The sequence below is a fragment of the Pseudoalteromonas nanhaiensis genome, from assembly GCF_051235485.1.
Lineage (GTDB): Bacteria > Pseudomonadota > Gammaproteobacteria > Enterobacterales > Alteromonadaceae > Pseudoalteromonas > Pseudoalteromonas lipolytica_C.
Genome location: NZ_JBPNYQ010000002.1, coordinates 132,766 through 190,436, shown reverse-complemented (window position 1 = coordinate 190,436; position 57,671 = coordinate 132,766). Strand labels below are relative to the sequence as shown.

48 protein-coding genes and 1 riboswitch (2 of these 49 only partly in view) are annotated in these 57,671 nt (G+C 40.3%); of the genes, 16 read left to right on the top strand and 32 right to left on the bottom strand.

The features are described 5' to 3' along the window. Positions 1-11, top strand: the 3' end of a protein-coding gene (locus tag ACSFVZ_RS03160; protein ID WP_435558082.1) for an SH3 domain-containing protein. It extends 3,004 nt beyond the left edge of the window; the window shows 11 of its 3,015 coding nt (coding positions 3,005-3,015); its start codon lies off the left edge, out of view; the stop codon is at positions 9-11. A gap of 50 nt (positions 12-61) precedes the next feature. On the opposite strand, the gene ACSFVZ_RS03155 is transcribed toward ACSFVZ_RS03160, so the two are convergent. The 5 genes from ACSFVZ_RS03155 to ACSFVZ_RS03135 all read right to left on the bottom strand — a co-directional run bounded on the left by ACSFVZ_RS03155 (position 62) and on the right by ACSFVZ_RS03135 (position 7,654). Continuing rightward, positions 62-1,900, bottom strand: a complete 1,839-nt coding sequence (locus ACSFVZ_RS03155) for a TonB-dependent receptor plug domain-containing protein (protein ID WP_435558081.1) — start codon at positions 1,898-1,900, stop codon at positions 62-64. A 166-nt stretch (positions 1,901-2,066) separates the two neighbouring features. Continuing rightward, positions 2,067-2,621, bottom strand: coding sequence for a DUF4136 domain-containing protein (locus tag ACSFVZ_RS03150; RefSeq protein ID WP_135924267.1), 555 nt, complete (start codon positions 2,619-2,621; stop codon positions 2,067-2,069). Positions 2,622-3,045: 424 nt separating this feature from the next. Continuing rightward, entirely contained in the window at positions 3,046-5,832 is a 2,787-nt protein-coding gene (locus ACSFVZ_RS03145) for an Mks condensin complex protein MksF (protein ID WP_435558080.1), read from the bottom strand. Continuing rightward, entirely contained in the window at positions 5,832-6,377 is a 546-nt protein-coding gene (locus tag ACSFVZ_RS03140) for a condensin complex protein MksE (protein WP_063705788.1), read from the bottom strand. Before ACSFVZ_RS03140 ends, ACSFVZ_RS03145 begins: the two co-directional genes overlap by 1 nt. A gap of 2 nt (positions 6,378-6,379) precedes the next feature. Then, on the bottom strand, positions 6,380-7,654 hold the full coding sequence (locus tag ACSFVZ_RS03135; RefSeq protein ID WP_435558079.1) for an MksB family condensin complex protein: 1,275 nt from the start codon (positions 7,652-7,654) through the stop codon (positions 6,380-6,382). A gap of 148 nt (positions 7,655-7,802) precedes the next feature. Here ACSFVZ_RS03135 and nhaD point away from each other — a divergent pair, with 148 nt between their 5' ends. Then, complete coding sequence (gene nhaD, locus ACSFVZ_RS03130; RefSeq protein ID WP_135924271.1) at positions 7,803-9,053, top strand: sodium:proton antiporter NhaD; 1,251 nt, start codon at positions 7,803-7,805, stop codon at positions 9,051-9,053. A gap of 88 nt (positions 9,054-9,141) precedes the next feature. Next, positions 9,142-9,314: riboswitch (Lysine riboswitch) on the top strand. Positions 9,315-9,395: 81 nt separating this feature from the next. Then, positions 9,396-10,775, top strand: coding sequence for a lysine-sensitive aspartokinase 3 (gene lysC / locus ACSFVZ_RS03125; protein WP_435558078.1), 1,380 nt, complete (start codon positions 9,396-9,398; stop codon positions 10,773-10,775). On the opposite strand, the gene ACSFVZ_RS03120 is transcribed toward lysC, so the two are convergent. Then, positions 10,752-11,489 carry a 4'-phosphopantetheinyl transferase family protein gene (locus tag ACSFVZ_RS03120; protein ID WP_435558077.1) on the bottom strand — a complete coding sequence of 246 codons (738 nt, stop codon included), beginning with the start codon at positions 11,487-11,489 and terminating at the stop codon, positions 10,752-10,754. The genes lysC and ACSFVZ_RS03120 overlap by 24 nt on opposite strands. A gap of 147 nt (positions 11,490-11,636) precedes the next feature. Between ACSFVZ_RS03120 and ACSFVZ_RS03115 the strand changes: the two genes are divergently transcribed. Next, positions 11,637-12,962 carry a sodium-dependent transporter gene (locus ACSFVZ_RS03115; protein ID WP_435558076.1) on the top strand — a complete coding sequence of 442 codons (1,326 nt, stop codon included), beginning with the start codon at positions 11,637-11,639 and terminating at the stop codon, positions 12,960-12,962. Positions 12,963-13,060: 98 nt separating this feature from the next. Here the strand turns inward: ACSFVZ_RS03115 and ACSFVZ_RS03110 are convergent, their stop codons facing one another. Together ACSFVZ_RS03110 and ACSFVZ_RS03105 are read right to left on the bottom strand one after the other, a co-directional pair. Beyond that, entirely contained in the window at positions 13,061-14,044 is a 984-nt protein-coding gene (locus ACSFVZ_RS03110; RefSeq protein ID WP_253038691.1) for a 2-hydroxyacid dehydrogenase, read from the bottom strand. After that, the gene (locus ACSFVZ_RS03105; RefSeq protein ID WP_062564542.1) at positions 14,010-14,525 is read right to left on the bottom strand and encodes a glutathione peroxidase; all 516 of its coding nucleotides are present in this window, start codon (positions 14,523-14,525) and stop codon (positions 14,010-14,012) included. Before ACSFVZ_RS03105 ends, ACSFVZ_RS03110 begins: the two co-directional genes overlap by 35 nt. Positions 14,526-14,639: 114 nt before the next feature. Here ACSFVZ_RS03105 and ACSFVZ_RS03100 point away from each other — a divergent pair, with 114 nt between their 5' ends. Further along, entirely contained in the window at positions 14,640-15,521 is an 882-nt protein-coding gene (locus ACSFVZ_RS03100; protein ID WP_135924275.1) for an NAD(P)-dependent oxidoreductase, read from the top strand. Positions 15,522-15,560: 39 nt separating this feature from the next. Here the strand turns inward: ACSFVZ_RS03100 and sbcB are convergent, their stop codons facing one another. Next, the gene (sbcB, locus tag ACSFVZ_RS03095) at positions 15,561-17,006 is read right to left on the bottom strand and encodes an exodeoxyribonuclease I (protein WP_435558075.1); all 1,446 of its coding nucleotides are present in this window, start codon (positions 17,004-17,006) and stop codon (positions 15,561-15,563) included. Between the two features lie 264 nt (positions 17,007-17,270). Between sbcB and ACSFVZ_RS03090 the strand changes: the two genes are divergently transcribed. The 3 genes from ACSFVZ_RS03090 (at position 17,271) to ACSFVZ_RS03080 (ending at position 18,615) form a co-directional block, all read left to right on the top strand. Next, a complete protein-coding gene (locus ACSFVZ_RS03090; protein ID WP_435558074.1) occupies positions 17,271-17,453 on the top strand; it encodes a hypothetical protein in 183 nt (60 codons plus the stop codon). A gap of 83 nt (positions 17,454-17,536) precedes the next feature. Then, the gene (locus ACSFVZ_RS03085) at positions 17,537-18,121 is read left to right on the top strand and encodes a hypothetical protein (RefSeq protein WP_435558073.1); all 585 of its coding nucleotides are present in this window, start codon (positions 17,537-17,539) and stop codon (positions 18,119-18,121) included. Between the two features lie 113 nt (positions 18,122-18,234). Continuing rightward, positions 18,235-18,615 carry a hypothetical protein gene (locus tag ACSFVZ_RS03080; protein WP_135924279.1) on the top strand — a complete coding sequence of 127 codons (381 nt, stop codon included), beginning with the start codon at positions 18,235-18,237 and terminating at the stop codon, positions 18,613-18,615. A gap of 8 nt (positions 18,616-18,623) precedes the next feature. Here ACSFVZ_RS03080 and ACSFVZ_RS03075 read toward each other — a convergent pair whose 3' ends face one another. Together ACSFVZ_RS03075 and ACSFVZ_RS03070 are read right to left on the bottom strand one after the other, a co-directional pair. Further along, a complete protein-coding gene (locus ACSFVZ_RS03075; RefSeq protein ID WP_435558072.1) occupies positions 18,624-19,043 on the bottom strand; it encodes a hypothetical protein in 420 nt (139 codons plus the stop codon). A 76-nt stretch (positions 19,044-19,119) separates the two neighbouring features. Continuing rightward, a complete protein-coding gene (locus ACSFVZ_RS03070) occupies positions 19,120-20,058 on the bottom strand; it encodes a sodium-dependent bicarbonate transport family permease (protein ID WP_435558071.1) in 939 nt (312 codons plus the stop codon). Positions 20,059-20,166: 108 nt separating this feature from the next. Between ACSFVZ_RS03070 and ACSFVZ_RS03065 the strand changes: the two genes are divergently transcribed. Continuing rightward, positions 20,167-21,117 (top strand): LysR family transcriptional regulator, encoded by a 951-nt coding sequence (locus tag ACSFVZ_RS03065; RefSeq protein ID WP_135924282.1) that lies wholly within the window; start codon positions 20,167-20,169, stop codon positions 21,115-21,117. A gap of 7 nt (positions 21,118-21,124) precedes the next feature. Here the strand turns inward: ACSFVZ_RS03065 and ACSFVZ_RS03060 are convergent, their stop codons facing one another. From ACSFVZ_RS03060 to ACSFVZ_RS03050, 3 genes are all read right to left on the bottom strand, one after another. After that, positions 21,125-22,267 carry a GGDEF domain-containing protein gene (locus ACSFVZ_RS03060; RefSeq protein ID WP_435558070.1) on the bottom strand — a complete coding sequence of 381 codons (1,143 nt, stop codon included), beginning with the start codon at positions 22,265-22,267 and terminating at the stop codon, positions 21,125-21,127. Between the two features lie 76 nt (positions 22,268-22,343). Continuing rightward, complete coding sequence (locus tag ACSFVZ_RS03055) at positions 22,344-23,237, bottom strand: TIGR01777 family oxidoreductase (RefSeq protein WP_435558069.1); 894 nt, start codon at positions 23,235-23,237, stop codon at positions 22,344-22,346. A 99-nt stretch (positions 23,238-23,336) separates the two neighbouring features. Continuing rightward, the gene (locus tag ACSFVZ_RS03050) at positions 23,337-24,623 is read right to left on the bottom strand and encodes a diguanylate cyclase domain-containing protein (protein ID WP_435558068.1); all 1,287 of its coding nucleotides are present in this window, start codon (positions 24,621-24,623) and stop codon (positions 23,337-23,339) included. Between the two features lie 224 nt (positions 24,624-24,847). Here ACSFVZ_RS03050 and ACSFVZ_RS03045 point away from each other — a divergent pair, with 224 nt between their 5' ends. From ACSFVZ_RS03045 to ttcA, 4 genes are all read left to right on the top strand, one after another. After that, positions 24,848-26,866 carry a GAF domain-containing hybrid sensor histidine kinase/response regulator gene (locus ACSFVZ_RS03045; protein WP_135924286.1) on the top strand — a complete coding sequence of 673 codons (2,019 nt, stop codon included), beginning with the start codon at positions 24,848-24,850 and terminating at the stop codon, positions 26,864-26,866. A gap of 125 nt (positions 26,867-26,991) precedes the next feature. Beyond that, positions 26,992-28,260, top strand: a complete 1,269-nt coding sequence (locus ACSFVZ_RS03040; RefSeq protein WP_235382351.1) for an ABC transporter substrate-binding protein — start codon at positions 26,992-26,994, stop codon at positions 28,258-28,260. A 9-nt stretch (positions 28,261-28,269) separates the two neighbouring features. Then, positions 28,270-30,573: a hybrid sensor histidine kinase/response regulator gene (locus tag ACSFVZ_RS03035; protein WP_435558067.1), complete on the top strand. Its 2,304-nt coding sequence runs from the start codon at positions 28,270-28,272 to the stop codon at positions 30,571-30,573. Positions 30,574-30,764: 191 nt separating this feature from the next. Further along, a complete protein-coding gene (ttcA, locus tag ACSFVZ_RS03030; RefSeq protein ID WP_054561325.1) occupies positions 30,765-31,658 on the top strand; it encodes a tRNA 2-thiocytidine(32) synthetase TtcA in 894 nt (297 codons plus the stop codon). 80 nt (positions 31,659-31,738) lie between these two features. Here ttcA and uspE read toward each other — a convergent pair whose 3' ends face one another. From uspE to ccoN, 10 genes are all read right to left on the bottom strand, one after another. Then, positions 31,739-32,662 carry a universal stress protein UspE gene (gene uspE, locus ACSFVZ_RS03025; protein ID WP_135924289.1) on the bottom strand — a complete coding sequence of 308 codons (924 nt, stop codon included), beginning with the start codon at positions 32,660-32,662 and terminating at the stop codon, positions 31,739-31,741. A gap of 102 nt (positions 32,663-32,764) precedes the next feature. Further along, entirely contained in the window at positions 32,765-33,499 is a 735-nt protein-coding gene (locus tag ACSFVZ_RS03020) for an FNR family transcription factor (RefSeq protein ID WP_135924290.1), read from the bottom strand. A gap of 38 nt (positions 33,500-33,537) precedes the next feature. After that, positions 33,538-34,209 carry a sulfite exporter TauE/SafE family protein gene (locus tag ACSFVZ_RS03015; RefSeq protein WP_435558066.1) on the bottom strand — a complete coding sequence of 224 codons (672 nt, stop codon included), beginning with the start codon at positions 34,207-34,209 and terminating at the stop codon, positions 33,538-33,540. After that, complete coding sequence (gene ccoS, locus ACSFVZ_RS03010) at positions 34,202-34,369, bottom strand: cbb3-type cytochrome oxidase assembly protein CcoS (protein WP_054553052.1); 168 nt, start codon at positions 34,367-34,369, stop codon at positions 34,202-34,204. The genes ACSFVZ_RS03015 and ccoS overlap by 8 nt, the downstream gene beginning before the upstream one ends. Continuing rightward, positions 34,366-36,741, bottom strand: coding sequence for a heavy metal translocating P-type ATPase (locus tag ACSFVZ_RS03005; RefSeq protein ID WP_138558551.1), 2,376 nt, complete (start codon positions 36,739-36,741; stop codon positions 34,366-34,368). Before ACSFVZ_RS03005 ends, ccoS begins: the two co-directional genes overlap by 4 nt. Positions 36,742-36,750: 9 nt before the next feature. After that, positions 36,751-37,242: a FixH family protein gene (locus ACSFVZ_RS03000; RefSeq protein WP_435558065.1), complete on the bottom strand. Its 492-nt coding sequence runs from the start codon at positions 37,240-37,242 to the stop codon at positions 36,751-36,753. 149 nt (positions 37,243-37,391) lie between these two features. Beyond that, the gene (ccoP, locus tag ACSFVZ_RS02995) at positions 37,392-38,357 is read right to left on the bottom strand and encodes a cytochrome-c oxidase, cbb3-type subunit III (RefSeq protein WP_135924294.1); all 966 of its coding nucleotides are present in this window, start codon (positions 38,355-38,357) and stop codon (positions 37,392-37,394) included. Then, a complete protein-coding gene (locus ACSFVZ_RS02990; RefSeq protein ID WP_054561331.1) occupies positions 38,354-38,539 on the bottom strand; it encodes a cbb3-type cytochrome oxidase subunit 3 in 186 nt (61 codons plus the stop codon). The genes ccoP and ACSFVZ_RS02990 overlap by 4 nt, the downstream gene beginning before the upstream one ends. A gap of 5 nt (positions 38,540-38,544) precedes the next feature. Beyond that, the gene (gene ccoO / locus ACSFVZ_RS02985) at positions 38,545-39,219 is read right to left on the bottom strand and encodes a cytochrome-c oxidase, cbb3-type subunit II (RefSeq protein ID WP_135924295.1); all 675 of its coding nucleotides are present in this window, start codon (positions 39,217-39,219) and stop codon (positions 38,545-38,547) included. A gap of 12 nt (positions 39,220-39,231) precedes the next feature. Continuing rightward, complete coding sequence (gene ccoN / locus ACSFVZ_RS02980; RefSeq protein ID WP_036967883.1) at positions 39,232-40,665, bottom strand: cytochrome-c oxidase, cbb3-type subunit I; 1,434 nt, start codon at positions 40,663-40,665, stop codon at positions 39,232-39,234. Positions 40,666-41,009: 344 nt separating this feature from the next. Here ccoN and ACSFVZ_RS02975 point away from each other — a divergent pair, with 344 nt between their 5' ends. The 3 genes from ACSFVZ_RS02975 (at position 41,010) to ACSFVZ_RS02965 (ending at position 46,072) form a co-directional block, all read left to right on the top strand. Further along, positions 41,010-41,426, top strand: coding sequence for a hypothetical protein (locus ACSFVZ_RS02975; RefSeq protein WP_435558064.1), 417 nt, complete (start codon positions 41,010-41,012; stop codon positions 41,424-41,426). A gap of 586 nt (positions 41,427-42,012) precedes the next feature. Beyond that, entirely contained in the window at positions 42,013-44,604 is a 2,592-nt protein-coding gene (locus tag ACSFVZ_RS02970; RefSeq protein WP_135924297.1) for a TonB-dependent receptor, read from the top strand. Positions 44,605-44,710: 106 nt separating this feature from the next. Beyond that, complete coding sequence (locus ACSFVZ_RS02965; protein ID WP_138558547.1) at positions 44,711-46,072, top strand: hypothetical protein; 1,362 nt, start codon at positions 44,711-44,713, stop codon at positions 46,070-46,072. 37 nt (positions 46,073-46,109) lie between these two features. On the opposite strand, the gene ACSFVZ_RS02960 is transcribed toward ACSFVZ_RS02965, so the two are convergent. From ACSFVZ_RS02960 to ACSFVZ_RS02925, 8 genes are all read right to left on the bottom strand, one after another. Further along, positions 46,110-46,373 (bottom strand): outer membrane protein assembly factor BamE, encoded by a 264-nt coding sequence (locus tag ACSFVZ_RS02960; protein WP_135924299.1) that lies wholly within the window; start codon positions 46,371-46,373, stop codon positions 46,110-46,112. A gap of 11 nt (positions 46,374-46,384) precedes the next feature. Beyond that, positions 46,385-47,218, bottom strand: coding sequence for a CsiV family protein (locus ACSFVZ_RS02955; protein WP_435558063.1), 834 nt, complete (start codon positions 47,216-47,218; stop codon positions 46,385-46,387). Continuing rightward, on the bottom strand, positions 47,218-50,691 hold the full coding sequence (gene mfd / locus ACSFVZ_RS02950; RefSeq protein WP_435558062.1) for a transcription-repair coupling factor: 3,474 nt from the start codon (positions 50,689-50,691) through the stop codon (positions 47,218-47,220). The genes ACSFVZ_RS02955 and mfd overlap by 1 nt, the downstream gene beginning before the upstream one ends. 29 nt (positions 50,692-50,720) lie before the next feature. Next, complete coding sequence (locus ACSFVZ_RS02945) at positions 50,721-51,614, bottom strand: carbon-nitrogen hydrolase (protein WP_435558061.1); 894 nt, start codon at positions 51,612-51,614, stop codon at positions 50,721-50,723. Next, complete coding sequence (locus ACSFVZ_RS02940; RefSeq protein ID WP_435558060.1) at positions 51,607-52,665, bottom strand: agmatine deiminase family protein; 1,059 nt, start codon at positions 52,663-52,665, stop codon at positions 51,607-51,609. Before ACSFVZ_RS02940 ends, ACSFVZ_RS02945 begins: the two co-directional genes overlap by 8 nt. An 84-nt stretch (positions 52,666-52,749) precedes the next feature. After that, positions 52,750-53,343, bottom strand: a complete 594-nt coding sequence (locus ACSFVZ_RS02935; protein WP_199526593.1) for a PilZ domain-containing protein — start codon at positions 53,341-53,343, stop codon at positions 52,750-52,752. 106 nt (positions 53,344-53,449) lie between these two features. Further along, positions 53,450-56,623, bottom strand: a complete 3,174-nt coding sequence (locus tag ACSFVZ_RS02930) for an efflux RND transporter permease subunit (RefSeq protein WP_235382361.1) — start codon at positions 56,621-56,623, stop codon at positions 53,450-53,452. A 14-nt stretch (positions 56,624-56,637) separates the two neighbouring features. After that, positions 56,638-57,671: the 3' portion of an efflux RND transporter periplasmic adaptor subunit gene (locus ACSFVZ_RS02925; protein ID WP_435558059.1), read on the bottom strand. It continues 169 nt past the right edge of the window; the window shows 1,034 of its 1,203 coding nt (coding positions 170-1,203); its start codon lies beyond the right edge, outside the window; it ends in the stop codon at positions 56,638-56,640.

Sequence of the window (57,671 nt, the reverse complement as noted above, 5' to 3'; positions counted from 1 at the left end):
TAACCGAATAGTTACTAAATATGAATACCTCCTACGAATAAGGGTGTAAGAGGTATTTCATTTACCACGTATAGGTAGCACTTAGCGTATATTGCTCGCCGCGACCAGGGGTACCTGGGACTTCTTCGAATGATTCATCCCAAATGTTGTCAGCTGCTAAGGTAACAAACACATTATCAAGCTGAGCTGGGGTGAATTTTAGCGTTAACTGCGTAAAGAAGGCTTGATCATCAGAGCTACGTAGGCGGTTACTATGTTGTTTACGCCATTCGTTATCGATACGTAGCTCAAGCACATCCATCGGTTGCCATACTGCGCCCAGTGTTACACGGTGATCAGGGTAGTTCAGCGCATAAAAGCTCGCATCAATATCTGCCGTACCATAGTCTTCTGACTTCTCTAAATAGGTGTAGCTGGCAATCAACTCAGTGCTTTCAAACGATTTATTCGCTAAAAACTCAACACCGAAGGTGTCTATATCAACCGGGTTTGCAAAACGAGCTGAGGTTGCATCAAAGCGATATGTCCAATCCGTAAGGTTTTTATCTTTGCGGTAGAAAATAGCTGAATCTAAACGCCACGAAGACTGTTCAATCAGTAAACCTAGTTCAAGGTTATCGGTGGTTTCGCGCTCAAGGCTGTAGTTACTTCTGAATAATCCGCCCGTTTCACTGCCGCCAATTGCTGTATAACCAGGAACTTGTGTTGCTTCGGCGTATGATGCATACCAGGTATGTTCACTGCCATTTTGATGAGCTACTTTCAGACTTGCATCGGCAATAAATGAGGTAGCTGAGCTATCACGGTTTGTATCATCAAATGCAGCACCAACACGTACAGTAAGCTCTTTGTTCGCTGCAAGGGCCGCCTTGTACTCAGGTAAGATACTTAGCTTAGTGTAATTGCGTGACGTAAAGTTGTTTTCAAGAGACGTTGATTCAATTTCATCAGCAATAAATTGGCCAGCATAATTAATAGCATAGCGGTTATTTAAGCGGTGACGCCCAGAGAGTGCCAATGACTTAACCGTGGTTTCGTGAAACGCTTCAAAAATAGCTGGGTTTTCACGAGATAATACATAATGGTCGTTATGTTTACGATAATAACCAGTCACTTCAAGGCTATTGCTCTCACCATACACTTGCTTGTGGTTAAGCATGAAAAGCTTGGTTTCAAGATCTTCGGTTTCGTTAAAATTAAATGGTGTGTAAAGGTTTGGCCAACCAAAAAACTTCTCTTGGCGTCCAAACATAAAATCGGTTTGCGAGGTAGAGCTTGCAAGTTGAATACGCGCTGAGGCACGTTCAAAGTCGTGGTCGCCATTCTCAATTGAGCCATCGCTTTTTGAGTGCGAGTATTCACCCTCAAAACCTAATCGCCAATCTGGTTTACTATCCAGCTTTTGGCTATGGGCAGCATGAATGCTTTGTAAATTAAAGCCATTCGTACCTGTGCCAAGTGAAACGCTGCCAGTGCTTGTGATAGGGCGCCAGCCAAATGAAACTGTGCCAACCGAGCTATTCATACCATAAAGGGCATTATCAGCACCTGTAAGTACTGAAGGGCCTGTTAGCATCTGTGGGGCAATTGGAATTTCAGCAAAGTAGTGGCCAGATTGAGGGTCAAATAACGTACTGCTACCAACACGAAAGCCAGTATTTTCGAAAATACCACCACGAATGGTGACATCAGCTTGTGCTTCAGCCATATTGCGTGATTGCAAATCGACACGCGGGTCATATTCTAAGTTTGATACCGGCGCATCAAAAGTACCAACCGGTTCTTTATTTGCGGTTGCTGAAACTTCAACGGTGATTTGTTCAATGTTGTTGGTGTCTTCTGCTAGCACTGAGCAAGTGACGAATAAAGCGGGAAGTGTAAGCTGTACTGCGCGTACCATCTAAAACTCTCTTGATTATTTTGTTTAATCTGGGGTAGTGGGCTAGTTAGGCGCACTGAAAATTGCGGGTATTGTATCTGAATCACTGAGTTATACCACTCCAACCAGATTTCAATAGGCAATAAAAAACCGCGCTAATTGCGCGGTCTTTTTACTAAAACAGTGTTTAGTTTTGATTAATTGATTGCGGTGGGAAGTTACTTAGAATGTTAGCAACGGTTTCATTGATAACTTCAGTGCGCTTTTCAGGTGATTGATTCTTTTGCAAACGACCTTCTTTAGCGCCACGCCAAACTAACTGGTTAGAAGCGCGGTCAACTACGTCTAAAATTAATGTACCCACTTCGTATTCGCGAGTCGTTGTTTGCGTGTTATAACCCATGCCCCAGTAATTCCAGCGTGCACCGTAACCTACGTTGAAGGTATCTACATCAATTTTTGTATCAACTGACGCATGATAGTTAATCAGTACATCTGCTTGTGCCATATCAACAAGCTTCATACCGCTTTTTTCAAGTTCAGCATTAACGGCTTCACGCACACGTTTTTCCATTAAAGGACTAATTTGGTAGTTCGCTACGTTTTTAGTTAAGCTCGCATTAGGTACCCAAGAGAAGGTTTTATAATTACTAAAATCTGCTGATTTGTCGTAATCCCAGTCAGGCGTTTTAGCACAGGCCGCTAAAAATAATACAGCCGTCGCGATTAATAAGTTCTTCATATTGTTTGCTCCTTGGCAAATTTCCACTACTTGATTGATAACATAACATAAAAATAATTCAACGGAATGATTATTTAAAAACTATGGCACATTTACAAAAAAGTACTGTAATAGTTTGTAATAAATACCCAAACCACCTCAAGGTGCGAGTTTCAGTTGGAATTAAAAGCGATTTAGGCAAGGCATTGATTGCAAGTAATAGTGGTTCTATTGTTCAAATCAATAACGCAGTATAAATCGCTTTTAAAGCAACCCTTTGGGCGCTTCTCAGGCACTTACTCTCATCGTTGTTACTTCTTAAAAGGGACTGCCATTGTTGCAAAGTAACGCCTTGATATTAAGCACCTATGAAACGCTGAATTCTGGATCTTAAGGTGGCTTGGGTATAACCATCCTTGATTAAAGCAATGATTAATTTTTGCAATTAAGCACTGTGTTCAACTTCTATCCAGTCTTTTTCATCAACCCAGTTTTGCGCACCATCTTTCACTGTACGAATTGGGACGATGTAATCACAGCTGACTTGTGGTTTAACTGAGGCAAAAATCGGCACAAAGCCAAAGCTAAGAGCGGTTTCGATAATTGCTTTTTGGTTTTGTGGGTCGATATCAGCTGCTTCATCGATATAAATCGGAATACGATACAGGTTTTGCTCTTGATCACTTAATAAATAACGAATAAACAGCATGCCACAAAGTAGCTTAATGGTGATACGAGTACCGTTAGAGCCGGCTGAGTCTATTTTTTCGAAGTGTTCAGTTTCACCGGCACGATTTACTACTTCAAAACGAATATCAAATAAGTCGGTCAGTGTTAAACCTGCTTTTTCTGAGGCAAGTTTAATTAAATGATCTTTCGCTTCGTTTACCGCAGACTCGCTATAAGGCTCTTGGCTTAATAGGTCTAGGGTATCGCCTTGCTCAAACTGGTTTGAGGTACTGATAATGGTATCAATGCTATCAACTAACATCTTGCGCGGAATAACATTAATTTTGAATGCTTGAAGGTTAGAGATCCGATGCTGACTAATGCCTTTATTAAAGCTGTTCATTTCGCGGCGTAGGCGATCTAGGTCTTCACGCAAGCCTTTAATGGTGGCGGCTACTTCGGTTAACGCAACTCGGCCTTGACGCTCAATAGCATCGCGCTCGTTATCAATGTTATGAAACGCGCTAATAAGCTTTTCGTATTTAGTAAATTCATCGTTTTCGTTATCAAACTTAGTAATACCCGCATTATAAATATGCATGTAGGTGTTACGTACGTTGATATCAAAGTTGCGTAGTTCTTGGCAGTCTTTGTTAAAGTGATGAATGAGATCGCTTAAATTATCAAAATCAATACTGATCTCAATCATGTATGGCGTCACTTTGCCTGAATAAAAATCAAGCGTGTGATCAATACGTTCTGATTTAACTTGGCGTAAACGGTCAGCTTGACGCGCAAGCAGATCTTTTTTCGACTTGATAATCGAACGACGGTCGCTGATTGAACCACTGTTCTTTTGAATGTCTTGCAGGTAGTCGTCAACTTGTTCGCGCTCTGCATTTAATTGCTCTTTTAGTAGAGTTTGTGCATCGACAGATTGCTGCATCACTTCAAATTGTTCAAAGCGTTTTAATGCTTCTTCAGAGGCCATTAGCTCATCATATAGGGCATCTTTTTCTTTTTGCTTTTCGGCGACATTCGCAGCGACTTCACGCTGCTGTTTAAACTCTTTCAGTGAGTTTTCAAGAGCAGCGAGTTGCGCGGTTAATTGCTCTTTATTTTCGCCCGTTTGCATCTGCACAGGACTTAGCTTTTTAAGTTTAATCGTTGCGCCAGGAAGAGTCAGTACACCGCCTTTAACATTGGCCGATAACTGCTCTAAGAACTCACCAAAGGCATCTTCGTCTGTGATCTCAACATCACCATTGCTGGTGGTGGCAAACGATAAGATATCTGGGTTTAGAATACGCGAAATCTCTTCAACTTCTTTCAAAGATAAATCTTCACGCATACGAGTGAATAAATTGAACTCGAGATTCTTTAACTGCAGTTTTAAGCTCTTAATTTGCTTTTGTGTTTCGCTAATGCGGTAATCAAGGGTGTGTAAGCTTTGACCTTGGGCACTGCTTAATGAATGCGATAGCGATTCATAATCTTGCTTAAGTTGCGTAAGGCTAACTTTTAAAGTGGCTTTATTAACCAATTCAAACTCAGATTTAAGCGCTCGATAGTCTAAAAACCATTGTTCAATCTGTGTTTGTTTACGTTCAATATCACGCGATTGCTGAATATACAGCTGCTGCTTTTGTTCGAACTCGTGCTTTTCGTGTTCGATATCTTCAAGGGCAATATTTAGCTCAGTGAGTTGCTCTTGTTGATAGGTTTCAAAGTCAATCAGTGCTTGGTCAATTTTTGGCGCATAGGCAGCAAGCTTACCTTTTAAAACCGTTTGGTTTTCAAGCATAGATTCAAGAGCTGCGATAGGCTCTTGCATTGACTCAAGGGCTTTTAATTCACGTTTAGCGCGATTCACTTTATCGAATGAACGTCGCCACACTTCATAAAAGTCGACCCGTGAGTTTGACATATGACGCTCAAATACACGTAGCATAAAGCGCTTAACATCACTGGCACCTAACTTATGCAAGTTAAGAATACGGCGGAAAATTTCTTTGTAAATCGCTGAGTCTTGCACGTTATTGAGGGGGATCATCTTTAAGTTGATATCGCCATCAAACGGCGTTGCGCCGCCAGTGAGCAGGGCGTTTAGCTCTTGCGCTTTTAATTCGATTGGAATGAAACCTTGCTCTCTTAAGTGATTAAAAAGCTTGGTGAATTTTACAATGGTCTTGCCTTGAGTGTAGTGCTCTAGGTTTAACTTACCTTGGTAGCAAAAAAACTGATGCGCATATCCGGCAATTTTACCAAGGCCAGCAACACCAATCACCACAGGACCATTAGGTAAGTCAGCTTCAAGTAAAATATAGGATTGATCTGACGAAAAGTAGAACTTTCGGGTTTCGTCTAAATCGTGGCCATCCCATTCTGTTAAACGTAAATCATTAATCAGTGGAAATTGCAGGGCATTAATCACCGAGCTTTTACCGGTATTATTTGGCGCACAGATTGAACTACTTTTATCTAGCGGGATCACGCATTTTGCATAGCCTGCGGTATTTAAAAGCGCAAGTTTGCTGAGTCCGTAAAGGCTTTGGCTTTGCATTATTCGTCATCTCCTAGGTAGGTTTCTTCGTTTACTTCCATTAATGCATCGATATAACGATAAATTGGCGCTTGCAGCATAAAGCCGTTTTCTACTTCGCGCGCAAGACCTAAACGTACCATTCGCAGGTAAACGTCTTTGCGTAAATCTGAGCCTGAGAAGATTTCTAATTGATCAAACAGGTGCTTGTTGATTTGCACTAAGGTTTGCATCAGTTCTAGGTCGTTTACTTCATCAAACAAGGCACGCATTGGATCTTTACCCGTATTGGCATAGTGCTCAATCAAGATGTAGATAGTCAGTGCAATGGCACGCGAAATTTTACCCATGTTTGGGGTGCTTTCGTCGCTGCCAAAATAGTAAAAGCCACGGCTATCGTGTTGTAGGTCATGGCCAAGAGCGTTAAATAACGCGCGATAAGCATCAATGTGTTGGTCAAGCTCTTGCCACATAAGCGTGTCTTGCTCACTAATGTGGTAGCCTGATGTGAGCTTTTTATTAATAGCTTGCAGATGCGTTAAATCATCTAAATTAATATCTGTCATGGTTATTGCTCTGTTGCTTTTTTATCGTCAGCAATCGATGAGTTAAATGGGTAAAGAGAGAAGTGTTGCTGGGCAATTTTTATTTTTACTTTCTCTTGGCTTTGGCTAATCTCAAGGTCGCCATCGCTAATTAGTTTTTGATACAAGAACAGCATTTCGTCAGCCTCTAGATCTGGGTAGCTTTCATCTAAAAAACTAAGGAGCGGCTGAGCTTTTTTGCTGGCTTTTTTAAAGCGTTTTCTAAATTGGGTTTTAACATCGTTGTAATCAGGGATATGCGGACTTTGATACGCAGGTACATCATCCTGTTCAGGAAGCTGATATTCATCGTGCTCAAAGTCGACTAAGCCTGCCATATAGGCCACGATATGACGTTGCTGACCAAGTGAAAAACGCTGTGCGTCGGAGACAAAGTTAGGCTGTACCGCACTTAACATGTTATCGACGCCATTTTTACGCACTAAACCAAGCACTTTAGCCGCTTGGCGAGTAATTAGGTTATTGCGGCGTAATTCTTCACGCAGCGGCATCAGCATATCGGCGCTTTTACGTAAGCTTTCACGACCAACTAAATGCATTTCTAAAATACGGGTACGTAATTGTTCAAGCATGCGCTTGTCTTGATATGACTTACCTAGGCGGTCAATTTGCTCTATTTGCGTGCTAATTTGCGATTCGATGGTATGAAAGCAAGCATGAAAATCACCACGAATATCAACCATTTCAAGCATAGGTTCAATGTATTCATCGAACGCTTCAATGACTGCTTGATAGCGCTTTTGCAAAGATTGCACTGCATTGTTAGCTTTGGCTTGCTCAACAATATTTAAAATTGCGTTTTCATTATGGGCAAACAATTTCATTATTTTGCGAACCCGATCATCCATAATGCGGCTAAAGCGGCGTAGCTCGTCGTAATCTTCAATTTCACCCGCTTTAGCAAGGCGGTTACCAAGGCGAGCAAGGTCATCAACGAGCACACTAATTTCTTGGGCAAGACCTAGGTGCTCTTCTTGTAGCAAGAAAGTCGCAAAATCGGCGATCGCGCGGTTGATTTCTAACTGCGATGACTTAGCCAGTGGAATAATGATGTCTTGATTCAATAAACGATTTGTTTCTTTATAAATGCGTTCATTTGACCAAGTGGGTTGTTTTTGTTTTATCGCATTTTGTACGTCTTTCAAGCTGAAATCAGCCATTTTAAAACGTTTAAATAATAGTTCTAACACCCCCCAATGCTCTGTAAGGGTATTTAATAACTTTTTAGCTGGGATCATAAGGCTCCAGTAAATTCAGACTTTGGTGTTAGCGATTAGTAGTAAATTATGTAATTGAGAATAGTTTTATGCTGTCGATGCTGCTAGAATCCGCGCCGAAACACTCGTCTTACAATTTTTACATTATTATAAAGGTTGTTCAAACACCATGGTAACCCCACTTATCCTAACCCTGATAGCGGTGGCATTTTTGCTTATCGTTATAGAGGATATTATCCATGTAAACAAGGCCAAAACGACGCTTTTTTTTGGCACTTTATGCTGGATTATCTTATTTATCTCTCCGATTCATGGGCAAAGCCCAGAAACCATACAACATCAACTGGATCACAATATATTAGAAATCGCGACTTTGTGGCTATTTTTAATGGCTGCGATGACCTTTGTAGCGTATTTAAACTCTAAAGGCTTTATCCAGAATATTGTGCATAAAATAATGCCAAATCAAATCAGTGAACGAAAGCTGATGTTTTTGATTGGTGGTTTTGCGTTTTTATTTTCATCGATATCAGACAACATAACCGCAACTTTAATCTCGCTTGCGGTAGTGATGTCACTGAAGTTAGATCCTAAAAAATTAATAAAATACGCAACCTTAATTGTATTCAGTGTTAACTCGGGTGGGGTGTCGTTGATCACGGGTGATGTTACAACCCTGATGATTTTCTTAGACGAAAAAGTCACCATTGCTAACTTGTTATTATTAATTGTACCTGCACTTGCAAGTGTTGCATTGTTAGCGGCAATGTTATCGGTGGGTATGTCGGGTAATGTGGTATTTGAAAAGCAAACAGCTCGTCGTATTGAAAAAACCGATATTACCATTGCGGTTATCTTCTTCTCGACCATCATAGCCACGTTAACTTTAAGCGTACTTTATAGTGTGCCACCGCTATTAACCTTTTTATTTGGTTTATCACTGATGTTTTTGGTTGCGCAATTTTTAATGCGCAAAAAAGATGTGAACAAAAAAATCATCGATTATATTCGTGAAATTGAGTACGACACCTTATTGTTCTTCGTGGGTGTGTTATTGCTGGTGGGTGCATTAAAAGAAGTTGGCATGCTTGCTAAATTTACTCACCTTTATGAATTGATGGCGCCTGAATATGCCAATTACTTAATGGGGCTATTATCGGCGGCAGTAGATAACGTACCTTTAACTGCTGCACTTTTAAAGGCAGATATTGTGATGAGTCCACAGCAATGGTTGTCGTTTACTTACGCAACAGGGGTAGGTGGCTCAATGCTTATTATCGGTTCTGCGGCGGGTATTATCGCTATGAGTAAAGTAAAAGCGCTTACATTTATGAGTTACCTAAGAATGTCGGTGTATTTATTGATTTCATACACCGTAGGTTATTACGGTTCGCACTTAGCGGGCAGTTTAATTTCATAAAACAACTTGACAGCTAGACGTCTAAACGTTAACTTTCGAAGCCTGCTTTTAACAGCAGGCTTTGTTATTTTAACCAGGTGTTAACTTAACATTCAGAAGAGGTGCGATACTTAGGTAGTTAATGTGAGGTGACGAACGCCGATGACCATTAATGAGGGAAGTACTCGCCGAGAAAATTATCCGGACGTCACGGTTATTTTTCGGTTTATGGGGCTGAATCCTCAAAACTGTCACCAAACTAGGTGGAGAGCTTCTGGCATGGACTACTCTTTATTTTCAAAGCACCCCCTTGCCGAGTTCTTCTTGATTTACTGTGGATAGTTTTCCACAAAAGGAGACGACATGAATACCCAATTAGCCGCCAATACAAAATCAGATTACGTTGTTGCAAAATTTGGCGGTACCAGTGTAGCTAACTTTGATGCTATGAGCCGCTGCGCAGAAATCGTTTGTGCTGATAACCAAGTACGTATTGTTGCTGTGAGTGCCAGTGCTGGCGTGACCAATCATTTAGTTGCATTGTGTAAACGTGATTTGAGCGCGGCTGAGCGTGATGAACATATTACTGGTGTGGTAGCCATTCAAGAAGCAATCTTGGCAGAGCTGTCGCTTGATGCTGATTTAGCACATGGCTTTAATGAAACGCTTAAGGCTTTCCAAAATCTAGCGTCAGAAGGCGCAAAGTCAGTAGCTGAGCAAGATGAGCTATTGAGCTTTGGTGAGCGTTTATCATCGTATTTGTTTACTCAAGTATTACGTGGCCAAGGTCTTGATGCGGTGCGTTTTGATGTACGTAAGGTGCTAAAAACAGATAGCCAATTTGCTAAAGCAACACCTAATGTTGCAGCAACCGCTGCGGCTGCTAAAGAGCATTTAGTGCCGCTACTTGATGAGCAAGTTGTGGTAACCCAAGGCTTTATTGGTAGCAATGAACATAATCAAACAACGACTTTAGGGCGTGGTGGTTCAGATTACAGTGCTGCATTACTCGCTGAAGCAATTAACGCAAAAAGCGTGCATATTTGGACCGATGTTGTGGGTATTTTCAGTACTGATCCGCGTTTATGCGCCAAAGCAAGCCCAATTGCTCGCTTAAGCTTTGATGAAGCGGCAGAAATGGCAACGTTTGGTGCAAAAGTACTGCACCCTGCAACCATTTTACCTGCAAGCCGTAGCCATATTAGTGTGTTTGTTGGTTCAAGCCGTGAACCACAATTAGGCGGTACATGGATTGAAAAAGAAAAGTCTCAGCAACCGGGTATTCGTGCAGTAACGCAGCGTAAAAACCAAATTCTATTAACCGTTAAAAGCCCAGAAATGCTTCTTGCGAGTGGTTTCTTAGCGCGTGTATTCACCATTTTAAGTGAGTTTAATATTTCGGTTGATTTGGTTACTACCTCAGAGATCAGTGTTGCAATTACTTTAGATAACGCGCCAAATGCATCACGTCCTGAGCTTGATCAAGCCTGTTTAGATAAGCTTTCTGAGTTTTGTCATGTATCGGTTGAGAACAACTTGACGCTGGTGGCTTTAATTGGTTCTGAAATTCAATTACGTCAGCAAGAAATGAACTTAATGCAGGTATTAAGTGACTTTAATATTCGTTTAATTTGCCACGGTGCAAGTAAACATAACCTGTGCTTCTTAGTTGAGCAAAGCGAGTCAGATGAAGTCGTGCAGGCTATTCATAGCCGACTATTAGAAAGCCAAGTCGCGGCGTAACTCGTTAAAGTTAATAAAAGAGCACTGCCAGTCAGTGCTTTTTTGTGCCACAACACTTATATCAAAGCCTTCAATAGAGTTACTATTCGCGCTGAAATTATGTTTGCTCAATTCTTCAAATACATTAGGAGCAAGTAGTTTCGCAATTGGCTGTGCACTTGCTTTGGCAAGCGCTTCTTTTAATGTCCAGATTCTAAAAAAGCACTGTGCCTGTTCATCGGGAGTGTCAAAACGGCTAATTAAGTCAACTTCATCTTGATGATAAAAATGCTTAGCGAGTTTGATAAAAGGGCGAGGCTTGCTGCTTTGTTCAATATCAAAACCAAATAGCTGCTGTTCTGGGTTAAGAGCTGCACCGATTAAACCATTTGAATGAGATAAACAGGCCCACACAGGTTCTCTAACCGGGGTATGTAGCTTTAGCTTGCTGTCTTTGTCATCAAACTGGCTCGATATTTCATTGAGGGCTAAATCGTCATTAGGGTAAGCGTGTTGATACAAATATTTTAAGGTTAAGCGAGTCGCTAAGTACTCTTGCTTTGCACTAGGAACTTTGCGTTTTTCAAGCACACTTAACTCAAACTCACTGAGTAATTTATCAACGGGTAAACTTGCAACATCAATACGTGTTGCATCCATAAGCATAATTTTTTTGGCTGTGGTTTGGCACTGCTGTTGAATAATAAGGGTGTTCGAAAAGTAGTGACTGCTCATGGTTTAACGCTTACACAGGGCTTGAATTTAGTTTTGTTTATTTTTACAGCAAATGCACTTATATGGGCACTAACAAACGCAAATAGTTTACGCAGTTGGCTGTAATTATGGTTTAATGAGGAAAAATAATAACAGATTTGTAGATGTATGGCACAAGTTCGTGACGGCTTTCAAAGCCGATTAGGTTTCGTTTTAGCCGCTTCTGGCGCGGCGGTAGGTTTAGGTAATATTTGGGGCTTTCCAACACAAGCGGCAAACCATGGCGGCGGTGCATTTTTACTTGTTTATTTTATTGTTATTTTCTTATTAGCGCTTCCGGCTCTTTATACTGAGCTATATTTAGGTCATCAAGCACAAGCTAATCCTGTAAAAGCATTATCAAATGCATGGCAAGAGACTGCGCCTAAAGTAGGCGCTGCAGCAGGCTATGTAGGCTTGTTTGGTGCGATTGTAATGCTAAGCTTTTATTCGATTGTCGCAGGCTGGATGCTTGCTTATGCCCTTGAGCCAATCGCAAACTTCTTTGGTTTTACTGAGTTAAGTAACTTTTTGCACAGTGACTCCATGGCGCGCAACTTTGTGTTTACACCGCTGATGCTTATTCTTACTGCGAGTATTATTTTAAAAGGCGTTAAATCAGGTATCGAAACTTGGTCACGCCGCTTAATGCCATTATTGCTAGTGTTATTAGTGGCGTTAATTGCTTATATCGCCACACTTGATGGTGCGATGGATGGTTTTGCAGCCTACTTAGTGCCAGATTTCAGTCAAATTCTTGATGCAAACTTAATTATTGCGGCAATGGGACAAGCGTTCTTTTCATTGTCGTTAGGTGTAGGATGTATGATGGTTTATGGCTCTTATTTAAAACCAGATGCGAACCTACCTAGATTAACTGGCACTGTGGCACTGCTTGATACCGGTGTGGCCTTTTTAGCGGGTTTATTGATTATTCCGGCTATTTTTGTTGCTCAACATAACGGTGTAGAGGTATTTAGCGGCGGTAAATTGGTCGGTGAAGGGCAGTTAATTTTTGCAATTTTACCTGAACTGTTTAGCACTATGGGCCAAGTGGGTTTACTCGTTGGCTTATTATTCTTTGTATTAATGTCGATTGCCTCAGTGACATCAACCATCTCATCGACCGAAATTCCAGTGGCATTTTTAGTTGAGAATCACAGTATTGAGCGAAAAAAAGCGACTTTATTTGTAACGCTAGTCGTGTTTATTGCCTCATCACTGATTATCTTAAACTTTGACTGGTTATTTGGCTTAGTGATTATGGTGCTTACACAGTACCAATTACCTTTAATGGGACTGTTCTATTTCATTACTGTTGGCTGGTTATGGCAGCGTGGTAATAAATTGCATCAAGTATCGAGTGGCCCTCATTATTGGTTTGCCCAGTACATTCGCTTTGTCTGTCCGTTATTAATGACGGCGGTATTTGTGAACGTGGCGTTGTTGAAATAGAAATTTGAGTTGCTAGTTACAAGTTTCTAGTTTCAAGGTAAAAGTAAAAGGCGTGGGGTTTAAACCTCACGCCTTTTTTAATTTAAGGTGCGCTTGCTTTAAATAACTTCGTTAGTTAATGGTAAACCTTGGCTTATTTCATTGGCGCTTTGCAATGTAGTGCAGGCTATTTCGCTAAGTGCTTCTTGGGTGAAGAAGCCTTGGTGGCCTGTGACTAACACATTCGGAAAGCTAATAAGGCGTGAAAAAATATCGTCTTGCATGATTTCTTCACGGTGATCTTTAAAGAATAACTCTGACTCTTGCTCATACACATCAAGCCCTAAGTGTCCGAGCTTTTTAGACTTAAGCGCTTGAATACAGGCTTGAGTATCGAGAAGTGCACCACGAGAGGTGTTAATCAGCATGACACCGTCTTTCATCTTCTTAAATGCGCTAGCATCAATTAAATGATGGGTATGCTCGTTGAGCGGGCAGTGCAATGAGATGACATCACTTTGTGTGAGTAATGTGTCTAAATCACATAGGGTGTAAGGGCCTTCACCAGCCATTGGGTCACAAACGAGTACTTTCGCCCCAAAGCCATTTAAGATATTTACCAGTGCTAGGCCGATTTTGCCACACCCGATAATCCCAATAGTTTTTTTAAATAAGTTAAAGCCTAGTAAACCGTTTAAATCAAAGTTGCCTTCACGTACTCGGTTAAAGGCTTTATGGGTTTTTCGGTTGAGCGTTAGCATAAGGGCAATACAATGCTCTGCCACGGCTTCTGGGCTATAAGCGGGCACACGGCAAACCTTTATGTTATGCTCTTTGGCAGCATCAAGATCAACATTATTAAAGCCTGCACAGCGTAATAAGATTGCCTTTATGCCTAGGGCAGCCATATCAGCAATGACGTGTTTGTCGACTGTATCGTTAACAAACACGCACACAGCATCAAAGCCTTGGCAAAGGGGTGTGGTATTGCTGTTTAAGGATTGCTCAAAATAACTGAGCGAAACAGACTCAGCGTATTCAGTTAGATTCCTTTCAAAAAACGGTTGCTCATACTTTTGCGCACTGAATAAGGCCAGTTTCATCATTTAAATTACTCTCTATCACCATTTTGAGGGTTTCGGGTTTGGTGCGCGGGGCATATCGCGCAACGAGTTGACCCTCTGAGTTTATAAGAAATTTGGTGAAATTCCATTTAATTGCGCGGTTTTGTGCTATTCCACGGGTATGACATTTTAAATAATTAAATAAAGGATGGGCCTCTGGGCCGTTCACTAACACTTTGTTAAAAATGGGAAAGCTAACATCAAAGTGTTGCTGATAAAAGGCTTGTAGCTCATTGCCATCAAGCGGTTCATTGTGGCCAAATTGATTACAGGCAAAACCGAGTACGGTAAATCCTTGCTGTTTATAGTCTTGATACAGCTTTTCAAGGCTTGCCATTTGCACTGAAAAATTACATTTGCTGGCTATATTGACAATAAGCGCTGTTTTACCTTGTAACGATTCAAGGCTAAAGTTTTCACCAGATGCAAGCTGGGCATTGAAACGATATATACTATCCATGTTTTACCTGTGTGTTTTTGAACGGTTTAAATGAACTTTTTTTCATTCGCTTTTTAGTTATTCGGTTGAGATAATGAAATTATTACTAATTTATCACTCAAATAGGTCAGTTTTATGTCAATGAAAGTCGCCTTCATCGGATTAGGTGTAATGGGTTACCCAATGGCGGGTCACCTTGCCAACGCAGGTCACACCGTGACAGTTTACAATCGCACAACGGCTAAAGCGCAAAAGTGGGTTTCAGAGTATCAAGGTAATTATTGTGAAACGCCAAGTGAAGCCGCTAAAGGCGCTGATATCGTTTTCATGTGTGTAGGCAATGATGATGATTTACGCTCAGTTGTTTATGGTGAAAATGGTGTACTGGCAAGCATGCATGAGGGCAGCTACTTAGTTGACCACACCACAACCTCTGCTGAGGTGGCACGTGAAGTAGGCGCTCAGGCAAAACTACAAGGTATTGCATTTTTAGATGCCCCTGTTTCTGGCGGCCAAGCGGGTGCAGAAAATGGCGTATTAACTGTGATGGTAGGTGGCGACGAAGCTGATTTTAATGTTGTTCAACCTGTAATGGCTGCGTTTAGCCGTTTTAGTCAATTATTAGGTGAAGTAGGCTCTGGTCAACTTTGTAAAATGGTAAATCAAATTTGTATTGCTGGTGTGGTGCAGGGCTTAGCTGAGGGGTTACACTTTGCAAAACAAGCGGGCCTTGATGGTGAAAAAGTGATTGAAACCATCTCGAAAGGTGCAGCTGGCTCATGGCAGATGGAAAACCGCTACAAGACAATGTGGGCTGGTGAATACGAATTTGGTTTTGCTGTTGATTGGATGCGTAAAGATTTAGGCATCGCTTTGGATGAGGCAAAGGCAAACGGCGCAACTTTGCCGATGACGGCAACAGTTGATCAATATTACGCCGATGTACAAGCTTTAGGTGGCGGCCGCTACGACACCTCAAGTTTATTAGCGCGTATTGAAGCGCTACATAAAAAGTAATATCAATAAAAAACGCGACAATTATTGTCGCGTTTTTTATTACATGCTTTGTGCATAATTGTATAACGCTTTTAAAATATGCAGATTTTTTTCGTTATCATCATTTTCATGAGCCAGATTCTCAAGGGTGATCATGAAATCTTGGCCACTGATCGAAGGGTTATCTTCGCCATGCATTAGCTTGTTTTGGCAATACTGGCGCCATTTTGCTAGCTCATCTTGGCTAAGCGTGTGTGGCCAGTTTCTAGCACGGTATCTGAATAACAAGGTAGCAAACTTTTTATCATCAAAATCAAGCTGCATTGTGGCTAATTGCTCAGGGCTTGCATCTCGAATAATGGCAAATTTAGCTTTATCAGCATGGCTGGTAAAACCGTCATAGAGTTGATAGTCAGGGTTGGAGGTTTCGCCGTAATCACGCTGTTCGTTAAATACTTCGGTTACTTTATCGCGAAGTTCTGTGTTGGCTTTTAAAATAGCGAGATTTTGTAAGCATTTTTCGCGGTCAATACCTAATCGTGCTGCGTTCTCTGGTAACAAGGTTTTTGCTGGCGCAAGAATAGGGCACTTATTTAAATGCACTAGTTTAAGGCCTACCGGTGCTTCGTCTTCGCCAAGATCGCTGTGTTTTGTATAAAGGCGCGTGCGTAGCTCTTCAACAGATAAATCTAATAAGACTTGCGGATCTTCAGTTAAATTAAAGCAAATAATGGCGTTTTTATTCACTGGATGAAAGCTCATTGGTGCAATCCAGCTGGTGCAGCCTTGATTTGCCGGAATTCGTGATGAAGTGTGCACCAGTGGTGTCATGTTAAACACATCAACTAAGTCTGCCAGTGCTTTTTTAGAGCGTAAGCTAAAGAAAAACTGGTACAACTTTGGCTGTTTTTCTTTAATTAATTTAGCCAGTGCAATAGTCGCTGTTACATCACTTAGTGCATCGTGAGCGGCTGCATGTTCAATGCCATTGGCAACGGTTAAGTGTTCGAGTTTAAAGCTTGGTGAACCGTCTTCTTTAAGCGGCCATTCAATGCCTTCTGGGCGCAGTGCATAACATGCTCGGACTAAATCAATAATATCCCAACGGCTATTATTGTTTTTGTATTCACGCTCGTAAGGGTCATAAAAGTTACGGTATAAGCTGTAACGTGTGACTTCATCATCAAAGCGAATACTATTATAGCCCGCAACACAGGTGTTAGGTTGGCTAAATTCAGCATGGATCTTTGCCATAAACTCAGCTTCAACTAAGCCTTTTTGCATCGCAACTTGCGGGGTAATACCCGTTATTAAACACGCTTCAGGGTGGGGCAAGTAATCGGCTGCTGGTTTGCAATACTCAATTAACGGCTCACCAATAATATTTAAATCGAGATCGGTACGAATGCCAGCAAACTGACTTGGACGATCTTTTTGCGGGCTTGCGCCAAATGTTTCGTAGTCGTGCCAGTAAATTGTTGGTTGTTGTTGTTCTGGATAAGCCATGCATTAAACCTTGCTAAGCGTCGAGCCGTTTTGAGTTGTTTTCTGAATTGTCAGAATTATGGCATAGAGCCTAGCTAGTTTATAGAGTAAAACGTAATGTGGCTGTTTAGTGTAACTTTTATAAACACGAGCTGTATAAAAAATGGCCTTGCGGTTAATTTTTATGCTTATATAGTGAGGTGTCGTTAGTTTTTGAGCTGTTTTGTATTCTGTGGCTCGGTATTTGCTAACGAAAACTATCTTTAACAATGAAGGAACAAAAAAATGACTTTATCAGCTTTATTACTATCTACTTTAGCATTCGACGCAACTCCAGCTTCAAGCTTTGATACGACAAAATTACAAGGAACAGGTGGTATAATTATTTTGAACCCAAAAAAGAAAAATCAAGAATTACAGGGAACAGGTGGAATAATTATCCTTAATCCAAAGAAAAAAGAAAATTAACATAATGTAAAGAAAACCAGCCAAGAGCTGGTTTTTTTTAAGCGATAAGATTATGATTATGAACATCTTTAATAGGATGATTCATGCAATATTTAGTCGATTTATATAATGAAATGCTTGTAGCAACATCTGTTCACACAGTGTTTTCAGTGCAGGTAATTATTGCAATTTGTTATGCAATAGCATTAGTCCTATCTCTTTATAGAGCACTTAGAAATAGAGAGCTATTTAGTGACTTCTTATCAATAGCTGTCGTGGTTTTTAAATATCAAATCACATCTCTTTTGATGGAAAAAGTATTGATATATGTTCAAAATACAGGTGAAAGTGGAATTGCTCAAAATGTTTACTTGAGTATTGCTGGTATCAATCTTTTAAGTTTATATATTTTATACAAATTACATCAGAGGTTTAGTTATAAATATGGAGAACTGTTTTTTAGTGTTTTTAAGCTAACGATAGTTGTAACAATCGCCCACTTAATTGTGTGGTTTAAATTTGTAATACTTAATGTTCAAGAAGAACACGCCTATATACATTACATTTACAGCTTCATCGTACTGTATATCAGTTTTACCCTTGCTATCGTAATGTTATTTCCTGGACTACTTAAAACAAAATTAAAGCTTTTACTGAGCCCAAGCTGGCCATTTCATACAAAAATTTAACACGGATTATTCGAAATATATCAGTTCCATACTATTAATATTAATGCTTTTTCCTGATGTTTTGCGCACTAAGTTTGGGTGTATAGTAACATTTAGTTTACCGAGGGATCGTCATGCTTGAACTAATTTACATAGCCATTGTTGTATTAGCAGTTTTGCTAGCTGTAAGCACGTGGCTGATAGCACGCAAAAATATTTTTGAAGAACAAATCAGAAGCAAATCTGTTGAGGTGGTGTGGTGTACGCTACAGGCTGAGCAAGAAACGGATATCAACAAAGCCATAAAACTGTTTAATAGGGCGGAGGCTCTGAAAAACGAAATATGTAGCCTGATGGATAACAGTACAAGCCTTCAAAAGTTTCAGTGGGTAGAAGCAACTGATCTTAAAAACCAGCAATTAAAAGAGCTATCTTTAGGTGAGTTGCAGAAGTATTACGATGAACAAAATAATATTTCTGAGATCTACAACAAGCTCTATAAAGGAAAAAATTAAAAGCCAGATTATTTTATCTGGCTTTGTAGTTTTAGTTCATTTTTTATCTGTTTAACTTGAATATCAGCTAGCTGTTTGAGTGCATCTTGAGTTTGGTTTTCACCCTTGATTAACCCCGCTATTGACATTTTTTTGATACTTTTTAAAAGCCCATTATTAATTGCCTGCAACAATGGGCCTTCTAGTTTAATTAAATTATTTTTGTTACCACTTAGTAGATAATCAAAACTAACCTGAGCGTGTTTACTCGCTTTATCAATCACTTCATATGGTACAATAGCGCTTTGAATGCATTCTTTGCTATAGCCTTGAGTGAGATCTAAAGCTTGCTCAAGCTCAGTGTTATTGGTTAGTTGGTATACTTCGCATAAGCGTTGAAAAATTGCACTTATATGTTGCTGCTCAGAATTTAACTCTTGATCGAACATGGCATATCCTTGCACATTATTTTCTACCAATAGTAAACGACTTTTTCTGAAACCGCATTCATAAAGTGCACGTTTATCAAATATTTAATGCCATATGGTGATACAAGCCAATACCAACTAATACATTAAATGGGAAAGTTATGCCCAAGGAGCAGAGCATAGCCAACCCAATGTCAGCCTCTGGGATGGCTGCTTTGATGGCTGCTGGTGCGGCAATATATGATGCACTTGCTACTAAGCTTGCCAAAATAACAACTGAACCAAGTTCAAGCTGTAAAAGGGTTCCGACACCGACTCCAATCGCGCCAAGAATACTAGGAGTAATAAGAGCAAAAAGTGCTAAGCGCCAGTGATGCCATGGGATAGGGCGTAGTGTTTGAGCTGCCATTAAGCCCATTTCAAGTAAAAACAAGGCCAGTACGACTTTGAAACTGTTGGTTAATAAGCTGGTTACTTGACTACCTTGTTGAGTGCCATACATCATGCCGATTATTACGCCACCGACTAACAATATGACGCTTTTGTTTGTTAATGTTTCATGCCACAGTGCTTTAAGTGATAAATGTTTACTTGAGCTATTACCAAGGCTGCGAAATAGCAGCAGACCGACAATAATTGCTGGCAGTTCTAACATGACTAGATACAGTGTAACTTCAGCGCCAACATCTAAAGCATTTGACTCAGCATAAGCCAAAGCAACAGCAAATGTACCGGCACTTACTGAACCATAGTGTGCTGCAATACTTGAACTATTTGCTACTGATAAACCAAGCAATTTATTTAATATAGGATAAATAAGAAGAGGAATACCTGCACCGAGAAGCATCACCGCGCCCATTTCAGGCAGTAATTTCCAATGCAAGCTGCCGTGCAGCACCATGCCACCTTTTAAACCAATTGTTAGCATGAGCAGTAGGCTCAGCGTTTCGTAAGTTGCTTGTGGAATTTTAAGATCTGAGCGCAATAACCCTGCAGCTAGACCCAAAATAAAAAACATTACAACAATATCAGGCACTTTATTCTCCTTTGAATTTAAAATGTCGTCATTTTAAACAAAAAGAAGCATAGTAAATAATTAAATAAATGCTAGTATCTTATAGGTTTTTATCTATGGGTGGTGGTTATGGATCTAAGACATATTTCTTTTCGGCTATTAGAAGTGTTTATGCAAGTTGTTAAAACTCGTTCGATCAGTGAAACAGCAAGGCAGTTACATTTAACACAGCCGACGGTTTCTCAACAAATTAAGCGCTTACAAGAAAGTATTAGTGAACCTTTAATTATTGTTAATCAGCAAAAAATTCATATTACTGAAGCGGGTTTCGCGCTTTATCAAACGTGCCTACAAGTATTTGGACAATTCGATGATTATCAAGATTATTTAGTTGAGCTTAGAGGAGGAGAGCGAGGGCGTTGCAAAATAGCCATTGTAAACACTGCACAATATATTTTACCTAAGTTACTGGGCCCATATAGTAATTTACATCCTCACGTAGAATTACCGCTGGAAATTGGTAATAGGGCAGAAGTACTTGCTCGATTTGAAAGAGGAGAAGATGACATTTATGTATTTAGTCACCCACCGTCACTAGAACATGCAAAGGCTGGGCGATTTTTGCAAAATCCACTTGTCTTTATTGCTCCTATGCACCATCCACTTGCTCAGCAACAGCAAGTGACTTTAAAAGAGTTAATGAAGGAGCGTTTTTTATTACGTGAGCCTGGTTCTGCAACTAGAATGCTATTTGAGAGTGAGCTGCAAAGTCGTGGCTTAGTATTGAGTAATACAGTGCAAATGGCTAGTAACGAAGCGATTAGAGTCGCTGTAGGCTCTGGCATGGGGCTTGGTGTGGTATCACGCCATGTATTGCCAACAAACGATAGCTCTTTTTGCATCCTTGATGTAGTTGATGTTCAGCTTGCTAGTCACTGGTACTTCGTGGTGCGCACTGATCGTCATCTTTCTCATGCTGCTCGTAGCTTCTTAAAGTTTGCAGAGCTTAACCTTGAGCAATGTTTAGACAAAAACTGGGTCAATAATGAATTAAGTACATTGAATACAAGCTTAGCGTGAAGTATTTTTAAAAAGCCATAGTAACGACTTGATTTCTACCGTTTACTTTTGCTTTGTAAAGTCCTTTATCTGCTTGGGCAAGTAACTCGTTTATATTATTGCTTCCTGACTGATGGGTGATTATGCCTACGCTGATGGTTAATTTTATGCGTTGATCATTGAAAGTAAAATAGTCGTTATTGATGGCTAAGCGAATTCGTTCTGATAAGTTTTCACCCTGTAATTGGTTAGTGCTTGGAAGTATAACTGCAAATTCTTCTCCACCAATCCGAGCTACTAAGTCGTGTTCTCTAAGTTGTGATTTTATTTTATTTGCGACCCACTTTAATGCCTCATCCCCAGTTTCGTGGCCATACTTGTCGTTTACTCTTTTGAAAAAATCTATATCAATCATGACTGCGCATAATTCACTGAGACTATTGTTTGCTTGTTCCAAATAGTTATTGCTAATAGTTATAAAAGCTCGTCTATTGAGTAATCCAGTTAATGAATCTCGATTAGCAAGATCACTGAGTACTTGTTCTGATTCTAAAAACATGAGTAATGGCCAGATCATTGCTGTAAGTGTAGTGATGATGATATGGCTAATTAGAATAATGGCAAACACTTGTGATATGTCTGCCTTTATGTAGTTAAAGTGCTCCATCACTAAAAGACCAAATTGAACAAACATGATGGCGCTGTGGATGAAAAAGCATAGCTGCAAGAGCACTAAGTGGATAATTCGCTCAACATTTAGTCTACGTAAAGCATTCGCTGCGTAGAGAAAACTAAAGGCAAGAATTGCAGTCGTGACGAATTGTTCAAAACCAAGTTGAAACATGGGAAATAACAGCATTGCAGTAGCTAGTAGAAGATATAAGCAACGTTTTAAGTAGTATTTTTCTCTATTGTTATAGGCATGAATACCTAAGACTGCAGCTAGTGGAGCGGCTATTATAAGTAAATTGGCTATAAAGTGTGTCAAAATTGGCAGGTCAATAAACACACGTGAGGTGGCTGTAATTTGGGCTAATACAAAAATCAGGCACGAACTTCCCCAATACAAATAGCTTTGTTGCTGTCTCAAAAAATACAGAGACAATAAGAAGGCACCAATAACCACATTCAGTAATACCGAAATGCTGATTATGGTGGGTAAGTCCACCATGAATATCCCTAATTCCACTTTACGACATAATTAATTATTATGTACCATACTGATTAAATCAACTAATGATTTTTACTTAAAGCCTTAAACTCTCTAATGCTGGTTTAAGTTCTGGATAATGAAAACGATAATTATGTTTTAAAAGTTTATCAGGGATCACGAATTGTCCATGAAGTAATAAATCAGACATTTCGCCCATCATTAGCTTTAAAACCCAAGCAGGCATTCTTAGCATTGCTGGTCTTGAAATAACGGAACCCAAGGTTTGACTAAACTCATTATTATCAACAGGGTTAGGCGATGTTGCATTGATAGGGCCACAGATGTCTTGATGAGACAGTACAAATAAAATGAGCTGGATCATATCATCTATATGTATCCAAGACATGCCTTGCTTACCATGACCTATAGGGCCGCCAAGACCAAATTTGAATGCGGGTAACATTTTATCGAGCGCACCGCCATGTTTTGATAACACCACACCAGTTCTGATTAGACACACGCGCGTTTTATCTGATTCAGCTTTGGTTGCTGCGTGCTCCCAATCTCGGCATAGTACGTGGCTAAACTCGGGGTATATGTCATTAAAGCTTTCATCTATTTTGCAATCGCCTTGTCGACCATAAAAGCCAATCGCACTGCCAGAAATAAAAGTGTGCGGTGGTGAATTGCAGCGGTTGATTTTTTTTGTGATTTGTTGGGTCAGCTTAATACGACTGTCTAATAATTCTCGTTTTTGTGAATCACTCCAGCGCTTATTAACAATAGGCTCACCTGCTAGATTAATGATTGCGTCTACCTGTTCAAAATCGACCTCGTCTAATGACTTAACAGCCACAACTTGGTGAGTAAGCAAGACGGCTGCTTGGATAGGGTTACGAGTAAGAACCGTCACTTTATGATGGTTCAAAAGAAATGGGCACAAATGCTTGCCTATAAGACCTGTTCCACCCGTTAATAATATATGCATTGTGACACCTTAGAAGACAGTTGGTCTATTTTTTATACATAGTGATGATGATATTTGCAAACTATACGTAAAAAGTAGCTGAATCGATTAGTTTTTCATTCAAGCTTGACCATGAATACAATATGAGGCGTTGTGGCTTAATTTTGCGCTATACATTGCTTTATCTGCTAGGTTGATTAACGTTTTCCAATCGTCACTATGATCAGGAGCGAGAGCAACACCAATACTTAAATCGATGTCAAAAGTATGTTGTTCTATTTCAAAACAGACTTCAAAACTCTTTAATAAATGATTAAGCATAGGTTCTATATATTCAATCTTTGAGATGTTTTCTACGATGATGATAAATTCATCTCCACCATAACGGTAGATGGCGTCATCGGCTCGAAAAGTAGAGCTGATACGTTTTGCTGTTTCAATTAACACCTTGTCACCAATACTATGACCATAATTATCGTTTAACTGTTTGAATTTATTTATATCAATAAAAATTAGTGCCAGTTTGTTGTCTACTGAACAAGTATTAATGGCCTGGCGTAAATGGGGTTCTAGGTCTGAGCGGTTAAGAGCACCTGTTAAATGGTCGTGTTTTGCTTGAAAATTTAATCTTTTAGTTCGTTTATGGATGATATTGCTCATACGTTGAAATCGTTTAAGGAGGTGACCTATTTCATCATGCCTGTAAACAATACTTACGTTAGGTTTATCTCCTTTCTCTAATTGTTCAGTAATATGCAGTAATTGCTTTAACGGAATGAAGAGTTTTTTATTAATAAAAACTGCTGAAAAAACGCATAATAAAATAAGCAGTGGAATTTGAATTGAAATTAGATACGTTAACAACAAACTGTGTTGTTGAAAATCTGACATCTCTATATCTAACTTTTCACGTTGTATATTTTGAAATTCAGAAATTAATTTGCGAATTTGCTCCATGTACTCTTTCCCTTCGTTGCTTTGTACAACCTCCATTGCTGCTTGGATTGCAGAGGGACTGTTTTGCATCACTAAATTAATAGTTAAATCTAACTCGTCAAATTTTTTATTTATTAAAACATCAAGTTGAGATAGTTTTTCTTGCTGCTCTCGCTGATGTATTGTAATTTTAGTCAGGGTTAAAAAGTGTGTTTTTGCTTTTTTTATACCGTCGTAGTAGGGCGTTAAATAAGATGTATTTTGTGTAAGAAGATAACCACGCTGGCCTGTTTCTGCATGAACTATTTGGGTGTAAAGTTTTTCTGATTCGTCAATTATTTCGTGTGTATGATCAACTGCCTCGTGCTTTTGCCTGCCTTCTTTATCTAAAAGCATAACTAAAACAGTGTTAGTGGTAACCAATAAAAGCAATAGTATTAGTAAAGCTAAAAACTGGGTTCTAAGCGACATAGAAAAACCAACGACAAGAAAGTTATATTTTTTAAGTATAAAGTATTGTTTAAGATGCGGGCTTTTACCAATTTATAATAAAAACAAAGGCTACTAATAATGTTTTTGGGTTGCTAAATGTTATTATCTTAGTTCTATATTCTAAGTTTTAAAGTGTGTAATAGCTATTTTACTGGTATGCTAAAAACTTAAAAATCGCAGCTTAAAAATGACAAGGAGTGACTGTGAACTTTCTGCGCCAATTTCACGATATTGTATCGAATCAGCAAACTAATTTTGATGATAAAGTGGCGCAATTGCTGCATTTTGGCTTAGCGATATTCAATCTTGATTTTGCAATTGTGAGTCGTGTTGAAGAACAAGTATATACAGTTATTCACGTGGTTTCTCCAAACGATGCGATCCCTGTTGGGTCTCAGTTTGATGTAGCAGGAACCTATTGTTCACACACATTAGCTGCAGACAAAGCATTATCATTTAACCATGCATCTCAGAGCTACATAGCTGAACATCCTTGTTACAAAAACTTCCAATTAGAATCTTATATTGGTGCGCCTATCCACATTGGTAAAAGGGTGTTTGGTACGGTTAACTTTTCAGCGGCACAATCTACAGCACCATTCACAGAAGAGGCGCATGATTATGTTGAACTTTTTGCTCAATGGTTGGGCAATGAGTTTGCTCGTAATCTATCATCAGAAAAATTAATTAAAAAGAACTCTATGCTTGCACAAGTTGAAGAGGTGGCAAAAATTGGCTCTTGGGAGCTAGATTTAATCACCAATCATCTTTACTGGAGTAAGCAAACTAAAGTTATTCATGAAGTCCCTGAAGATTTCAAGCCCGATCTCGAGAATGCAATTCAATTTTACAAACAAGGCGAAAGCCGCCAAGCCATTGAAAAAGTTGTCAAAGAAGCTATTGAGCAAGGTAAAGATTGGAATATTGAAATTGAATTGATAACAGCTAAAGGTAATCCTATATGGGTATCAACAGTCGGAAAAGCTGAATTTAAAGAGGGGGCGTGTGTTCGGATAATTGGTACTTTTCAAGATATTACTAAGTCGGTACTGCTACGTGAAGAGCTTAAAAAACAAAAAGCTGATGCAGAACGTACACTTGAAGATAGAAGCATTTTGCTTGCCAAAATAAGCCATGAACTTCGTACTCCGCTCAATGGTATTACAGGCATGTTAACGACTTTGTTGTATGAAAAATCAGAGCAAAAGCGTGAAGAGAAACTCAAAATAGCGTTGCGTAGTGCAGATATTTTGCTGAATATTATTAATGAAGTGTTGGATTTTTCAAAAATTAATCACGGCGAACTTAAGCTTGAACCTAGTCACTTCTTATTGAAAACCATTTTTGTTGATATTGTTTCTTTGTATTCTCCTTTGTATCAACAAAGTAACCTTAGCTTTGATGCGACGATTGATATCAGTGATGAGTGTTGGACCTTCAGTGACAATACTCGCATTACACAAATAGTCTCGAACTTGTTGAGTAATGCACTTAAGTTTACTGAGCAAGGTGAGGTAACGTTAACTGCCAGTGCTAAAGAGCTCAATGATAAAGTGTTTCTGTCTTTTAAGGTCACTGATTCAGGGATTGGCATGACTGAGCACTTTATGAAATCGCTATTTTCACCCTTTACACAAGAGATAAGTAAAGATCGAAAAAAGGGCGGTACAGGTCTTGGCCTAGCAATAGTTAAAGAGCTAATTGATTATATGGGCGGCACAGTTGAGGTGAACAGCGAACATAGAAAAGGCAGTTGTTTTGAAATTAAACTCCCTCTAGAAAAAGGTCAACCTCAAAGCCATCAACAACAAGATGTAAGTAATATTGATTTTACAACTCTTCCTCTCGCTATTTTGGTCGTTGATGATAATCAGATTAATCGGTTAGTCTTGAAAGCACATTTAGAAAAATTAGGCTTAACTGCAGACTTTGCATGTGATGGCGTCGATGCGATCAATAAATGCAAACAAAATAACTACAATTTGATATTTATGGATTGCGTAATGCCTGAACTTGACGGTTTAGAAGCAACACGTTATCTGAGAGCTAATGGTATTTGTCCTGAAAATAAAACGTTTATTATTGCATTAACTGCGAATACTTCTGCAGATGATAAAGCCGCCTGTAAAAAAGCGGGGATGGATTTGTTTGTATCAAAGCCTGTTAAAAATACGGCAATTGAACAATCCATTATTGCAGCAAAAGGACATTTAGCGCTTTAAACATAAGGTTTAAAGCAATTTTATACTTATATCCCTAACCCTAACAATACATTGCGATTGCCTAAGTTTAGGCTATCTTCAAATTTAACCTATACTTAATGTATATAAAAATTTGGGGTAATGTAATGAATCATGCTCAAAATCGTCGGCGCTTTTTGAAAACTCTTAGCGTAGGTGCTGCGGTATCAACGTTGGCGTTTAAAGCCCCCTATGTTTTTGCTAAAAAGCAAATTACTCTGCGCGTTATGGGGACGCATGTCACATTACAAGAAGAGCTCAGACAACGCGCAATGCGTGAGTTAGGCATTAATGTTGAGTTTACCCCAATGGGCAGTGCTGCTGTACTACAAAAAGCAGCTGCAAACCCAAATTCATTCGATCTCTATGAGCAATGGTCTGATTCAATCAACATACTATGGCAAGCAGGTGCAATACAGCCATTAGATATTGATAGATTAAACTATTGGCAAGAAATTAACCCTTTGACTAAAACAGGCAAGATTACACCTGAAGCAAGCATAGGAGCCGGAGATTCACCTAACAAGTTACTTTATGTTCAAGCCGATGGCTCCTTGGGAACTACACCTACAAAGCAAATTAGTTTTATGCCTTATGTCCATAATGTTGATTCATTTGGCTACAACACTAATTTTATAGAACAAGGTATTCCTTATGAAACAGAGTCATGGGCTTGGTTACTTGATGAAAAAAACAAAGGTAAAGTGGCTTTAGTGAATGCTCCCACTATTGGAATCTTTGATGCAGCTTTAGCAGCTCAAGGCAAAGGACTGATGCGTTTCAACGATATTGGCAATATGAGTATTTCTGAAATAGATCAGCTATTTGCAATTCTACTCGAGAAAAAAAGGCAAGGTCATTTCGCTGGCTTTTGGACGTCTGTTCCGCAGTCTGTAGATTTCATGAAAATGAAACGGGTCAATATTCAAAGTATGTTTTCTCCAGGTGTAAGTGCATGTAAAGGACAGGGGATACCTGTTGTTTATGCTTCTCCCAAAGAAGGGTACCGTGCATGGCATGGGGTTATGTGCTTATCTTCAAATACACAAGGGCATGTAAAAGATGCGGCATATGAGTATATGAATTGGTGGTTATCTGGCTATCCTGGAGCATTTATTGCGCGCCAAGGTTATTATATTTCTAACCCCGAGCGCAGTCAGCCGCTTATGTCAAAGCCGGAATGGGATTATTGGTATGAAGGAAAAGCTGCATCAATAGACCTGCAAGGTACAGATGGAAAAGTGTCGGTTAAAGCGGGTCAGATGCGAGATGGTGGCAGTTATATAAAGCGTTTTTCGAATATTGCCGTTTGGAATACAGTAATGCCTAATTATGATTACAGCTTAGATAAGTGGTATGAGCTATTAAACTCATAGGGAATTAAATTGATTAATATCATTTCTAAGTCACTGGCAGCTAAAGTATTACTTGCATTAATGCTGGTGATATTAGTCATGGGAATAAGCTTTGTTGTGATGAACAAGCGCCTCAAAACAATTGAAGTGTCTTTCAATGATATTAGCCGAATAAGCAATTATGCAGTAAGCATCTTAAGCATAAACAAAGATATTGTTGAAATGCAAAGAGATATCTCTGTCTATGGCTCGTCTGGAAGTGAAGCTGTTTTTAGTAAAATCATAGAGAATTTCGACAGTGTAAAAAGCCGTTTAGATGAAGTTAACTTGAAATCAGATGAGAGTGATAGCCAAGTATATTTAGACTCTATGTCTGAGTTAATCGGCAGATATAATGATAATTTAGGTGTGCTCACGAAGCGATATGAAATTAGAGCAGAGCTCATCGAAGTTGAACTTCCGAGCATTTATTTTGAGGCCGTTACTCATCTTGAAAACCTAAAGAAGCTAGCTGTTTCTAATGAACAAATGTTGATCATCGCGGAAAGCCTCAATATGTGGCATGTGCTACATCGTGATGCCTATCAATTTTTAACTAAAAAAGACTATACAAAACGAACTGCCGTTAATAATGCTTTGCAAGTGTTATCTGGGCTTAATAATGATCTAGCTATGACACAACAAGATGATGTTCAGAGTGAAATTATAAGAACAGCGACATTAGCGAGCACTTATCAGAACGCTTTTTCAAAAGCTATTCAAGCCAATCGCAACTACTTTAGTTTGGTAAATGTTGTAATGGCGGGGGATGCAATCGAGTTTAGTACACTAGCAAATAAGTTAAGAGAGAATTCTTTAGCCCATTTAAATCAGATCAAAAAAGACGCGGAAATCACAGTTTCTAAAACCGAAAAAATATTAAAAGCACTGGCGGCTGTCGTGTTTATTTATGTGTTAGCGCTTGCCGCTTTTTTTCATCTACAAATATCTCAAGCCATCAAGAGGCTCACTGTCAGTTTTCAACGCTTTTTAGAAGGAGATTTATCGGCACCAATCCATGATTTAAATCGTAAAGATGAAATTGGAGTTCTTGCAAGCGCAGCAGATAGCTTTCGTATTTTAAGTCGTGATCTTTCTGAAGCAAAAAAAGTTGCAGAGCACACGACAAAAGTAAAATCAGAGTTTCTCGCCAATATGAGTCATGAAATAAGAACTCCTATGAATGGTATTTTAGGAATGGCTCGACAATTGAATAGAACAACACTCACTACAGAACAGGCAAAGATGCTTGCTATTATTCAGTCTTCTGGTTCGAGTTTATTAGTGATTATTAATGATATTTTGGATTTAAGTAAAATAGAGGCTTCTAAAATTGAGCTAGAATCTCAACCAATTAAGTTAAGCAGTATGTTAGATGAACTCCAGCATCTATTTTTAGAACAAGCACATAGCAAGAATATTCAATTTAATATTGAAACAAGCCCTGATGGCAAAGAGGCCATCTTCTTAGGAGATGAAACGCGTTTGAAACAAGTACTAATTAATTTACTTGGTAACGCAATTAAATTTACAGAGCGGGGTAATGTGACGTTGAGTGTTGAAATTGCTCAACGTAATGATGAATTTAGCTTAACGTTTAACGTAATAGATACTGGGATTGGTATTGTAAAAGAGCACATGAGTAATTTATTTGAAGCCTTTTCACAAGCTGATGCCTCAATTACACGTCGCTTTGGTGGTACAGGGTTAGGTTTGGCTATTTCGAGTAAGTTACTCAATTTGATGGGCACAACTTTACATGTTGAAAGTGAAGCTGGTGTTGGTTCACGTTTTTATTTTCAGATGGTAGCAAAACAGAGCTTTAAGCATGCTGATATAAAAGAGGTAACGCTGATGAAATTTCCAGATGAGTCTTTTGATTTCTCAAGACTAAATGTTCTGATTGTTGAAGACAATGAAATCAATCAGGTCGTTATCGAAGCGATGCTAAATGAATTTAATATTAGCTCAATAAAAATAGCAAATGATGGCGAGCAAGCCATATTACAATGTGAGAAACAGTTATTTGATATTATTTTCATGGACATGCAAATGCCTGTTTTAGATGGCCCACAGGCAACAATAAAAATACGCGAGAAAGAAGCCTTTAAATCAACACCTATCATTGCGTTGACAGCTAATGTATTAATTGCAGATAAGCAGCGTTGTTTTGATGCTGGGATGAATGATTTCATTGCTAAACCAATAAAGTATGAATCTCTAAAAGAGGTATTGTTAAAGTGGTGCACACCAGCAGATGACAGCCAAGAGGAGCATTATACCTGCTCAAAGTGAGCCTATGTGTATACAGTAAAATACGAATGTATTGTTTTCGATTTGTTTGTGCTTTTATATAAATTAAGTTGCAGAGTACAACAGCAATAATCCCAAGCTAATCATTTCAACTCGTATAAAAAGTCCGTATAATCCACGCCGAACTTTTTACTATGAAACATGGCTTAGCAAAGCCTGTATGAGCAGAGCAAATGAATCAAACTGATACTAGAAAAGAAACTCTTGAATTTAATAAACTTCAAAAGCGTCTAAGAAGGCATGTTGGTAACGCGATTACTGATTACAACATGATTGAAGACGGTGATGTTGTTATGGCGTGTATCAGTGGTGGTAAAGATTCTTTTGCGATGCTAGATATTTTGCTTAATTTACAAAAAGCAGCGCCAATTAAATTTGAAGTGATTGCGGTAAACCTTGATCAGAAGCAGCCAGGCTTTCCAGAGCATATCTTGCCTGATTATTTTGAAACGCTAAATATCCCGTATTACATCGTTGATAAAGATACCTACTCAGTAGTAAAGGAAAAAGTACCAGAAGGTAAGACGACGTGTGGTCTTTGTTCACGACTTCGTCGCGGCACACTTTATTCATTCGCAGAAAAAATTGGCGCGACAAAACTAGCACTTGGTCATCACATGGATGATATTGTTGAGACAATGTTCTTAAATATGTTCCATGGTTCACGATTAAAAGCAATGCCACCAAAATTACGCTCTGATGATGAACGTAACGTAGTCATTCGTCCGTTGTCATATTGCCGTGAGAAAGATTTAATTAAATACGCAGAGCATAAAGATTTCCCGATTATTCCTTGTAACTTGTGTGGCTCACAAGAAAACCTTCAGCGTCAATCAATTAAAGCTATGCTAACAGAGTGGGATAAGAAAACTCCTGGTCGTGTTGAGAGTATCTTTAAGTCTTTACAGAATGTTAGCCCAAGTCAGCTTGCAGACAGAAACTTATTTGATTTTGAAAACTTACCACTTGATAGAGAAGGTAATCGTGAAAGCTATGACTTTAGCGAGGCGGTAGTCTCTTCGACAAACATTGATGAATCATTATTTATTGATGTAACAAACATATAATTCCAATCCGCAATAATACTTAAGCGAATTGGTATAAAAAAAGCCCCGAAATGGGGCTTTTTTAATGCATTTTAAAAATGTTATTTAGCAAGAGGGCTGACGTAGCCGTCTGGTTTTAACGCTAATACATCACAATCAAGACTATCAATGACATGCTCTGCAGTGTTACCGACAAGCGCCGCGCTTAACCCGGTGCGACCGACAGTACCAATCACTACTAATTCGCTGTTTAACCGTGCAGCAACATCAGGAATGACATCTTCTGGTAAGCCTTCTTCAATGTGGCAATGAGCTTTATCAATATTAAACCCTTCAGCTAACGAAAGCGTTGATTCAAAGTGATGTTTCTTAACTGATTCGTTATAAACACCCGGGTTAAACTCAGGAATTTCAATAGCAATGTTAACCGGAGTTGCAGGGTATGCATTCACAAGGTTAAGAGTGGCATTCGCTAAATCACAAATGAAGCGAGCATCATTAATAATACGTTTGTTAAGTTCAAGGTGTTGTTCATTTTCACTTACCGCGTTCACTGCTGCAAGAATATTACCTTGTGCTGGCCACTCTTTTTCTTTAACAAGTAAAACTGGAGCAGGGCACTTGCGAATTAGGTGCCAGTCAGTTGGCGTGAAGATAACTGATTTAAGCGTATCGTGTTGATGGGTACCTTTTACGACTAAATCATAGCCATCATTAATAACAGTATTAATGATTGCCTCGTAAGGACGATTATGCCAAACAACACAGCTATCAATGGTAAGCTCAGGATAAAGTGCAATTTGCTCGTCTAGCCATGCTTGGCGATCTTTGATTACTGCCTCACGCATCGCTTCACGCTCATCAGCAGAAAGCATCGTGGTCATTTCGTAAGAGAAGTCGTAGATACTGAGGAAAGCGGTGATGGTCGCGCCAGATTTTTTGGCTAGATCAATTGAGCGGCTTAAACTGTGTTGCTGCTCTTTGGTTGGGTCTATAACTGCTAAAATTCGTTTAATTGCGTCCATGTGCTGCTCCTTAACTGTTCCGCAAAAAGTAGTACTTTGAGTGTAACCTAAATTTAGAACAGTTAAAGGGGCAAACAATAGAAAGTTGCTTTAAATCAAACTCTACTTACATTTAATCGCTGCTGTTGTTGCAAGTGCTTGCTGGTCCAAAATGGTGATAAATTTACCTTCAACCTTAATAAAACCAGCTTTCTGGAAGCGGCTTAAAAGGCGGCTAATTGTTTCAACAGTAAGGCCTAAATAGTTACCGATCTCGCCACGTGTCATGGTTAAACGGAATTCTTTACGCGAAAAACCGCGCTCACCGAAACGTTCTGCAAGATTATAGATAAAACTCGCTAGGCGCTCTTCAGCTGACTTTTTATTGAGTAACAATAACATTTCTTGGTCATAGTTAATTTCATTACTCATTAAACGCATAATTTGTTGGCGTAGCTTTGGTAATTTACCTGCTAAATCATCGAGGGTATCGAATGGAATTTCACATACCATTGAGGTTTCAAGTGCTTGCGAGAAGCTTTGATGAGCCATTTTGTTAATTGCATCGAAACCGACTAAATCACCAGCTAAATGAAAACCAGTAATTTGCTCATCGCCTTGCTCAGATAACGTGTAAGATTTAAACGAACCTGAGCGTACCGCATATATCGCATTTAAGCTTTCACCAGACTCAAATAAAAAGTCACCTTTGTGCAGTGGTTTTTTGCGCTCGATGATTTCATCAAGACGATCCATTTCTTGACCGTTTAATGAAAATGGCAAACATAGCTGGCTAATACTGCAATTATTACAGCTAATTGTGCATAAGCCTTTTGACTTGTTTTGTGAGAAGTCCATACATCAAATCCATTCAAATAAGTTAACAACGCGTAAGATTAATGAACTAGCTTATCGGTTGCTATAATTAATAAGTATATACCGTACCATATTATTACGCTGCCTAGAATAACCCTAGTCCAAAAATGGTTGAAAATAGCGTTTATTTTTTGACTGACTAGACCTACGCTTATCATCGCAGGAAAGGTTCCTAACGCGAAAAATAACATTACTCCAGCCCCATGTAGTGCTGATGGACTGGTGAGAGCCCAAGTCAGTGCTGAATAAACTAATCCGCAGGGCAACCAACCCCATAAAGCGCCATAGAGTAGGGCTTTAGGTGTTGTATCGACCGGTAATAAATAACGATTGAGCTTAGCTAAATGCTGCCATACTAGGGTTTTTCCTAGTTTTTCTAACCACTGTAGGGTCGCCGCTAAGCGCATAATATAAACCCCAACAAGGAGCATAAAAATGCCACTTAAAAACGATAATGCTATAGAAATAGTGGTATTTTGCGCTGCAAAACGGCTGCTAATTCCAGCGACTAAGGCACCAGCAAGCATGTAACTAAGCGCACGTCCCAGATTATAAGCAACAGAAAAACTGACTGCGCGGTTTTTGTTAGCAGCAAGTTGTAAACTACTGGCAATGCCACCACACATAGCTAGACAGTGACCACTGCCTAGCAAACCCATTACAAATGCACTAATAAACAGCGGATCAATCATTACTTTTGTTGTGCTGCTCTTTATCGTCTTCGAACAGGATACTGTGGCCCTGTTTGTTTAAATCAGAAAATTGTTCGCTTTTTACAGCCCAAAAGAACACCCCAATAGCAATTAGCACAAATAATATAGCAATCGGGATAAGCATGTAGATGATACTCATAGTTTTAATAACCTTAATGAGTTGGTAATAACCAAAATGGAGCTTGCAGACATACCGATGACGGCCATCCAAGGAGCAACAAGCCCAAGGGCTGCCAGTGGTAAAATCGAACCATTGTAAATAAGTGATAGTGCCAAGTTTTGCTTAACAATACGGCGTGTCTTTTTCGACACAGTTAGCAAATGCTCGATGGCAGTTAGATCACTATTGAGTAATACCACATCAGCACTGTTTTTGGAAATATCAGCGCCTGTTTCCATTGCAATAGATAAATGGGCACTGGCAAATACTGGGCTATCATTGACTCCATCACCCACCATGGCAACAATGGCGCCTTTGTTTGCGAGTGCTTCAACATGAGTTTGTTTGTCGCGAGGGCTACATGCTGCGTGCACGGTATCTAAATTTAACTGTTTTGCGATTCGCTCACCACTGTTTGATGCATCACCCGTTAACATGTGACACTTTATTTGTTGAGAGTGCAGCTCTGTGATTAGTTTTTCTGCGTTGTTACGTAAGCTATCGGCGAGATAAAAGCGCGCAACTACTTGTTTATCGACATACAAGGTTGCTTGTGCATCTGCTTTTTCGGTATCAAACCAGCCGCTTTTACCTATCGCTAGGTGCTGTTTATTAAGCTCTGCTGTAATACCTTTCCCCGGTTCGATTGTGACATTTTCGATAGGGTTAACCGTGTCGTTGTAAGTTGCAAACGCATTGGCAATTGGGTGTTCCGAGAAGCTTTCAAGTTGCGCTGCTAATCGTAATGCATCAGCTTCACTATAATGGCTGCTGACCATTTCAACACGCTCAATAGTGAAACGACCCTGCGTTAAAGTACCTGTTTTATCGAAGGCGATATCTGTTAATTGTGGTAGCGTTTCTAACACATGGGCTTGTTTAATTAAAATGCCACGCTTTGTAAGGCTGGCTACGGCACAGGTTAGTGCAGTTGGAATCGCTAAACTAAGGGCGCAAGGGCAGGTTGCAACAAGCACCGAAATAGTAACCCAAAAAGCATGCTCAGGGTCTATTTGATACCAGCCAATCGCTGTAATGGAGGCAAACAGTAATAAACACGCAACAAACCACTGCGCGACTTTATCTGTTATCTCAACTAATCGAGGGCGTTTTGTTAATGCTGTGTGTTGTAACTTAATAATTTGATTAAGCAGCGTATTTTGGCCGATTTTATTGATCTCAATACTGATCACGCCATCGTGGTTAATAGTACCAGCGTAAACCTGATGGCTGATAAATTTATTAACTGGCTGATGCTCGCCTGTCATCATGGCTTCATCAACAGTTGTTTTACCTTTGATCACAACACCATCAGCAGGAATGGTTTCGCCTGCTTTAATTAAAACAACATCGCCTAATTTAAGCTTTTTAGCAGCAATAATTGATTCTTGATTATCGCTATTGATAATTCGTGCAGTTAAAGGCAAAAGTTTTTGTAAGTTAGCAGTAAATTCACTGGCTTTTAAACGGGCTCTAAATTCTAAATATTTACCCAGTAATAATAAGAAGGTAAACATACAGATAGATTCAAAATAAACTTCGCCAACCGACATTAATGTGGCATAGCAGCTCGCACCATAAGCACCAAAAATCGCTAAAGATACGGGTAAGTCCATATTGAGCTGTTTGGCTTTTAAACCATTAATTGCATTGGTTAAGAACGGTAGGGCGCTGTATAAAATAACCGGTGAAGCAAGAACTAAACTTATCCAGCGGAAATACTGTTCAAAGTTTTCTTCCATGCCCGAGAACATGCCAAAATACATGGCAAAAGCGAACATCATTACTTGCATAGTCATCAGACCTGCAACACCTAATCGGCGGATATAGGCTTTAGCGGCTTGTTGTTTTTGACTCGCTTCAAGGTCTGCCTGAAACGGGTAAGCTTTATAGCCGATTTCGTGTAATGAAGTGATAATTTGGCTAAGTGGAGTAACCGATTTATCCCATTGGATCATCGCACGATTAGTCGATGTATTTACATCCACACGCTTAATTGCTTTTAAATTGAGTAATTGTTTCTCGATTAACCAAGCACAGGCAGCACAGGTGATACCTTCGACGGTAAGAAGCACTTCTGATAAGTCATTTGTGGCTGAAATAAACTCATCTTGTATATCTTCGTTATCGTAGCTCTTAATTAACTCAAGCTGCTCTGGAACAAGTTGTTCTACTTTACCAGAGCGCACAGTTCTAAACTTATAGTAATCGGTCATGCCTTGGGCGACGATATTCTCAGCAACCGTTTGGCAACCAATACAACACATAGGTTGTGCCTTACCGTCTATTTCGACAGTCGCATTAAAGCCTTTTGGCACACTTTCAAGACAATGAAAGCAATTATCGGACATTTGAGTTTACTACTTATATTCAGGGCTAATCGAAATTGTTTTATCAGTAGGAAGAGTAATGTCTTCTTTTAGCTTCCAACTATTATCGATAGGTTCAATAAACACTGTGTATGCACCGTCAACGTGAGTGTCGAGTAGGGCTGTAAAGTCACCATGAGCGTTTTTCATTAAACTAACATTGAAGTCGTTGGCTTTAATGGTGCGATGATAAAATGACATTTTTAAAGAGTGAACTTGGCTTGCATCACCTTTAGTAAACTTAAAGCTAACTTTATCATTAGTTACGTCTAAATCACCATGCAGATATAGTGCTTTGGCTTTATTGAATTTACTGAGTTCAAGGTTAATTGCTTTGCCTTTTTTATAGTAGTCATCAACAACCATATCAGGGCCATTGCCAATAGCCATATAAATTAGACCAAAACAGCCGATAATTGCAGCAAGCGGGAAGGAGATTAAAAACCATGGCCAAAAGTTTTTATACCAAGGAGTCGGTTTCATAGTACTTATACCTTAAAAAATGTTGTACGCATTTTATCGGATCTAAAAGCAAAAGACTAAAAAAAAGCCTCCAGATGGAGGCTTTTTTGATCTTAATTAATCTATTGAATTAAAAGATTAATTGTTTATACATTTTATTAACGACGTGGTTATTTATCTTGCGATAAGCTGTAAACGTACGCTGTTAGTAGGTGTACTTTATCTTCACCTAGAATGTCCTTCCATGCTGGCATTACACCGGCACGGCCATTTCTAAGTGTTTCTTCAACAGCACGTTTAGAGCCACCATACAACCAGATGTTATCAGTAAGGTTAGGTGCACCAAATGGTAAGTTATGTGCAACTGAACCTTTACCGTCAGCACCGTGACACGCTGCACACATTGCGAACTTCGCAGCACCTGCTTCGGCATCTTTTTGGTTTACAGTACGGCCAGATAAGCTTAGTACGTGAGCAGTCATTTCTTTAATGCCTTGCTCACCAAGTGCATCACCCCAAGGTGGCATCGCAGCAACACGACCATAAAGAAGTGTTTCTTTGATTTTGTCTGGTGTACCACCATATAACCAATCTTTATCAGTTAGGTTAGGGAAGCCTAAACCACCACGTGCATCTGAACCATGACACTGAGCACAGTTTTGAGAGAATAAACGTTGACCAATCTCAAGCGCTTTTTCGTCTTTTACAAGTGCTTCAATATCTTGCTTCGCGTATGACTCAAAGATTGGGCCAAAACGCTCATCTGCTGCAATAAACTCTTGGTCTAATTGAACGTTCTCACCATTAGCTAATGCTTGTTCAGTTGCTTCTTTAGACTCAGCTAGAGAAGTAATACCTTGGTTAGAACTTGTCCATTTACCTAAACCTTCCCAATTACCTAAACCTGGGTAAGCTGCAAGGTAATAAACAGACCATACAAATGTCGCGAAGAACATATAAGTCCACCATTTTGGTAGTGGGTTGTTTAGTTCTTCAATGCCATCAAATTCGTGACCACAGCTTTCGCCTTCTTTAACACCTGTGTAGTTTTTCAAGTTCCACAGAAGTAGGCCGAAGATGATAGCAAGACACGCAAGGGTTAATACAATAACCCATATACTCCAAAAGCTAGTCATTTCTCAGACTCCTTTTCCTCGTTAGAGATTGTGTTGTTGTGTTTTTTTTCATCTTCAAATATGGCATTAGCAGCGTTATCAAATCGACTTTTGCTACGCTTGCTGTATGCCCATACAACAATCACAATAAACAGTACTAAAATTACCAGAGTTAAAATGCCTCTGTATGTTCCGTAATCCATAATAATTACTTCAAGTGTGTGCCAAGCTGTTGTAAGTAAGCGATAAGAGCTTGCATTTCAGTCGCGCCTTTACCATCGTTCATGGCTTCAATTTTCGCAATGTCAGCTTTTAACTCTTCGTCGCTACCATAACCTTTACCGTCGTAACGGTCGCTTGATTTATCAATTCCGAAGCTATCACGGAATATTTGAAGCTTTTTAAGAGTATGGGTTGTATCGACTCTGTTTTCATCTAACCAAGGAAACGCTGGCATGTTTGACTCAGGAACCACAGCACGTGGGTCCATTAAGTGAGCATGGTGCCAATCGTCTGAGTAACGCTCACCAACACGAGCTAGGTCAGGACCAGTACGCTTAGAACCCCATTGGAATGGGTGATCCCATACTGACTCACCAGCTACAGAGTAATGACCATAACGCTCAACCTCGTCACGGAAAGGACGAATCATTTGTGAGTGACAGTTGTAACAACCTTCACGTACATAGATATCGCGGCCTTCCATTTCTAACGCTGTAAGAGGGCGCAAGCCATCAACAGGTTTAGTCGTATCGTCTTGGAACATAAGTGGTGTAATCTCTACCAATGCACCAAAGCTGATAGCAAAAACAGTCAAGATAGCCATAAGGCCAACGTTCTTTTCGACTATTTCGTGTTTGTTTTGTGAATTATTATTGCTCATCGTGCTACTCCATTATGCTAATTGTGCGTCAGCGTCTAATTGAAGCGAATCTTTCTTCGCAGCAATAGTACGATAAACGTTGTAAGCCATAATTAGCATACCTGTTACGATGAATACACCGCCTAGGAAACGCATGATATAGAACGGATACGAAGCTTCTAATGACTGTACAAAGCTGTACATTAACGTACCGTCTGAGTTCACTGCACGCCACATTAGACCTTGCATTACACCTGAGATCCACATTGCTACGATGTATAGAACAACACCCACAGTGTGTAACCAGAAGTGCGTGTTAACTAGTTTAACACTGTACATACGGCCTTGTGAGAATAGTGCAGGGATAAGGTGATAGATAGCACCGATAGAAATCATTGCAACCCAACCTAGTGCACCTGAGTGTACGTGACCTACAGTCCAGTCAGTGTAGTGTGAAAGCGCATTAACAGACTTAATAGCCATCATTGGGCCTTCGAACGTAGACATACCGTAGAAAGATAGAGAAACAACTAAGAAACGAAGTACTGGGTCAGTACGTAGTTTATGCCATGCACCTGATAACGTCATGATACCGTTGATCATACCACCCCAAGATGGAACGAATAGGATAACTGACATAACCATACCTAAGCTTTGCGTCCAGTCTGGAAGCGCAGTGTAGTGTAGGTGGTGAGGACCTGCCCAGATATATAAAGAAACAAGTGCCCAGAAGTGAACTACCGATAAACGGTAAGAGTAAACAGGGCGACCTGCTTGTTTTGGTACGAAGTAGTACATCATACCTAAGAAACCAGCAGTTAATAAGAAACCAACAGCGTTGTGACCGTACCACCACTGAACCATTGCATCTACAGCACCTGCGTAGATAGAGTATGATTTAGTAAGTGAAACTGGAATTGCCATGCTGTTTACAATGTGTAAAACGGCAACAGTAATAATGAAACCAGCGTAGAACCAGTTCGCAACATAGATGTGCGATACTTTACGCTTGATTAGCGTACCGAAGAATACAACTGCGTATGTAACCCAAACAACGGCGATAAGAATATCGATTGGCCATTCAAGTTCTGCGTATTCTTTTGAGCTTGTGATACCTAAAGGTAAGGTGATCGCTGCAAGTACGATAACAAGTTGCCAACCCCAGAAGGTGAAGGCTGCTAGTTTATCTGAGAAAAGGCGCGTTTGACACGTACGTTGTACGACGTAATAAGACGTCGCAAAAAGAGCACTTGTACCAAATGCGAAAATTACTGCGTTCGTATGTAACGGACGTAGTCGAGAGTAAGTTAACCATGGTGTATCAAAGTTAAGTGCTGGCCAAGCTAATTGGGCAGCAATCAGAACCCCAACACTCATGCCAACGATGCCCCAAATCACTGTCATAATAGCGAATTGGCGTACAACTTTATAATTGTACTCAGTTTGTGATGCTACTGTTTGGCTCATTTTCTGGCTTCCGCTGCAATTAATGCGTTTTAGAAATGAATTACCCACTTGATAAAAGTGGGGCCTACTATTACTTCACAAGTGTGTTACCTAAAGCTAGCTAAAAGGTGTTAGCTTCAGAAAACAAACTCGAGAAACCCTTATTTTTGCGATGGAAATGATAAAATTTTTGACCTTAAAAAGATAGGTCAATTGCATAAAATTATGACATCAATCAATTTTTGATGTTTTGTTGGTTATTTTTTGTCAGTGATTGTATTTTTATTAGCTTATTCCATCGAGCATAGTTGTCTTTTATCTATGACCTGACTAGTATCCGCTTTTATTTTATACAGGCAAAGAAAGTGAGAATTAGTTTACTCCCAGTTTTCCTGATCAGTATTTTTACTGCTGCGTGTGATTACCAAAGTATAGAAGAGGGTAGCGCAAGTACAAGCTGTGAAAATAATAGCCGATGTCAATTTACTAATAATGTAGAAGTTTGGTTAAGTAATTCTAAAGTTAGCCCAGAAACCCCTTTTACAATTAACTTGAATTTGCCAGATGATGCCAAAAATCCCTCAGCTAAACTTGAAGGTGTAACTATGTATATGGGGTTCATCCCAGTTCAGTTTACTAACACTGAACAAATATGGACTGCTAATACAATGGTAGGGGCGTGTTCAGAACCCGTCATGACATGGAAGATGACCGTGACCTATCAAGACGCTAGTAACAAAACACACACGCTTTTTTATTATTTCGATTCTATCCAACCTTAATACCGCAACATTTATATGTGTATCACCAAGTAACTGTTTATTTGACTAAGTGATACACACCATCAAATTAGTTTTCATACATAACGACGCCATTTAACTAACTTATTCCAAGAAAACCACAAAGTTTTGGAACAAATCTAAAAAAACATCCTCCAATACAGCGATTAACCGACTAACTTTGTCTAATTAGTTAATTTTAGTGAATAACTATGGTTAGCAGTCTTACCAAGCTTTTACGGTTTTTATAACGATGTGTGATCAAGTTGTAAAAATTTCATTTGTAGCCTCAATACGGCCTTAGTTACACTTGATTACAAAGTTCGTGCAATTGATTTCAATCGTATTTTTTTTGGTTGTAAAGTATTGTAGAAAACTGATTTTATAGTGTTTTTTTCTGTTAACATTGATACATCGTGAAACCTTATTACCCCAATTGGAAACTAGAAATTTAGGATGTTTTTTTATTGTTCTATCATTCAGTTTTCGTTCAGTTAACTGAGCCTAAGTTGCCTGCCGCTGACTCGTGATTCGAATAATAACGAGCGCTACCTAACTAAGGTAAATTTCCAACAAGTAGGGTTTTCACATGAAAAAATCAATTCTTGGTTTAGCTGTTGTATCAGCAATCCCAATGTTCTCAAGCATGCAAGTATTAGCTGCTGAAGATGCGGCAGATTCAATCGAAAAGATTCAAGTTACAGGTTCTCGCATTAAGCGTACCGATATGGAGACGTCTAGTCCTGTAACATTAATTGGTGCAGATGACATCAAAGCAATGGGTGCATCAAGCATCGATGGCGTTTTACAAAAAATGACTGCAGCAAGCGGTGCAATGACTAACCCTGCTGTTAACAACGGTTCAGGTGGTAACGCACGTGTTGACCTACGTGGTCTTGGTGCACAACGTACTCTAGTACTAGTAAATGGTCGTCGTATGATCAACTCTGGTACTGGTGCAGCATCTACTGTTGACTTAAACACAATCCCAGTATCAATGATCAAGCAAGTTGAAGTACTAAAAGACGGCGCATCTGCTGTATACGGTACTGACGCGGTAGCGGGTGTTGTTAATATCATCTTAAAAGACGACTTCGAAGGTCTAGACATGAACCTTAACGGTGCTATCACTGGTGAAGGCGATGCAGACGAAACGTCTTTCGATATCACAATGGGTTCAAGCTTTGACCGTGGTAACGTTGTAATCGGTTTACAATACACTGACCGTGGCGATGCTTCTCAAGCAGATCGTGATTTCTCTGATTGTCCTATCGAAGAAGATTACGACAACGGTAGCTTCTACTGTGGTGGTTCTTCTTATACACCTTTCGGCCACGTTTGGGCTGAAAATGCAGACCTTCAAGGTCAAGCAGATGGTGGTTGGCATGATTTTACTGCTGCTGGTGATGCATACAACTACTCAGCAACAAGCTACCTATACACGCCAATGCGTCGTTTAAACCTTACAGGTATCGGCCACTTTGACGTAACTGATGAAACGCGTCTAGTGTCTGAATTCACTTACTCTAAGCGTTGGTCAACTCAACAAATGGCTCCACAGCCAGTATGGTTTGACTTCAAATACGATGCAGAAACTATGGGTGATTCACTTCTTTCTCATGGTGTTGCTGACGGAGAAGATATCTCTTACGGTCGTCGTATGACAGACGTAGGTCCTCGCGGTTATGAGCAAGTTGTTGACACAGTACGTGCAGTAATCGGTCTAGACGGTTCATTCGACAACGGTTGGGGCTGGGATACTTCAGTAGTATTCGGTCGTAACGATTCAGTTGACCGTGCAACAAACCTTCTAAACATGGGTTCAATCCAAGATGCAATCGGTGAAGGTGAGTTTAACCCACTAAACCAAGCTGACTGGTCTGCTGGCAACCTTGCACAGTACAACTACACTGAAAACAACTCAGGTGGTAGCCAATTATTAGTTCTTTCTGCTGGCCTTAATGGTGAAGTAATGGAACTTCCTGCTGGTTACGTTGGTTTCGCAGCGGGTATCGAGCGTCGTGAAGAAAAAGCATGGTACGTTCCAGATTCACTAACTTCACAAGGTCTTGCAAATGACCCACGTGTTGAACCAACAGGTGGTCGTTTCGACGTTAACGAAGCATACGTAGAATTTGCTGTTCCACTTCTAGCTGATGCACCATTTGCACAAATGGTTGACTTAAGCGCAGCTGTACGTGCATTTGACTACAGCACATTTGGTTCAGATGAGACTTGGAAACTAGGTTTAACTTGGCGTGTAAACGACGAACTAATGCTACGTGCTGTTCGTTCAACTGCATTCCGTGCTCCTACAGTATCTGAGCTTTACCAAGGTAAATCACCTTCATTCGAACAAGTTAACTTCCCTGGTGCACAAGACCAAGCTGAAGTAACTGTGGGTGGTAATGACCAATTAACGCCAGAGCTTGCTGATACAGTAACAGCTGGTTTCGTATACGCTCCAGAGTGGTTAGATGGTTTCTCAATGACTGTTGACTACTATGAAATCGAAATCGAAAACTCAATTTCAAGCGTAAACAACCAATACATCGTTGAGAACTGTCTTGACGCTGCTACAGGTTCATACAAAAACCAAGATACTGCACTTTGTCAGTCTTCTGCAATCAACTTCAACCAAAGCACTGGTCGTATTAGCTTCAACAACCAATTACAAAACATTGGTAACGAATCGACTAAAGGTTACGACGTAAACTTCAAGTATGCATTTGAAGCTGCAGGTCTTAACTGGCGCACAGGTCTTGATGTAACTATCCTTGATGAGTACATCGTTGATTCAGGCACAAGCACAATCGATTACACAGGTCTTGTAACTTCTGGTATCGGTAGCTACGCGAAAGTTAAGTCTAACTTCACTCTTAACGCGTCTGGCGACAACTGGGATGCACAATACCAAGCACGTATGATCGACGGCCTAGACAGCTATGCATGTCTTGCTGACGACAGCGAGTGTCTAGTACCAAGCGTTGGTACTGTTGTATACCACGACATCAGTGGTTCATACATCATGAACGACACAGTGTCATTCTCTGCAGGTGTTAACAACTTATTCGATAAGCAAGCACCTTACTACTCAGGTAACAATGACTCAAACACTGACCCGTACACATACGATGTACTAGGTCGTCGTTTCTTCGCTGGTGTGAACGTTAAGTTCTAATCTAGTTTGAAATGATTATTAAAGCCCCGTTTTACGGGGCTTTTTTATTGTCTGAAAGCTTATCAACGCGTAAACTGTAGAGGTACTTTTAACAAACGAGGTGATATTGCTTAAACAAGACGAAAACCTATCTTTTATTATTGAGCCTGAACTCACTCCCCGTGCAGAGCAGCGCTTAGATCTGTATTTCTCAATCCCTAATGAGATGAGTGTTAATCCACAAACACTTAGTGAAGAGTCATTTTTTAATAACCATTTCAAATCACATTTAGCTTATAACGCCAACAATATTCATTTACCCTTGGTGAGAAGTCGCTTTGTTAGTAAAAACAAAGGTGAGCAGCAAGATTATCGACAAAATTTAAACTTATATTGCTACCAAGTTCGTTTAGCGCTTAATGCTGATATTAAAGACACCTTAAAATATCAAGAAGCTGAAGAGTTTTACCCTGCAGCCATTGAATTATGTGAGCAAACCAAAGGGCTGCTTAAAAAGCTGAGACGTTACACACCAGATGATGAAAAACTACTGCCATTTTATAAAAATGCCGATAACTATTTAAGTTGGCATGTTGAACAGTCATTTTTAAAGTTACTAGACGAAGGGCCACGCAGTAGCGATTTTGCAAAAGAGCGCAGCGAGCTTTTAGAGTTTTGTAAAACTGAAAATAGTTACCGTGACGAGCAGGAATATAACTCGCAATCAACCCTTGAAGATGCCAATCGAATCACTAATAAAATGCGCCTGTTACAACGTTTGATTGAACATGGTGTGGTTTTAACTCGTCATACCCGACATTTGAATAGCTATTTAAAGCGCATTGTGAAGGGATCTGTAACGGCTGTTATCATGGCCTTTGTAATGTTAGTTGTGTTAAACGCCCGTTCAACCTTTACTGAGGTAACTGCAACCTTAATTTTGATTTTAGGTGTAATTTATGGGCTGCGAGAGATATTCAAAGAGGATATTACCCGCGTTATATGGCGAGCAATAGTAAGAGGGCGGCCAAAATGGCGTTTTCAATTTAGAAATAGTATCACTAAAGACCGCATTGCTAGTCAGTATATTTGGCTAGAATACGAAGCTTTTAAGCGTATCCCCAAAGAGGTTAGACAAATATTCTCTAAGCGTCGCCATCAGAACAAGCAAGCTTCTCAATGGTTACATTTTGCTAGTGAAACACACGTTAATGCTAAAGAGTTTTTACCGGGTTACGATACCCTACAACAAACGATGCAATTTAGTTTAGCGCCATTCGCACGTTATTTAAAACGCGGTGAAGGCAAACTTTATCATCTTGAAAGCAATAAAATATCTAAGCAAGCAGTTGAGCGTAGGTATCAACTAAATATGGTATTAGTTTTTTCACAAAACGATGAAAAAACACTGATGCAGCGCTACAAAATCACCTTAAATCGCAGCAAAATTGTTAATATTGAAAGGATATATTCGACGTCAGTTAAATAAAGAGAAACGAGGGTGGTACATTACCACCCTGGTAGGTTTATTTAGCGTCTAAACCTGTTTTGCTGTACAGCGACACTTTATCTGAAACTAATGTAATTTCGATATTTTTGTCTTTGCTACCCCAAATACAATTAGTATGAAGTGTTTTTTCTTCGCACTTATCCGCTGAGCCTAAAATCGCTTCAACTTCAGCTTTATCCATACCGATTTTAATTTTTTCATAGTTTTCTAAGTTAACTTTTGAACAGCCAGCTAAAGTAAGCGCTACCGTTGCAGCAGCAATTGCCATATATTTTTTCATAATAGTTTCCATTAATGGTTATAACGTCTTATTTGTACAATCATCCCCATGCGAGGGTGATCGAAATAATGAATTTCATTACTTATTACACGCTTAAATTGTGAAAAACGTGCTTTTTCATAGTCGCCACTCTCTAAACGCTGACTAATATCAAAATCAGCATGAATAAACAGGTAATGGCGAACGTATATTTTCATCAAGCCTTCTAATTCCCACTTCGGTATCGTTTGTAACTGTTCGGGAATATATTGCTGTACCGGGCTAACTAGATTAATAAAGTCATTATCAGTAGTTGCTTGGCTATCGAGCGCTTGTGAAAAATGATCACCTGAAAACAATCTAATACTGGGGGCTTTACTTTCGCTCATTTCAGGAAAACGCCAACCTGTGTGAAGTATCGGCGTGAGACCTTTACGATCTAGTTGCTTTTTTTGTTCGATAAACTGTAGCTGCTCGGGCGCGAGTAGATAAATTTCATCCGTGTCGTCGCGAGCTTCGACTACGGGTGTCACGGGTAATTCGTCATAACTAGATAAATAATCAACACTTTCATCGCACACGTTAGAGTGGGGATTCGAGGTAATAATAGCATCTGCAAATGTCGTAGACTGAAATCGACTGTCGCCATTTAAGCACTCTTCTCTGGCTTGCGCTGTATAAGCTGGAGTAAGCAGATCTTTTTCGCGCTTAGCAGTAATCTCATCATGCTTTAAAGAAAAATCTTCTTGTAAATAAGGAGCTGGGCGTTGTTTATAGATAAGTACTTCAATTTCAAACCATCTCGTTGCAAACGATGAGCTTGTAAATAAGCAACACAGCAACAAAAAACTATTTCTTAACAACATTAATGGCTAACCTTTTTCTCGAAATCTGCAATCATTGCAGTGACCATTTTTAAGCGTTCGTGAGGGTTTGCCTCACTAATCGCAAAGCGCAATTTATTCGCGCCATCCATTTTATACACCTGTGGTGCACTTTGTATCAAACCTATAATGAAGCTAGGGTTAACCTTTGTATGCTGGCTAAACTCAAAATAACCGCCTTTCGGATTTGCTTCAATTTTCTTAATGCCAATATTGCTTGCTTGCAGTTTTAATTGCTGCAAACTAAATAAGTTTTTAGTGGCATCAGGTAGCAGACCAAAGCGGTCTATTAGCTCTACCTGTAATTCGTCCATATCGTTGAGGTTAGCACAGCTTGCAATGCGTTTATAGATTCCTAAACGAGCATTTACATCATGAATATAATCTTCAGGTAATAAGGCTGGTAGTTTCAAATCAACCTCAGTCTGTTGACCTAGTAGATTCTCAAGGGTTGGCTCTTTGCCCTCTTTTAATGCGTTAACGGCTTGCTCAAGCATTTCCATATACAAACTAAAACCAATGGTTTGCATTTGCCCTGATTGGTCGTCACCAAGTAATTCCCCCGCACCACGAATCTCTAAATCATGGGTAGCAAGTGCAAAGCCAGCGCCTAGATCTTCAAGCGATTCTATCGCTTCTAAACGTTTTACAGCGTCTTTGGTTAACGACTTAGGATTACCTGTTAGAAGGTATGCATACGCTTGGTGGTGGCTTCGGCCAACACGCCCTCGTAACTGATGTAGTTGGGCCAGCCCCAGCTTATCTGCTCTATCCATAATAATGGTGTTGGCAGTGGGTACATCGATACCGGTTTCGATAATGGTGGTACACACAATGACATTATATTTTTGGTGATAAAAATCACTCATAATTTGCTCAAGCTCGCGTTCTCGCATTTGGCCATGTGCCGTTGTAACACTGGCTTCGGGTACCCATTCACTGATTTCTTCAGCAACACGGTCGATAGTTTCAACATTATTATGTAAGAAATACACCTGACCACCGCGTTTAATTTCACGCAGGATTGCTTCGCGAATTAGTTCTGCATCCCTTTGTCTAACAAAGGTTTTAACCGCTAAACGTTTTGCAGGTGGTGTGGCAATAATTGACAGGTCACGCATACCACTCATTGCCATGTTTAAGGTACGTGGGATAGGGGTTGCTGTAAGTGTTAAAATATCAACATCGGCACGTAATGCTTTGATTTTTTCTTTTTGACGCACACCAAAGCGGTGCTCTTCATCAACAATTAATAAGCCCAAATCTTTAAATTTTATATCTTGTTGAATAAGCTTGTGTGTACCAATAACGATATCTAATTTACCCTCAGCCATTTTATCTAGGGTATCTTTTTGCTCTTTTGTAGAATTAAAGCGTGATAAAACACCAACTTCAATTGGTAAATCGGCAAAACGATCTTTAAAGTTTTCATAATGTTGCTGAGCAAGCAGTGTTGTTGGTACCAGCACCGCAACTTGCTTGTTATCGTTAACGGCCACAAAGGCTGCGCGCATTGCAACTTCAGTTTTACCAAAGCCAACGTCACCACACACCAAACGGTCCATCGCTTGTTTACTTTGCATATCACCAAGAACAGACTCAATGGCGTTGCGTTGATCGTCGGTTTCTTCAAATGGGAAGCTATCGCTAAACTGACGATATGCACTGCCATCAAGCTTAAATTGGTTACCCGGTTTTGCTTGGCGCTTTGCGTAAATATCTAATAGCTCAGCAGCCACATCACGAACTTTTTCGGCAGCACGTTTTTTAGCTTTTTCCCACGCATCGGAGCCTAATTTATGGAGCGGGGCAGAGGCTTCTTCGCCACCAGAATAGCGGCTCAGCATATGTAACGCTGAAACAGGTACGTAAAGCTTCGCTTCGTTGGCGTAAATGATGGTAACAAACTCGGTGATAACACCGGCAGCATCGATGGTTTCAAGCCCCTGATAGCGGCCTACACCGTGGTCAAGGTGCACAATTGGCTGGCCTTCTCGTAGCTCAGCAAGGTTACGAATAAGCGCATCTTGGCTGGCTTCGTATTTGTGTTTACGGCGTCGACGCTGCGATACCTTAATACCTAATAATTCTTGTTCTGTGATAATGGTTAAACGCGGTTTACCGTCTAACACCACACTTTGTTCAAGTGGCGAAACGATGAGGCCAACATCGCTCGAACTATTGGTAAAATCGCTAAAAGTTTCAAACTCTTTGAGCTTTAAACCACTTGGTTTTAATAATGTCAGTAATGATTCGCGGCGGCCATCCGATTCAACCGAGAGCAGCACGCGGCCTTTTTGTTTTTTCTCGCTAGCAACATAGTTTATTAAACCTTGATACGGTTCATGTAACTTATGATCTATACGTACATTTGGCAGCTCTTTACTGGCAAGGTTTGTATGGCCTGCTTTGGTGCCTAATTTGGCTTGTGATAAACGAATACGTGCGTATTTACCAAATTCACCAAACAGCTCATTAACACTTTGATAGAGCTTAATTGGCTCAAGTAGTGGTCTAAGAGGATCAACACGGCGATTTTCGTAGCGAACATTTACATCGTGCCAAAATTGCTCAGCAGCATGTTCAATATCGCCAAAATGCATAAACGTCGTATTGCTTGGTAAGTAATCGAAGATAGTCGCCAGTCCATCAAAAAACAGTGGCATGTAATATTCGATACCGGCAGGCCAAGTTCCTTTGGTAACCTGCATATAAATTGAGTCTTGCTCAGAACTTGCGCCAAATTGTTCACGATAATTGATACGAAAACGCTCGATGTCTGAGTCGTTAGTTGGAAACTCGTGAGCTGGCAGTAACTCAATTTTGTCGACTTTTTCATCAGAGCGTTGGCTTTCAACATCAAATAAACGAATGCTGTCGAGCTCATCATCAAAAAAGTCTAAACGGAATGGGTGTGGGCTACCCATAGGGTATAAGTCAACGATAGAACCACGGATAGCGTATTCACCATGCTCCATCACTTGTTGTACATGTAAATAGCCCGCTTGCTCAAGGTTTTCACGCAGTGTATGGGTATCTAAGGTATCGCCCACTTTAAAGTTAAGGGTTGAACCGTAAATAAACGAAGCAGGGGCTGTACGTAGCATCAAGGTTGATACTGGCACGATTAATACGCTTTGTTGTTCTTTTTTTAATGTATTTAAGGTGGCAAGGCGTGCAGAAATAATATCTTGATGCGGCGAAAAATGATCATAAGGTAGAGTTTCCCAGTCAGGGAAGACCATGACTGGGTTTTCAGGCAATAGAAATTCGAGTTCAGTTTCAAGGCGTAGGGCGCTTGGCGTATCTGGGGTGACAATCACAACCAGCTCGTTGTGTTGTTTTACACCTTCTGCGATGGCGATGCTAAGCCCGCTACCGGTAAGTTGTCCCCATTGAATTTTATCTTTTTCAGATTTTACCCAAGGCAATGCTGCCCATTGCGCAAACGCCATTTACTACTCCTTTAAACTGTTTTTACTGCTTAGTCTCGATAAATCTTGGTTAAGTCCTGATAGTGATCGATACGACGATCACGAAGGTAAGGCCAAATTCGACGAATGTTTTCACTACGCGCTTGGTCTAATTCAACAACCAATAATTGCTCATCACTGTTGTTAGCTTCGGCTAAGATTTCACCTTGAGGGCCCGCGATAAACGAGTTACCCCAGAACTGAATACCTTCGCTTTGACCGCTTGGATCACTTTCGTGACCAACACGGTTACAGCTGATCACCGGTACACCGTTGGCAACTGCATGAGCGCGTTGTGAAATAACCCACGCGTCTTTTTGACGTGTTTGTTCGTCTTTTTCATCACGCGGATCCCAGCCAATGGCTGTTGGGTAAATTAAAATTTCAGCACCGGCCATTGCCATTAAGCGTGCAGCCTCAGGGAACCATTGATCCCAACACACCAACACGCCTAATTTGCCAACAGAGGTTTGAATAGGCTGAAAACCTAAATCACCCGGTGTGAAGTAAAATTTCTCGTAAAAACCTGGGTCATCAGGAATATGCATTTTACGGTATTTGCCGGCAATACTGCCGTCAGCTTCTAGAACCACAGCGGTGTTGTGATAAAGACCTGTGGCACGCTTTTCGAATAATGATGACACGATCACCACATTTAATTCTTTAGCGAGTGCGCCTAAGGTGTCTGTGCTTGGGCCCGGAATTGTTTCTGCTAAATCAAAAACGTCTACATCTTCGGTTTGGCAAAAATACAAACTACGGTGCAGCTCTTGAAGAACAATAAGCTTTGCGCCTTGGCTTGCTGCATCACGAATACCAGCAATAGATTTTGCCATATTGTCTTGTGCATTATCGGTGTTTGATTGCTGAACAAGAGCAACCTTTAAATGCGTTGGTTTAGTCATTGTTTGTTCCTGCTAAAAAGCCGCGCGGTAATTGCATTGTAATACAGTGTAAGCTGCCAAATTGGTGGATAATTGGCACACAATTAATACCAACCACAGTATGATCTGGGTATGCTTTGCCAACCTGACCAAGCGCAAGTTGGTCGTTTTCATCACCATAAATTGGTACTAAAACGGTTTTATTGATAATTAAATAATTAGCGTATGTGGCAGGGAGTCTGTCACCATCTTCATTGAACACTGCTTTTGGCCAAGGTAAGGCAATCAGCGTGTAGTTTTCACCATCTGCTGTTTTAAATGATTGCAGTTGCTTTTCCATTGCATCAAGGGCAGCAAAATGCTCATCATTTTTATCATCACACTGTACATATACAAGGGTGTTGTTTGGTGCAAAACGTACCAGTGTATCAATATGGCTGTCGGTATCATCACCAGCAAGGTAGCCGTGGTCAATCCAAAGGAAAGACGTAGCGCCAAGTTGCTCAACTAGCGTTTTTTCTATATCTGCTTTTGTAAGTTCTGGGTTACGATTTGGATTTAACAAGCACTCGCTTGTAGTCAGTAGCACACCGTGCTCGTTGATTTCGACGCCGCCGCCTTCAAGAACCAGTTCGCTTTGCTGATAACCATTTTTAGGGTTTGCAACTTGCTTTACAAGCACTTGGTTAATTTGGTTATCAAGTTCGCTTGCAAATTTATTGCCCCAACCATTAAAAATAAAATCCATTACTTTTAATTCTGTTGCGTCATCAATATTCGCACAGGTTAATGGGCCATGGTCGCGTGCCCAAGTATCGTTACAGGGTGTCACCACAAAGTGAATGCGCTTAGCATCAACATTTGCGGTTTCAAGTAATCCGACAATATGTGCTTTAAGGGCATTATCATGGGCCACAATCACAACATCTTGTTGCTGGCTTATTGCTTGGCAAAGTGCCACATACACAGGCTCTACAGCCGTTAAATTTGCAGCCCAATCAGTATCTTGGTGTGGCCAAGTAAGCATAACAGCATCTTGCTCAGCCCATTCAGGTAAAAGTCTAAATTTCATGAAGGTAATAAACAAACTAAGGTGGGGCTAGTTTAGCATTTTAGCCATAGATGTCAGCTTTTTGTGCGCGATAAAGCGTGATTTTTAACTGTCTGGCGAATTGTTTTCTTGCTGACGTTTTTTTAGTTGGCGAGTTTGGGCATGTAAGGCCGCTCTTACGACTAAATCTTGGTCAGCATCACGAATCGCCGTAAACAATAAGGTATATTGGTATTTGTCATCATCACATTTTTCAATGGCGACTAATTCGGTATAGCAATAAATGGCAGATGCTTCGTGTTGTAAGAATAATTTAGTGCGAAATGTCTGTCCAAGTTCATATACTTCTGATGAGGTTAATTTTACACCGCCACCGCCATAGCTATCGCAATAGTTAGCGTCATCTTCTGGTTGTTCAGAGGCTAAAATATGGCTCATAATTAAATCAATTTTACGTGATTGTGCTTGTAAAAAAAGTGCTAGTTCTTGTGCAACATCACCTAGGTTTCTAAGCGGGCGTAAGGTTGCTTGCTCAAGCTCATTTACTTCGTTAGCAAGTTTAAATAAAGCGGGGATATCAGCTTCGAGTTCAGCATTGGTTTTTGGCACAGCTTCAGGTTCAACGGCGTATAAATTGACGCGATTGCTCTCGTTGATTTGAAAAAATTGTTCAAATTCGGCTAATTTTTGATTATTCATGCTGCACTCCACACATCTTTCCTTAATACTAGCGCTCGAAGCAGTAAATTGCTAGTAATCAAATAATCAAAAAAAAAGGGCAAACTCATTGTTTGCCCTTCATTTTTTACAGGTTACCCTCTTGGGTTTTGACATGTTCTTGCTGGTGATGTTTTGCTATCTCATCAGCAAGCTCTTGTCTTGAGCGTTTTTCAGTTAACTTACGCGCCGTTAACCAATAAAAGAACAGTGGCACAAAGAATACCGCAAGGAATGTTGCAGCCATCATACCGCCCATAACACCCGTACCAACACTATGACGAGCTCCCGCACCTGCACCAGAGCTCAGTACTAATGGCACAACACCTAAAATGAAGGCTAGAGAGGTCATAATAATTGGTCTAAAACGTAAACGTGCAGCTTCAAGTGCAGCAGTACTTGCGCTCCAACCTTGTTGATGTTTCATCAAGGCGTATTCAACGATAAGAATCGCGTTTTTGCTGGCAAGACCAAGTAGTGTGACAAGACCAATTTGGAAATACACATCGTTTGTCATACCGACAACCCATACTGCTATAAGCGCACCAAATGTACCAAATGGCAGTGCAAGCATGACAGACAGCGGTAGTGACCAACGCTCATAAAGAGCTGCTAGAATCAAAAACACCATGATCACAGCAAGACCTAAGGCAATGCCCGTGGTACCTGAACTGCGTTTTTCTTGGAATGCAGAGCCTGTCCATTCGTAGGTCATATTAGGTGGTAGTACTGCTTGTGCAATACGTTCTACCTCAGCAATGGCTTGACCCGAGCTGTAACCAGGTGCTGCATTACCCATCAGTTTAACTGCTGGTAAGTTGTTATAACGGTTAAGGTTTTCAGGGCCACGGCTATACTCAATTGTGGTAAAGGCTGAGAGCGGCACCATAGTACCTTGGTTGTTTTTAACATAGATACGACCAATGTCATCAGGCTTCATTCTAAATTCAGCGTCTGCAGACATTAGTACTTGCCATGCGCGACCAAACTTATTGAAGTCGTTAACGTAATAAGTCCCTAAGTTACCCGCAAGGGCAGTGAACGCGTCATCAATTTCGACACCCATAGCACGCGCTTGCTCACGGTCAACATCAACACGTAGCTGTGGTGCATCAGGGCGCCAAAGTGTTTGCAAGCCACTGATGATAGGGCTTTTTTGTGCTTCAGCTGTCATCAACTGCATTGCATGTTGTAGTTTATCTGGGTCACTGTCACCTTTGTTTTGAATGTAGAATTCAAAACCACCAGTATTACCTAAACCAAAAATAGCAGGAGGGTTAAAGGCAAGTACAAGCGCCTCTTTAATACCCGCTGTTTTCATGAAGAGCTCTTGTACTAGCGCTTTGGTATCAACTTCACGCTCATCCCAGTGCTTTTGAGTCACGAATAAGGTTGCAGCACTGTTTTTGTAACCACCGCCAATAAAGTCAAAACCTGTAAACGCCACCACGTTTTCGTTAGCTGGGTTTGATTGTACGGCTTTTACAACTTGCTGTGTTACTTGCTCGGTGCGCTCAAGTGATGACCCATCAGGTAAGAAGATGGCAGAGATGTAATAACCTTGGTCTTCATCTGGTACAAGTGAACCAGGCGTATTTTGCCAAAGGCCAATTGTAGCAGCAACCATACCCGTCATTAAGATCACACCTAACAGACCACGGCGCACCATAAAACCAACAGCACCTACATAACGGCCGGTGATCTTGGTAAACATGTCGTTAAACCATAAGAAAAAACGGGCGGTTTGTTTGTGTTCTTGTTTTAAAATAAGCACACAAAGAGCTGGCGTCATAGTTAAGGCAACCACACCTGATAAACTTACAGCAATCGAAATAGTAATTGCGAACTGGCGGAATAACTCACCGGTTAAGCCACCTAAAAATGCAATTGGCACAAACACAGAGCAAAGTACTAAAACAATTGCCACTACAGGGCCACTTACTTCGCCCATGGCTTTAACGGCAGCTTCTCGAGCACCTAGGCCTTCTTCGTGCATAATACGTTCAACGTTTTCAAGTACCACGATGGCATCATCAACAACAATACCAATAGAGAGCACCATACCGAATAAGGTGAGTGAGTTAATTGAGTAACCCAGCATATACATGCCAGCAAATGTACCTAATAGTGACACTGGCACTGCAAGGGTCGGTATTAGGGTCGCGCGCCAGTTTTGTAAGAATAAATACACCACTAAGAATACCAATACCATGGCTTCAAGCAGTGTTTTAACAACTTCACGAATTGATACTTCAACAAAGCGGGTTGTGTCGTATGACGTTAAATGAGCAAGACCGGTAGGGAACTGGCTTTTCATTTCTTCAATAACACTGTTTACTTCTTCGGCTACATCAAGGGCGTTAGCACCAGGTTGCAAGAAGATACCTAACAGTACCGCTTCTTTACCGTTAATCGTCCCTTTGAAGTTGTAATCCTTCGAACCGAGCTCAACGCGGGCAACGTCTTTTAAGCGTAAGCTACTGCCGTCAGTATTTGAACGAATAATGATGTTTTCAAACTGCTCAGGCTCAGATAAACGGCCTTGTGCTGTAACACTATAAACAAGCTCTTGTGGAGATTGCGTAGTAGGTGTGGCACCAATTTTACCTGCGGCATATTGCGAGTTTTGTACGCGGATTGCGCCGGCAATTTCTTCAACCGTAACCCCTAATTGGCTCATAACATCAGGGCGTAGCCAAATGCGCATAGCATAATCTTTAGCACCAAAAATTTGTACACTCGTTGTACCAGGAATTCGTTTAATACGATCAAGCACGTTCATAGTGACATAGTTAGATGTCCATAAACTCGAGCGTGTACCATCTGGTGAGTAAAAGGCATGCACTTGTAAAAAGCTAGAAGAGCCTTTTTGAACCACGACACCTTGGCGGCGTGTTTCCTCAGGTAAACGTGCTTCAACCTGTTTTACACGGTTATTTACGTTTACAGCGGCTTGGTCGACATCAGTGCCAATTTCAAAAGTAACTTCGATTGTGGTTGAGCCAGCACTGGTTGATGTTGATGACATATACATCATGCCTTCAACACCGGTAATGGCATTTTCTATCGGTGTAGCAACGGTTTGTTCGAGTACTCCTGCAGATGCGCCAGGGTAGGCCGCGGTGACTTGTACAACCGGTGGTGCTATTTCAGGGTATTGCGCAACTGGTAAGCTACGCATCGCAGCAAGGCCCGCAAGCACAATAACAATAGATATAACAAACGCAAAAATGGGTCTGTCTATAAAGTAACGAGAAAACATAAGACTCCCTGTGCTTATTCTGCGTGGCTTGAGTTAGTGGTTGGTTTGCCAACATTGACAGGCATACCCGGGAAGAAAATACGTGCCATGCCATCAACAATAACTTGGTCGCCTTCTTTTAACCCACTGCGAATCAACCAAAAATTTTGGTATTGCTCGTTTTCTGGTTTTTTGATCCATTCACCTACAGTGACAGGGGCAGGTAACGCAACATCCATACCTTGCTCGTTTTTGCTAACTACATATATAAACTTACCGGTGCCGTTATCAAGCACGGCTCGTTGTGGCACGATGAAAGCGTTTTTGCGAACTGCACCACTTAACTCAACGCGAACGAATTGCCCCGGGCGAAGTTGGAAATCAGGGTTAGGGATAATTGCCTGAAACTCACTGGTACCTGTGTTCGGGTTAATACGGACATCAGAGAAATTAACTTCACCGGTTTTGCTGTATAAAGAACCGTCTTGTAATTTGATTTGTGTTTGCCAGTGGCCTTGCTCAGGTAAAGTGAGTGAGCCATTTTTAACATCTTGACGCATTTGTAATTGTTCACGCTCAGATAAGCCAAAACGAATGCGAATCGGATCAAACTGAGTCATTTGCGTTAATAATAAATCTGGGCCAGAAACATAAGTGCCTTCAGAAACAAACTCACGACCCATTACACCTGCGACAGGGGCTTTAACTTGCGCATATTCAAGATTAAGTTGTGCTTCTTTCAAAGCTACTTTAGCGGCAGCTAAATCTGTTTTTGCAATATCATTGACTGAACTTGCGTTATCGTAGTCACGTTGCGAAACAGATTTCTCGGCACGTAGCTTTGCTAAACGTTTTACATCACGTTCTGCCTGAATTAAAGCTGCTTTTGCGCCATCAAGTGCTGCTTGAGCACGGTCAACCGCAAGTTGATAAGGTTCAAGGTCAATAGTGAATAATGACTGGCCTTGCTCTACACGTTGGCCCTCTTCAAAGTTACGTGACTCAAGAATACCGGTAACGCGAGCACGAACTTCGACTTCTTTTGAACCAGATAACGTTGCAGGCAGCT

Bases quoted from the DNA above. Each gene is read 5' to 3' on its own strand.
- ACSFVZ_RS03155 (WP_435558081.1), bottom strand. From the start codon at position 1,900: ATGGTACGCGCAGTACAGCTTACACTTCCCGCTTTATTCGTCACTTGC.
- ACSFVZ_RS03150 (WP_135924267.1), bottom strand. From the start codon at position 2,621: ATGAAGAACTTATTAATCGCGACGGCTGTATTATTTTTAGCGGCCTGT.
- ACSFVZ_RS03145 (WP_435558080.1), bottom strand. From the start codon at position 5,832: ATGCAAAGCCAAAGCCTTTACGGACTCAGCAAACTTGCGCTTTTAAAT.
- ACSFVZ_RS03140 (WP_063705788.1), bottom strand. From the start codon at position 6,377: ATGACAGATATTAATTTAGATGATTTAACGCATCTGCAAGCTATTAAT.
- ACSFVZ_RS03135 (WP_435558079.1), bottom strand. From the start codon at position 7,654: ATGATCCCAGCTAAAAAGTTATTAAATACCCTTACAGAGCATTGGGGG.
- nhaD (WP_135924271.1), top strand. From the start codon at position 7,803: ATGGTAACCCCACTTATCCTAACCCTGATAGCGGTGGCATTTTTGCTT.
- lysC (WP_435558078.1), top strand. From the start codon at position 9,396: ATGAATACCCAATTAGCCGCCAATACAAAATCAGATTACGTTGTTGCA.
- ACSFVZ_RS03120 (WP_435558077.1), bottom strand. From the start codon at position 11,489: ATGAGCAGTCACTACTTTTCGAACACCCTTATTATTCAACAGCAGTGC.
- ACSFVZ_RS03115 (WP_435558076.1), top strand. From the start codon at position 11,637: ATGGCACAAGTTCGTGACGGCTTTCAAAGCCGATTAGGTTTCGTTTTA.
- ACSFVZ_RS03110 (WP_253038691.1), bottom strand. From the start codon at position 14,044: ATGAAACTGGCCTTATTCAGTGCGCAAAAGTATGAGCAACCGTTTTTT.
- ACSFVZ_RS03105 (WP_062564542.1), bottom strand. From the start codon at position 14,525: ATGGATAGTATATATCGTTTCAATGCCCAGCTTGCATCTGGTGAAAAC.
- ACSFVZ_RS03100 (WP_135924275.1), top strand. From the start codon at position 14,640: ATGTCAATGAAAGTCGCCTTCATCGGATTAGGTGTAATGGGTTACCCA.
- sbcB (WP_435558075.1), bottom strand. From the start codon at position 17,006: ATGGCTTATCCAGAACAACAACAACCAACAATTTACTGGCACGACTAC.
- ACSFVZ_RS03090 (WP_435558074.1), top strand. From the start codon at position 17,271: ATGACTTTATCAGCTTTATTACTATCTACTTTAGCATTCGACGCAACT.
- ACSFVZ_RS03085 (WP_435558073.1), top strand. From the start codon at position 17,537: ATGCAATATTTAGTCGATTTATATAATGAAATGCTTGTAGCAACATCT.
- ACSFVZ_RS03080 (WP_135924279.1), top strand. From the start codon at position 18,235: ATGCTTGAACTAATTTACATAGCCATTGTTGTATTAGCAGTTTTGCTA.
- ACSFVZ_RS03075 (WP_435558072.1), bottom strand. From the start codon at position 19,043: ATGTTCGATCAAGAGTTAAATTCTGAGCAGCAACATATAAGTGCAATT.
- ACSFVZ_RS03065 (WP_135924282.1), top strand. From the start codon at position 20,167: ATGGATCTAAGACATATTTCTTTTCGGCTATTAGAAGTGTTTATGCAA.
- ACSFVZ_RS03060 (WP_435558070.1), bottom strand. From the start codon at position 22,267: ATGGTGGACTTACCCACCATAATCAGCATTTCGGTATTACTGAATGTG.
- ACSFVZ_RS03055 (WP_435558069.1), bottom strand. From the start codon at position 23,237: ATGCATATATTATTAACGGGTGGAACAGGTCTTATAGGCAAGCATTTG.
- ACSFVZ_RS03050 (WP_435558068.1), bottom strand. From the start codon at position 24,623: ATGTCGCTTAGAACCCAGTTTTTAGCTTTACTAATACTATTGCTTTTA.
- ACSFVZ_RS03040 (WP_235382351.1), top strand. From the start codon at position 26,992: ATGAATCATGCTCAAAATCGTCGGCGCTTTTTGAAAACTCTTAGCGTA.
- ttcA (WP_054561325.1), top strand. From the start codon at position 30,765: ATGAATCAAACTGATACTAGAAAAGAAACTCTTGAATTTAATAAACTT.
- uspE (WP_135924289.1), bottom strand. From the start codon at position 32,662: ATGGACGCAATTAAACGAATTTTAGCAGTTATAGACCCAACCAAAGAG.
- ACSFVZ_RS03020 (WP_135924290.1), bottom strand. From the start codon at position 33,499: ATGGACTTCTCACAAAACAAGTCAAAAGGCTTATGCACAATTAGCTGT.
- ACSFVZ_RS03015 (WP_435558066.1), bottom strand. From the start codon at position 34,209: ATGATTGATCCGCTGTTTATTAGTGCATTTGTAATGGGTTTGCTAGGC.
- ccoS (WP_054553052.1), bottom strand. From the start codon at position 34,369: ATGAGTATCATCTACATGCTTATCCCGATTGCTATATTATTTGTGCTA.
- ACSFVZ_RS03005 (WP_138558551.1), bottom strand. From the start codon at position 36,741: ATGTCCGATAATTGCTTTCATTGTCTTGAAAGTGTGCCAAAAGGCTTT.
- ACSFVZ_RS03000 (WP_435558065.1), bottom strand. From the start codon at position 37,242: ATGAAACCGACTCCTTGGTATAAAAACTTTTGGCCATGGTTTTTAATC.
- ccoP (WP_135924294.1), bottom strand. From the start codon at position 38,357: ATGACTAGCTTTTGGAGTATATGGGTTATTGTATTAACCCTTGCGTGT.
- ACSFVZ_RS02990 (WP_054561331.1), bottom strand. From the start codon at position 38,539: ATGGATTACGGAACATACAGAGGCATTTTAACTCTGGTAATTTTAGTA.
- ccoO (WP_135924295.1), bottom strand. From the start codon at position 39,219: ATGAGCAATAATAATTCACAAAACAAACACGAAATAGTCGAAAAGAAC.
- ccoN (WP_036967883.1), bottom strand. From the start codon at position 40,665: ATGAGCCAAACAGTAGCATCACAAACTGAGTACAATTATAAAGTTGTA.
- ACSFVZ_RS02970 (WP_135924297.1), top strand. From the start codon at position 42,013: ATGAAAAAATCAATTCTTGGTTTAGCTGTTGTATCAGCAATCCCAATG.
- ACSFVZ_RS02960 (WP_135924299.1), bottom strand. From the start codon at position 46,373: ATGAAAAAATATATGGCAATTGCTGCTGCAACGGTAGCGCTTACTTTA.
- ACSFVZ_RS02955 (WP_435558063.1), bottom strand. From the start codon at position 47,218: ATGTTGTTAAGAAATAGTTTTTTGTTGCTGTGTTGCTTATTTACAAGC.
- mfd (WP_435558062.1), bottom strand. From the start codon at position 50,691: ATGGCGTTTGCGCAATGGGCAGCATTGCCTTGGGTAAAATCTGAAAAA.
- ACSFVZ_RS02945 (WP_435558061.1), bottom strand. From the start codon at position 51,614: ATGACTAAACCAACGCATTTAAAGGTTGCTCTTGTTCAGCAATCAAAC.
- ACSFVZ_RS02940 (WP_435558060.1), bottom strand. From the start codon at position 52,665: ATGAAATTTAGACTTTTACCTGAATGGGCTGAGCAAGATGCTGTTATG.
- ACSFVZ_RS02935 (WP_199526593.1), bottom strand. From the start codon at position 53,343: ATGAATAATCAAAAATTAGCCGAATTTGAACAATTTTTTCAAATCAAC.
- ACSFVZ_RS02930 (WP_235382361.1), bottom strand. From the start codon at position 56,623: ATGTTTTCTCGTTACTTTATAGACAGACCCATTTTTGCGTTTGTTATA.